Genomic DNA, 52,747 nt, shown 5'->3' on the forward strand with positions numbered 1-52,747 from the left:
AAGCGGGACGACGTCGAGCGTGGTCAGGTGCTGGCGAAGCCGGGCTCCATCACGCCGCACACGCGTTTCGAGTGCGAGGTGTACGTGCTTTCTAAGGAAGAGGGGGGGCGTCATACGCCCTTCTTCAACGGCTACCGGCCGCAGTTCTATTTCCGTACCACGGACGTGACCGGTTCGGTGGAACTGCCGGAGGGCACGGAGATGGTGATGCCGGGTGACAACGTCCAGATGACGGTATCGCTGATTGCGCCCATCGCCATGGAGGACGGTCTGCGCTTCGCGATTCGCGAGGGCGGCCGCACCGTGGGTGCCGGCGTCGTCTCGAAGATCATCGAGTAATCGACATGGCCGCACTGAGTCAGCGCATCCGTATCCGCCTCAAGGGCTTCGACCACCGTCTCATCGACCAGTCGGCGAGTGAGATCGTGGACACGGCCAAGCGCACAGGCGCCCAGGTCCGTGGCCCGATTCCCCTGCCGACGAAGCAGGAACGGTTCACCGTCCTCAAGTCGCCGCACGTGAACAAGGACGCTCGTGACCAGTACGAGCTCCGGACCCACAAGCGGCTCATGGACATCGTGGACCCGACCGACAAGACGGTCGACGCCCTCATGAAGCTGGATCTTGCCGCCGGTGTGGATGTCCAGATCAAGCTGAACTGACGTCCACACGACAGGTGGGAGTGCGGTGAGGCCCCCTCGAGGGGCCTTTGCCGTCGAATGAAACGCATCGGTCAACCGAAATCGATGCCAGCGAGGTAGAGAACAATGGCAATCGGCGTAGTAGGCCGTAAGGTGGGCATGTCGCGCGTGTTCACCGAAAACGGCGAGGCTGTCCCGGTCACCGTGATCGAGGTCGAGCCCAATCGCATCACCCAGATCAAGTCCGCGGCCACTGATGGTTACGAGGCGGTCCAGGTGACCGTTGGCGAGCGCCGGCCATCGCGGGTCACGAGCCCCATGGCAGGGCATTTCGCCAAGGCGGGTGTCGAAGCCGGGCGCAACGTGCAGGAGTTCCGTATCCAGGATCCTTCCGCAGAGGAAGGGCTGGAAGCCGGGAACGAGATCCGGGTCGACCGCTTCAGCGATGGTCAGAAGGTCGACGTCACCGGGGTCAGTATCGGTAAGGGGTTTGCCGGGACCATCAAACGGCACAACTTCTCTGCGCAGCGGACCACGCACGGCAACTCCAAGTCCCACCGGGTCCCCGGCTCCATTGGTCAGAACCAGAGTCCGGGCCGCGTCTTCAAGGGTAAGAAGATGTCCGGCCAGATGGGCAACAAACGTACCACGGTTCAGAATCTGGAGGTGGTGCGCGTGGATGCCGACCGTAACCTGCTTCTCGTCCGGGGGGCAGTCCCCGGCGCCAAGGGTGGCGATGTCATCGTCCGCCCGGCAGTCAAGGCGCAGGAGGGCTGAACCGATGGAACTCAAGAAGACGACGGCGGGCGGCAACGCCTCGACCAACAGCGTTGAGCTCAGTGACGGCATCTTTGCCAATGCGTTCAACGAAGATCTCGTCGCCCAGGTGGTGACCGCGTATATGAACCGCGCCCGTCAGGGCTCGAAGGCGCAGAAGAGCCGCTCCGACGTTCGCGGTGGCGGCGCCAAGCCCTGGCGGCAGAAGGGGACCGGGCGCGCCCGGTCCGGGACGATTCGAAGCCCGATCTGGACCGGCGGCGGCAAGACGTTCGCGGCTGAGCCCCGTGACTTCTCCCAGAAGGTCAATCGGAAGATGTACCGGGGTGCGATGCGCTCCATCCTCTCCGAGCTGGTGCGTCAGGAACGCCTGATGGTCATGGACAAGCTCGAGCTCGAGGCGCCCAAGACCCGCGAGCTTGCCGGCCAGCTGAAGAAACTCGGTGCCGAGGATGCCCTCATCGTGACGGCAGAGCTGGACGAAAAGCTCTACCTGGCCTCGCGCAATCTGCCCCACGTGGCGGCCATCGATGCCGAGGCCCTGGATCCGGTCAGCCTGGTGGGCTTCGGCAAGGTCATCATGACGGCCGCAGCGGTCAAGCGTGTCGAGGAGAAGCTGGCATGAATCAAGAGCGACTCATGAAGGTCCTGCTCGCGCCGCACGTCTCCGAGAAGACCACGCGTGCGGCCGAAGAAGACAACCAGGTGGCGTTCCGGGTGCTGCCCGACGCGAACAAGCTGGAGATCCGCAAGGCGGTAGAGACGCTTTTCAATGTCGACGTAGTCAACGTGCAAACGGTCTACGTGAAGGGCAAGAAGAAGCGTTTCGGCGTCCAGCAGGGGCGGCGCAAAGACTGGAAGAAGGCGTACGTCCGACTGGCCGAGGGCCAAGACATCGACTTCGTCGGCGCCGAGTAAGGAGGGTTTCGCATGGCACTGAAGAAGGCAAATCCGACCTCTCCGGGGCGTCGCTTCGTAGTCCAGGTCGTCAACGAGGAGCTGCACAAGGGGCGTCCATGGGCGCCGCTGACCGAGAAGCAGCACCGGCGTGGCGGTCGTAACAGCGACGGCCGGATCACGGCCCGGCACCGGGGTGGTGGCCACAAGCAGCTCTATCGCCACATCGATTTCCGGCGCGGCAAGGACGGGGTTCCGGCGCGGGTGGAGCGGCTCGAGCACGACCCGAACCGGAGCGCGCACATCGCGCTGCTCCTGTACGCCGACGGCGAGCGCCGGTACATCCTGGCGCCGCGGAACGTGAACGTCGGCACGGAGCTTCGGTCGGGCGTGGATGCCCCCATTCGCCCCGGCAATGCCCTGCCGCTTCGCAATATCCCGGTGGGTACGACCATCCACAATGTCGAGATGAAGCCGGGCAAGGGCGGTCAGCTCGCTCGCGCTGCCGGGACCGGTGTTCAGCTGGTCGCCCGCGAGGGGACCTACGCGACTCTGCGGCTGCGCTCCGGCGAGATGCGGAAGGTACACGTCGACTGCCGCGCTACGGTGGGCGAGGTCGGCAACTCGGAGCATACCCTGCGCAAGCTCGGTAAGGCCGGGGCCAAGCGGTGGGCCGGTGAACGGCCGACGGTTCGTGGCGTATCCATGAACCCCGTGGATCACCCCCACGGCGGTGGTGAGGGCCGCACGGCCGGCGGGCGTCATCCGGTGTCCCCCTGGGGGCAGCCCACCAAGGGCTACCGGACGCGCAAAAACAAGGCGACGGACAAGTTCATCGTCCGCCGTCGCAAGCGGAAATAAGGGTACGAATCGTCATGCCTCGTTCCATCAAGAAGGGTCCTTTCGTCGATCTCGACCTCGTCAAGAAGGTGGAGGCGGCTCACGCCTCGGGCAGCAAGAAGCCCATCAAGACCTGGTCCCGGCGTTCCATGGTGGTCCCCGACATGATCGGGTTGACCATTGCGGTCCATAACGGCCGTCAGCATGTTCCGGTGCTTATCTCCGAGAACATGGTCGGTCACAAGCTCGGCGAATTCGCGAGCACGCGGCACTTCCGCGGGCACGCCGCCGACAAGAAGTCGCGCTAGGGGGTAGAGAACATGGAAACCGCAGCTAAGCTCCGGTTCGCGCGCATCTCGCCGCAGAAGACCCGTCTGGTCGCCGACCAGGTTCGGGGCATGCCGGTGGAGGCCGCGCTACAGCAGCTCACCTTCAGCCCCAAGAAGGCCGCGGAAGTCGTCCGCAAGGTGATCGAGTCGGCGGTGGCCAATGCCGAACACAACGACGGCGCCGATATCGACGAGCTCCGCGTTCAGCGGATCACCGTCGACGAGGGCCCGGCACTCAAGCGCATCCAGGCGCGAGCCAAGGGGCGCGCGAATCGAATCCTCAAGCGGACCAGCCACATTACCGTGGTGGTCGCGGAACAGTAGGAGAGGCACGGAATGGGTCACAAGGTACATCCGACCGGCATTCGCCTCGGGATCGTCAAGGACTGGCGCTCCACCTGGTATGCCGACAGCAAGCAGTACCCGGAGCTGCTCCACAACGATCTGCAGGTCCGCGACTACCTGAACAAGAAGCTGGCGCACGCCTCCGTGAGCCGGATCCAGATCGAGCGGCCCGCCAAGAATGCGCGGATCACCATCCACACGGCGCGGCCGGGGATCGTGATCGGCAAGAAGGGCGCCGACATCGAACGGCTCCGCCAGGAGATCCGCGGGCTGGTGGGCGTCGACGAGGTCAAGATCGACATCGAGGAGATCCGTAAGCCGGAGATCGATGCCGAACTCGTCGCGCAGAACATCGCTCAGCAGCTCGAGAAGCGGATCATGTTCCGCCGGGCCATGAAGCGGGCCGTGGGTAATGCCATGCGGCTCGGTGCCCAGGGCGTCAAGGTCAACGTGGCGGGCCGCCTGAACGGCGCGGAGATCGCTCGTTCGGAGTGGTATCGAGAGGGCCGCGTGCCTCTGCACACCCTCCGGGCCGACGTTGACTACGCCCTGGCAGAGGCCAAGACCACGTACGGCGTCATCGGCGTGAAAGTCTGGATCTTCAAGGGCGAGATCATGGACACCCACGAGCACAACAAGGCGCAGGGCGGCGACGCCGAGAAGCCGGCTGCCAACCAGGGGTAACCGACATGCTCCAGCCGAAGCGAACAAAATTCCGCAAGCGCCAGAAGGGCCGTAATACCGGTCTCGCTACCTCCGGCACCGACGTCAGCTTTGGCGAGTTCGGGCTGAAGGCGGTGGAGCGGGGTCGGATCACCTCGCGCCAGATCGAGGCGGCCCGTCGGGCGATGAATCGCTACATTAAGCGTGGCGGGAAGATCTGGATCCGGATCTTCCCCGACAAGCCCATCTCCGAAAAGCCCCTGGAGGTCCGCATGGGCAAGGGCAAGGGCAACGTCGAGTACTGGGTCTCCGAGATCCAGCCCGGCAAGATGCTCTACGAGATGGAAGGGGTCTCGGAAGAGGTCGCGCGGGAGGCGTTCCGTCTCGCGGCGCAGAAGCTTCCGGTCAAGACGGTATTCGTAACCCGGACGGTGTTGTGATGAAGGCGAGTGATCTGCGCAACAAGAACGAGGCCGAGCTGCGCGAAGAGCTCACGGGCCTGCTGCGCGAGCAGTTCAACCTGCGCATGCAGCACGCCACCGGCCAACTGGACAAGAATCACCGTTTGAAGGCGGTCCGCCGCGATATCGCGCGCGTCAAGACGGTGCTCAACGAAAGGGTCGAGCAGGCATGAGCGAGGAAAAGCAGGCGCGGAGCGTTGTCGGGCGAGTAGTCTCCGACAAGGCCGACAAGACCGTCACGGTGCTCATCGAGCGCCGGGTCGCGCACCCCCTCTACAAGAAGTTCATGAAGCGCTCTACCAAGGTGCGCGCGCATGACGAGAACAACGAGGGCCGTGAAGGCGACCTCGTCCGCATCCAGGAGGGGCGGCCGCGGTCCAAGACCAAGAGCTGGGAGCTCACCGGCGTGGTTGAACGCCCGGATTAACTCTTGGGAATAGCGCAAACCGGTGGTACAATTGCCGGCTTTGCTGCGGGTCGCCGGATCGGCATCGACAAGCTTCGGAGACAGTCATGATACAGATGCAGACGACGCTGAATGTGGCGGATAACAGTGGCGCCCGCCGCGTGCAGTGCATCAAGGTGCTCGGCGGCTCCAAGCGTCGCTACGCCAATATCGGAGACATCATCAAGGTGAGCGTTAAGGAGGCGATCCCGCGGGGTCGCGTCAAGAAGGGTGATGTCTACAACGCCGTGGTCGTGCGCTCGTGCAAGGGCGTTCGGCGGCCGGACGGGTCCGTGATCCGTTTCGATGCCAATGCCGCGGTGCTGCTGAACGCTCAGCTGCAGCCGGTGGGGACCCGTATCTTCGGGCCGGTGACCCGCGAGCTGCGCACCGAGAACTTCATGAAGATCATCTCGCTGGCACCTGAAGTGCTGTAAGAGGGGCGGAGCAATGCGAAAAATCAAGCAGGGCGACCAGGTGGTCGTCGTTGCCGGTAAGGACAAGGGCGAGCGCGGCACCGTTCTTCGGGTCGTTCAGCGCCGCCGCGGGCTCGGGGTTGTCGTCGAAGGCGTCAACCAGGTCCGCAAGCACCAGAAGCCCAATCCGCAGCTCGGCCAGCCCGGCGGGATCATCGAGCAGGAGAAACCGCTGGATATCTCCAACGTGATGCTCCTGAATCCGGCTACCGGTGGCGGTGACCGAGTCGGCTTCAAGGTCCTCGAGGACGGGCGGAAGGTGCGCTACTTCAAGTCCAACGGCGAAACCGTGGACGCCTGACATTGGGGGCCGAAGGCATGGCACGACTCAAAGACTACTATCGCGAACAGGTGATCCCCCAGATGCGGGATCAGTTCGGTTACGGCAACATCATGGAGGTGCCCCAGATCAGCAAAGTCACGCTGAACATGGGCATCGGCGAGGCGGTTTCCGACAAGAAGGTGCTGGAGAATGCCATGGAGGACATGGCGGCGATCAGTGGCCAGCGCCCCATTGTGACCAAGGCGCGGAAGTCGGTCGCGGGATTCAAGATCCGCGAAGGCTGGCCCATTGGCTGCAAGGTGACTCTCCGTCGGGAACGGATGTACGAGTTCCTGGATCGCCTGGTCTCGGTGGCCATTCCGCGGATCCGGGACTTCCGGGGGCTTAACGGCAACAGCTTCGACGGCCGTGGGAACTACACCATGGGGGTTCGCGAGCAGATCATGTTCCCGGAGATCGATTACGACCGTATCGATACCATCCGTGGCATGGATATCACCGTCGCGACCACGGCGAATACCGACCAGGAGGCACGGGCGCTGCTCGGGGCCTTCAACTTCCCGTTCAAGGGGTAGGACAATGGCGAAACGCAGCATGATCGAGCGCGAAAAGAAGCGCGCCCGCCTGGCCAAGAAGTACGCGGCCAAGCGCGAAGAACTCAAGGGTCGGGTGAAGGACACCACGCTTCCCCCGGAGGAGCGGCTGGCAGCTCAGCGTGAGCTTCAGAAGATCCCGCGCAACGCGAGTCCGGTGCGGCGCGAGAATCGCTGTTCAGTGACTGGCCGTCCGCACGGGTATTACCGGAAGTTCGGCCTCGGGCGAAACAAGCTGCGGGAGGCCGTTATGCGCGGCGATGTCCCGGGCGTTCGCAAGAGCAGCTGGTAGGGACGGAGGAAGCACGCATGAGCATGAGCGATCCCGTCAGCGATATGCTGACCCGCATCCGCAACGGCCTTTCCGCCGAGAAGACCCGGGTCAGTATGCCGGCCTCTGGGTTGAAGTCGAATATTGCCCGCGTCCTCAAGGAAGAGGGTTTCATCAAGGATTGGTCGACCCGGGACAACGCCGGAAAACCGCTGCTGGATATTGATCTCAAGTACTTCGAGGGACGGCCCGTTATCGAGCGAATCGACCGCGTTTCGCGCCCCGGGCTCCGTACCTACCGTGGCCGCGACGACCTGCCAAAGGTGGCCAACGGGCTCGGGGTGGCCGTCGTCTCGACGCCCAAGGGCGTCATGACCGACCGCGCCGCCCGGGCCTCCGGCCACGGCGGCGAGGTCATCTGCTACGTCTTCTAGGGGGGGTTCGGCCATGGCGAGAACAACACAGAATCCGTTGAGCATCCCGTCCGGGGTCGAGCTTCAGGTCGACGGTCGCCGGATCCAGGTGAAGGGCAGCAAGGGCGAGCTCGAGCACGACGTCCATCAGGATGTCGACATCGAGGAGGGGAGCGGCGAAGTCCGCTTCCGCCCTCGTGATGACAACTTCAAGACGAATGCCCTGACCGGTACCACTCGGGCCGTGGTGCGGAACATGATCCAGGGCGTCAGCGAAGGGTTCGAGCGTCGGCTGCAGATGGTAGGCGTCGGATACCGCGCTCAGGCGCAGGGGCAGACGCTGAACCTCAACGTCGGCTTTTCACACCCGGTGAACTACGAGGTGCCGGAAGGCATCACCATCGAGACCCCGAGCCAGACCGAGATTTTGGTCAAGGGAATCGACAAGCAGCAGGTGGGTCAGGTGGCCGCCGAGCTTCGTGCCTACCGTCCGCCGGAGCCCTATAAGGGCAAGGGTGTACGGTATGCCGATGAGCGGGTCATCATGAAAGAGGCCAAGAAGAAGTAGGGGCGAACATGGACAAGAAAACGGTACGTCTGCGTCGCGCCCGTCGGGGCCGCGCCAAGATTCGCGAGCTGGGGATGCACCGCCTGTGCGTCCATCGTACGCCCCGGCATATTTATGCCCAGGTGATTGCACCCGATGGCGGCACCACCGTCGCCGCCTCCTCCACCGTGGAGACGGAGATGCAGGAGACGGTCGGTACCACTGGCAACAGCAATGCCGCCGCCGCGGTGGGCCGGGCCATCGCCGAGAAGGCCAAGGGGGCCGGAGTCACCAAGGTGGCGTTCGACCGGTCCGGGTTCCAGTATCACGGTCGTATTCGCGCGCTGGCTGATGCCGCGCGGGAAAACGGGCTCGAATTCTGAGGTAACGAAATGGCGTCCTTTAATCAGAGCCAAGCCACCGATGGCCTCCAGGAACGGCTGGTCACCATTAACCGCGTCGCCAAGGTGGTCAAGGGCGGTCGGCTGTTCTCCTTCACCGCGTTGACGGTCGTCGGCGACGGTGAGGGCCGTGTCGGTTACGGCTACGGCAAGGCGCGCGAGGTGCCGTCCGCGATTTCCAAGGCGATGGAAGACGCGCGGAAGAACATGGTTCGGGTTCCCATGAATGGAGGCACGCTTCAGTACCCGGTTACGGCCACCCACGGGGCTGCGAAGGTCTTTATGCAACCCGCGTCGGCCGGTACGGGCATTATCGCGGGCGGTGCGATGCGAGCGGTCTTTGATGTCGCCGGCGTCCATGATGTGCTCGCCAAGTGCATCGGTTCCAACAATCCGATCAACGTGCTGCAGGCGACGCTCAACGGGCTTCGCGAGATGCGCGGTCCGGAAGAGGTCGCTGCCAAGCGTGGCATCGCGGTCGAAGACCTGGTGGGTTAGCCATGAGTGAGAACACGATCAAGGTTACGCTCGTTCGAAGTCCGGCGCATCGTCGTGAGAACCACAAGGCCTGCGTCCGGGGGCTCGGCCTCCGGCGCATGAATCATACTCGCGAGGTCCTCGATACCCCGGAGAATCGCGGCATGATCAACAAGGTCTCCTACATGCTCCGCGTCGAGGAGAACTGACTATGCGACTCAACGATCTGCGGCGCGCCAAGGGCGCACGGAAAGAGAGGAAGCGGGTCGCCCGCGGGACCGGAAGCGGGCTCGGCAAGACCGCCGGCCGTGGACATAACGGTCTCAAGTCGCGCTCCGGCGGCCGCGTCAGCCCCGGCTTCGAGGGTGGCCAGATGCCGCTGCAGCGCCGGCTGCCAAAGGTTGGCTTCCGCTCCCGGATGGCTCGGACGACCGCGGAGGTCCGTCTTGATCGCCTCGGCAAGGTCGAGGGCGATGCCGTGACACTGGAGGGCCTCAAGGCCGCGGGCGTCATCCCGCACAGCATGGAGCGTGCGAAGATCATCGGCAGTGGTGAAATCGCCGGTCCGGTGACCGTCCGGGGCCTGCGGGTGACCAAGGGCGCCCGGGCAGCGATCGAGGCGGCCGGCGGCCGCGTCGAAGACTAAGGGGGCAAGGTGTCGACATCGCGGAGCGCCATGGCGAGCGCCCTCGGCGGCGGGAAGCTGACGGAACTCAAGCAGCGGCTGCTGTTCGTTCTGGGAGCGATTATCGTCTTCCGGATCGGGGCGCACATCCCGGTCCCGGGAATCGACCCCGTTGCGCTTTCCGCGATGTTCGAGCAGCAGAAGGGCACCATCCTGGACATGTTCAACATGTTCTCGGGGGGCGCGCTCAAACGGCTCACCGTGTTCGCCCTCGGGATCATGCCGTACATATCGGCATCGATCATCATGCAGCTGCTCACCAAGGTATCGCCCAAGCTGGAGCAGATCAGCAAGGAAGGCGCGGCCGGGAAGCGCAAGATCACGCAGTATACGCGTTACGCCACGCTGGCTCTCGCGACCTTCCAGGCGATCGGTGTTGCCATTGCGCTGGAAGGGCAGCAAGCCGGCGGCGTTCCTGTGGTCATCGACCCGGGCTGGGCGTTCCGGTTCGTTGCGGTCATCACACTGGTTTCCGGCACCATGTTCCTGATGTGGCTCGGCGAGCAGATCACCGAGCGGGGGATCGGCAACGGTATTTCGCTGATCATCTTTGCCGGGATCGTGGCCGGGCTTCCGTCGGCCATCGGGGGTACGCTCGAGCTGGCCCGCACCGGCGAGCTGTCGGTCGCGTTGCTCATTCTGCTGTTCATCCTGGCCCTGGCCGTCACCGCGTTCGTGGTCTTCATGGAGCGCGGGCAGCGTCGGATCACAGTCAATTACGCCAAGCGGCAGCAAGGCCGGAAGGTCTATGCCGGGCAGTCGAGCCATCTCCCGCTGAAGGTGAACATGGCCGGGGTGATCCCGCCGATCTTCGCGTCGAGCATCATCCTGTTCCCGGCTACTCTCGGGGGCTGGTTCGGCTCGGCCGAGGGTATGGGGTGGCTGCAGGACCTATCCAACACCCTGTCCCCCGGCCAGCCGCTGTACGTGTTGTTCTACGCGCTGGCGATCATCTTCTTCACGTTCTTCTACACCGCGCTGATGTTCAATCCGCGGGAGACCGCCGACAACCTGAAGAAGTCCGGGGCGTTCGTCCCGGGGATTCGTCCCGGGGAGCAGACGGCGAAGTACGTGGACAAGGTGCTGTCCCGACTGACTGTAGTGGGCGCCCTGTATATCACCGCCGTGTGCCTGCTGCCCGAGTTCCTCATCGTGGCCTGGAACGTACCCTTCTATTTCGGCGGTACATCGCTGCTCATCATCGTCATTGTGATCATGGACTTCATGGCCCAGGTCCAGGCGCACTTGATGTCGCACCAGTACGACGGCCTTATGAAGAAAGCCAACCTTACCCAGCGCTGAAGCGCCGGGTCCATCGAATCGGGAGTCAAGCAGATGAAGGTTCGTGCATCGGTCAAGAAGATCTGCCGCAACTGCAAGATCATCAAGCGCAACGGGACTGTCCGGGTTATTTGCTCGGACGGTCGCCATAAGCAGCGCCAGGGTTGAGCGGCGCAGAAGGAAACGATAGACTAGTGGGTTCCCTGGTGGCCGCCCGGCCGCCTCGACGAGTATTGCAGGAGTCTGGGTAAATGGCCCGTATAGCTGGTGTCAACATCCCGGTGAACAAGCACGCCGAGATCGCGCTTACCACCATCTACGGCATTGGCCGCACCACCGCGCAGGCCGTGTGTGATGCCGCCAATGTCCCGCGGAACACGCCGGTCCGCGAGCTTAGCGAAGACCAGGTCGATCGCCTCCGGGACGAGGTCGGCAAGCTCTCCGTGGAGGGTGATCTCCGGCGTGAGATCTCCATGAACATCAAGCGGCTCATGGACCTCGGCTGCTACCGGGGGCTTCGGCACCGGCGGGGGCTTCCCGTCCACGGCCAGCGCACGCGTACCAATGCGCGTACCCGCAAGGGTCCGCCGCGCGCCATCCGCCGCTAAACGGAGTCCATCATGGCGAAGCAACAGCAGCAGAGCCGCGCCAAGAAGCGGGTCAAAAAGAATGTAGTGGACGGGGTGGCACATGTGCATGCCTCGTTCAACAACACGATCATCACCATCACCGACCGTCAGGGCAATGCTCTGAGCTGGGCGACTGCCGGCGGTTCGGGTTTCCGGGGGTCGCGCAAGAGCACGCCCTTCGCCGCGCAGGTCGCGGCGGAGCGGGCCGGCGCCACGGCCCAGGAGATGGGGCTGAAGAACGTCGAGGTCTGGGTCAAGGGGCCCGGTCCGGGGCGTGAGTCCGCGGTTCGCGCGCTCAACAATCTCGGCCTCAAGGTGACGAACATCGCGGACGTGACGCCCATCCCGCACAACGGGTGCCGTCCTCCCAAGAAACGCCGCGTCTGACACATCCGGAGGCTTGTCTTGGCAAGGTATATCGGTCCCAAATGCCGCCTTTGTCGCCGTGAGGGCGAGAAGCTCTACCTCAAGGGCGAAAAGTGCTACTCCAGCAAGTGCCCCATCGAGACGCGGGCGTTCCCGCCGGGGCAGCACGGACAGGCCCGCAAGGGCCGCATGTCCGACTACGCAACACAGCTTCGCGAGAAGCAGAAGCTGCGGCGGAGTTATGGTGTTCTCGAGCACCAGTTCCGCCTGTATTACAAGGAAGCCGACCGTCGGAAGGGTTCCACGGGTGAGAACCTGCTGCAGCTGCTCGAGTCGCGACTGGACAACGTGGTGTTTCGCATGGGCTTTGCAAGCTCCCGTGACGAGGCTCGCCAGCTGGTCCGGCATGACGGCATCCTCCTGAATGGCCGGAAGATGAATATCCCGTCCCATCAGGTGAAAGGGGGTGATCGGGTCGAGGTCGCGGAGGGTTCCCGTAATCAGCTGCGCATCGAGCGCGCGCTGGAGCTGGCCGCTGACCGGGGCTTCCCGGACTGGGTCGACGTGGATTCCAGCAAGCGGTCCGGAGTCTACAAGGCCGCGCCGGAACGCGCGGAGCTCCCGGCAGAGACCAACGAGCATCTGGTCGTCGAGCTTTACTCCAAGTAGGACGACGCTGGCGGCCAACGGCCGCCGGTGTTCTGAGGCGAAGACAAGAGGGCATTCATGCAGGCACCCGTTTCGGAATTCCTCAAGCCCCGCATGGTCGGGGTCGAGCGCTTGGAGGCCAACACCTCCCGGGTGACGCTCGAACCCCTGGAGCGTGGCTTCGGGCACACGCTGGGTAATGCGCTCCGTCGCATCCTGCTCTCCTCCCTTAGCGGCGCAGCGGTCGTTGAGGCGGAGATCGAGGGCGTGCTCCACGAGTACACCAGCATGGAAGGGGTTCAGGAAGATGTCATGGATATCCTCCTCAACCTCAAGGGGCTGGCCTTCCAGTTGCACGGCGCCAACAGCGTCGAGCTCCGGCTGAACGCGAAGGGCCCGGGCGCGGTTACCGGCGCAGATATCGAGCTCGGCCCCGACGTCGAACTCGCGAATCCCGAGCACGTCATCGCCCATCTAACGGATGCCGGCGAACTCAATATGACGCTGCGTGTCGCGGTGGGTCGTGGCTATCAACCGGCGACCATCGGTGAAGGGGAAGAGGACGAGGAGCGGCCCATCGGGCGCCTGTCGCTGGACGCGAGCTTTAGCCCTATCCGGCGGGTTACGTATGCGGTTGAGCGGGCGCGTGTGGAGCAGCGGACGGACCTTGACAAGCTCATCATCGATCTCGAGACGAACGGAACCGTCGATCCCGAGCAGGCCATTCGTACGGCGGCCACGATCCTTCAGGATCAGCTTGGTGCGTTCGTTGACCTGGAGGGCAGTGAAGGGGGGACTACCGCTGCGGAGCAGTCGGACGTCGACCCCATCCTTCTGCGGCCCATCGAGGACCTCGAGCTCACTGTGCGCTCGGCGAACTGTCTCAAGGCGGAACAGATCTATTACATCGGCGATCTCATCCAGCGCACCGAGGTCGAGCTGCTCAAGACGCCGAATCTCGGCAAGAAGTCGCTGACCGAGGTGAAGGATGTGCTCGCCAAGCACGGTCTGTCCCTCGGCATGAAGCTGGATAACTGGCCGCCGCCCAATCTCGGTAAGGGCGACGGCGACGAGCGCAGCTCGGCCTGAGCGAAGGAAAGGGGAATAGGTTATGCGTCATCGTAAGGACGGTCGGAATTTCCGGCGGGACGGATCTCACCGTCGCGCCATGTTCAGCAACATGGCTTCGTCGCTCTTCGAGCACGAGGTCATCAAGACCACCCTCCCCAAGGCGAAGGAGCTTCGTCGAGTGGCAGAGCCGCTGGTCACCATGGCCAAGGAGGATACGGTCGCCAATCGCCGTCGGGCCTTCGCCAAACTGCGGGACAAGCAGATGGTGTCCAAGCTGTTCGACGAGCTTGGTCCGCGGTATACCAGTCGGCCCGGGGGCTACCTTCGGATCCTGAAGTGCGGATATCGCAACGGCGATGGTGCGCCGATGGCGATCGTCGAGATGGTGGATCGTCCGGAGGTGGACGAGGACGACGTGGAATCGGAGTCCGCGGCCACCGCCTGACGACCGACAGGCAGGGTCCATGCTGGTACTGGTCACTGACTTCGGCCTGGCTGGACCCTACACCGGGCAGATGGAGGTCGTCCTCCATCAGGAGGCGCCGGGCATCCCGCAAGTGGATCTTCTCGCCGACGCTCCGGTCTTTGACCCCCGCTCGACCTCCTACCTACTGGCGGCCTACGCCGACTCTTTCCCGCTGGACAGCGTCTTTCTCGTGGTCGTGGACCCCGGTGTCGGTACTCACCGGCCGGCAGTCGTCCTGAGAGCGGACGGCCGCTGGTTTGTCGGACCCGACAACGGTGTGCTGGTCATGGTCGCGCGGCGAGCCCGAACCGTGCACTGGTGGCGGATCGATTGGCGACCGCCGGGCCTCTCGGCGAGTTTCCACGGTCGGGATCTCTTCGCGCCGGTTGCCGCGGCGCTCACCCGGGGTGATATGCGGGGTCTGGTGGATATCCCGAAACCCGCGATGGCGGGGGCGGATTGGGACGAGGAACTGAAGGCCGTCGTCTATATTGACCACTACGGCAACGCCATCACCGGTATGCGAGCCAGAGCGATCCCGGACGGGGTAGCGCTCCGGGCGGGGGGAACGCGGGTTGAGACGGCCAGGGTGTTCGCCGATGTCCCGGCCGGGCGACCCCTCTGGTACGAGAACAGTAATGGGCTGGCCGAGATCGCCGTCAACCAGGGCAGGGCCGATGAGGCCCTGGGGCTCGCGCCGGGGAGTGCCGTGACACCAATTGTAGGGGACAATACCCTGTCCTAGGATTTCAGTGGCCGGAGCGTGGCATCCGGCCTGGGTGTTCAAGGGGAGAGAAGGGGAGCAACATGCAAGGGAACACGCCCCACGGTCGCGCCAAGGGCGCAGACCTGGCCCTGGCTGAGCGGATCCTCGCCGGCATGGGGAATCCTGCGCTGGCCGTGATCCTCTGGGACGGTAGCCGTGTCGGGCCGTCGGATACGGTGGCCGATGTCGCGGTCGCCGATCGGCGGGCGTTGTGGGCCATTGCCCTGAATGCGGATCTTCACTTCGGCGACCTCTATGCGGCCGGTCGGGTGCGCATCGATGGTGACCTGCAGACCTTCCTGGAGACGGGGTATCGCGCCATGGACGGGCAGCCGACCCCCTGGCCGTTGCGCTTCCTCCACCGCTGGCAGAATCGGCCGCGACGGAACTCCCTGAACGGCTCCCGGGAGAACATCCACCATCACTATGACCTGGGCAATGACTTCTACCGGCTCTGGCTGGATCAGGAGGTCATGCAGTACACCTGCGCCTACTATCCCAGCGAATCGGCCAGCCTGGAGGAGGCACAGATAGCCAAGCTCCACCATGTCTGCCGCAAGCTGCGGCTCAAGCCGGGAGATACGGTAGTCGAGGCGGGTTGCGGCTGGGGTGGCCTGGCTCGCTTCATGGCCAAGCATTATGGCGTGAAGGTACGCGCCTTTAATGTCTCGCAGGAGCAGTTGCGCTTCGCCCGGGAGGAGGCCGAACGGCAGGGGCTCTCGGATCGGGTGGAGTACGTCGAGGACGACTACCGGAACATTGAGGGGACCTACGACGTCTTCGTCTCGGTGGGTATGCTCGAGCATGTCGGCACGGAGCAATATCCGGAACTGGGGGCAGTGATCGATCGGGTGCTTGCCCCCCACGGCCGGGGCCTCATCCACACCATCGGGCGGAATCGGCCCCAGCTCATGAATCCGTGGATCGAAAAGCGTATCTTTCCCGGGGCCTACCCCCCCACCCTGCGGGAGATGGCGGCCATCTTCGAGCCGTATGCCTTCTCGATCCAGGACGTGGAAAACATCCGGCTCCACTACGCGCGGACCCTCCAGCACTGGCTGGAGCGGTTCGAGGCCAACGTGGAGACGGTCCGGCAGATGTTCGACGAGCACTTCGTGCGGACCTGGCGGCTCTACCTCGCCGGCTCCATTGCCAGCTTCACCACGGGGGAGCTGCAGCTCTTCCAGACCGTCTTTACACGGCCGGACTACAATGAGCTCCCCTGGAGCCGCGCCTATCTCTACACCGCCGGGGAGGAAGGGGCATGAGCGAACGCAGCGACGTCCTCATCGTCGGCGGCGGTCCCGGCGGTTCCACCCTGGGTCGGGCGCTCGCTCGGCAGGGCCTGGATGTGACCATCGTCGACAAGCAGACCTTCCCCCGGGACAAGGTCTGCGCCGGCTGGGTGACCCCCGCGGTCATGGAGTCCCTGGACCTGGACCCGAACGAATACGCCCGGGATGCCGTCCTGCAGCCCATCCACGCCTTTCGCACCGGCATGCTCGGTCAGCGCACCGTGGTCTCTCGCTACCCGGAACCGGCGAGTTACGGGATCCGGCGCTACGAGTTCGATGCCTGGCTGCTGGAACGGGCCATCAACGACGGTGTCCGTACCGCGCAGGGCCAGCCTCTGAAAGAGCTGCGCCGGGAAGACGGTGAGTGGGTGCTCAATGACCATCTGCGCACACCGCTGCTCATCGGTGCCGGCGGCCACTTCTGTCCCGTGGCGCGCCACCTCGGGGCGGCGAAGCCCGGCTCCTCGGAGACCGCGGTCCACGCCCAGGAGATCGAGTTCGAGATGACGCCGGAGCAGGCGGCTGCCTGTCCGGTGGAGGCCGACGTGCCGGAGCTCTACTTCCTCCGCGACCTCTCCGGCTACGGCTGGATCGTGCGCAAGGGGGACTGGCTGAATATCGGCCTCGGTCGCGAGGGGGGCCAGAAGCTCGGTGAGCAGGTAAGCGCCTTCGCCGAGGAGCTCAAGGCCATGGGGCGGCTCCACATCGACCCACCGAGCAAGTTCAAGGGCCACGCCTACCTGCTCCACGGCCACAGCCCGCGGCCGCCGGTTCACGACGGGGCCCTGCTCATCGGTGACGCAGCCGGCCTGGCCTATCCGCAGAGCGGCGAGGGGATCCGGCCGGCAGTGGAGTCCGCGCTCATGGCGGCGGAGGTCATTGGTGCCGCGGGTGGCGATTACAGTGCCGACCGCCTGGCCGCCTTCGGCGACCGGCTACAGCGCCGCTTCGGCAAGGGGTCGGCGGCGGGTGAACCCGGGCCGGTGAAACAGGCCCTGGCGCGGCCGCTCATGGCCTCGAGCTGGTTCGCCCGCCACGTCATCCTCGACCGTTGGTTCCTCCACCGCCACCAGGCCCCCTTGGCCCCGGCGGCCTGAAGGGCCCGGTAGCCGAATAACCGGGACTACTTGTCGTCGCGCCAGCGGTCCAGCTGGCGCCGTTCCCGCTTGGTGGGCCGGCCGGCACCGGGCTCGCGCCGGGGTGGGCCTCCGGCAGCCGCGCGGAGGCGCTCCTCGCGGCCTGCCTCCCGCGCCTGCCGGCTCTCCTCGGTCTCGGTGTAGAGGTTCTCGGCCTGGCTGGCCGGCCCACGCTTCTCCGTCAGGCCATCCACGGTGACCGTCCAGGTCCCGCCCTCCTTGCGCACGGTGATGGAGTCGCCGATCTGGAGTCCGCGGGCCGGCTTGGTCCGTTCGCCATTGAGGTGGACCTTGCCGCCGCTGACCGCCTCCGTGGCCAGGCCCCGGGTCTTGTAGAACCGGGCGGCCCAGAGCCACTTGTCGATACGGACCCGGTCGCCGGCCACGGCGGTCACTCCCCGGGGCTCGCCCCGATGTCCCGCCGGCAGAACGCCCCCGCGAAGGAGATGGCGTCCACCGCCGCATAGGTGTGGGTACGTGCCGCCTCGAGGTCGTCTCCACGGGCGGTGACGCAGAGGACGCGACCGCCGGCCGTGACCACCTCGTCCCCCGGTCTGTTCGCCGTGCCGGCGTGGAAGACCTTCCGATCATCCCCGTCCAGGCCCGTGAGCCCGTGGATGGGATCCCCCTTGCGATAGCTGCCCGGATACCCCTCGGCGGCCAGGACCACGCCCAGGGCCGGTCGGGGGTCCCAGGCGAGCTTGGCGGCCGGCAGGCCGCCCTCGGTCCCTGCCCGGCAGAGGGCCACGAGGTCCGACTCCAGGCGCAGTAGCAGAGGCTCGGTCTCGGGGTCGCCCAGCCGGCAGTTGTACTCCAGGACCCGCGGGTTGCCGTCCCCGTCGAGCATGAGGCCGGCGTAGAGGAAGCCGCGGTAGTGGATCCCGTCGGCGGCCAGGCCCTCCACGGTGGGGGTGATCACCTCGTCCAGGATCCGCTGGAAGAGGGCGTTGTCCACCTCCGGGGCCGGCGAGTAGGCGCCCATGCCCCCGGTGTTGGGGCCCTGGTCACCGTCATCCCGCGCCTTGTGGTCCCGGGAGGTGGCCAGGGGGCGTACGTCGGAGCCGTCCACCAGCGCCATGAAGGAGAGCTCCCGGCCGGGCAGGAATTCCTCGACGACGACCCGGCGGCCGGCCTCGCCGAAGGCGTTGCCGGCGAGCATATCCCGGGCAGCGGCCTCGGCCTCGTCCACCGTGTGAGCGACCACGACGCCCTTGCCAGCGGCCAGGCCGTCGGCCTTCACCACCAGGGGCGCGCCCTGCTCCCGGATCCAGGCGATGGCGGCATCGGCGTCGGTGAAGGTGGCATGGGCCGCCGTGGGGATCCCGTGGCGCTCCATGAAGGCCTTGGCGAAGGCCTTGGAGCCCTCCAGCTGGGCCGCCTCCGCCCCCGGGCCGAAGCAGGGGATGCGCACCGCGGCCAGGGCGTCGGCCAGGCCGGCCACCAGCGGGGCCTCGGGGCCGGGGATGACCAGGCCGATGCCGAGGTCGCGAGCCCGTTCCACCAGGCCGGTGACGTCCTCGGCGGCCACGTCGAGGTTCTCGATGCGGGGTTCCGCGGCGGTGCCGGCATTGCCCGGGGCGACGTAGACGCGGCCCGCCTCGGCCGATTGCGCGGCCTTCCAGGCCAGGGCGTGTTCGCGGCCGCCGCCGCCGACGATGAGTACGTCCATGGGGCCTCCTCAGTGGCGGAAGTGGCGGATCCCGGTAAGGACCATGGCCAGGCCGTGCTCGTTGGCCGCGGCCAGGACCTCCTCGTCCCGCCGGGAGCCGCCGGGCTGGATGACGGCGGTGACGCCGACCTCCGCGGCCTGGTCGATGCCGTCCCGGAAGGGGAAGAAGGCGTCCGAGGCCATGACCGAGCCGGTGACGCTCAGGCCGGCATCGGCGGCCTTTTCCGCCGCGATCCGGGTGCTGTAGACCCGGCTCATCTGGCCGGCGCCCACGCCCACGGTCTGCCCCTCGCTGCCGAAGACGATGGCGTTGGACTTCACGAACTTGGCGACCCGCCAGGTAAAGAGGAGGTCGCGCATCTCCTGTTCCGAGGGTGCGCGCTCACTCACTACGCGCAGGCCGGCATCGTCGACCATGCGGGTGTCGCGGTCCTGGACCAGGAGGCCGCCGCCGACACGCTTGAGGTCCATGCCGCCGGCGAGCCCGGACCAGGGGCCAGTGGCCAGGACGCGGATGTTGGTCTTGGCGGCAAGCTCCTCCCGGGCCTCGGCACTGAAGCTCGGCGCCAGGATAACCTCCACGAACTGCCGGTTGACGATGGTGTGGGCGGTGTGGCTGTCCACCTCCCGGTTGAAGGCGATGATCCCGCCGAAGGCGGAGACCGGGTCGGTGGCGTAGGCGCGGTCGTAGGCGGTGAGCAGGTCCTCGCCCTCGGCGACGCCGCAGGGGTTGGCGTGCTTGACGATGACGCAGGCCGGCGCCTCGAACTGCTTCACGCACTCCAGGGCGGCATCGCTGTCGGCGATGTTGTTGAAGGAGAGCTCCTTGCCCTGGAGGACCTCCGCGGTGGTCACGGTGGCCGGCTCCGGCCGGCGGTCGGTATAGAAGGCGGCGGCCTGGTGGGGGTTCTCGCCGTAGCGCAGCGGCCGGCGGTCGACGAACTGCTGATTCCAGGTCCGCGGCAGGCCCGGCTCGCCCCCCTCGGCGCGCTGGCCCAGCCACCCGGCGATGGCGCCGTCGTAGGCAGCGGTATGCTCGAAGGCCTTCACCGCCAGGTCGAAGCGCAGGGCATCATCCACCGCCCCCCCGGAGGCCTCCATGGCGGCGAGGATCCGGGGGTAGTCGGCGGCGTCCACGGCCACGGTGACGGCGGCGTGGTTCTTGGCCGCCGCGCGCAACAGCGTGGGGCCGCCGATGTCGATGTTCTCCACCGCCGTGGCCAGGTCGCAGTCCGGGTCGGCCACGGTATCCTCGAAGGGATAGAGGTTGGCCACGACCAGGTCGATGGGGGGGATATCGTTCTCCGCCATCACGGCATCGTCCTCGCCCCGGCGGCCTAGCAGGCCGCCGTGGATGCGCGGATGCAGGGTCTTTACCCGGCCGTCCATCATCTCGGGGAAACCGGTGTGGTCGCTCACCTCCACCACCGGGACCCCCGCCTCGGCGATGAGCCGGGCGGTGCCGCCGGTGGAGAGGATCTCCACCCCGCGGTCGTGGAGCTCGCGGGCGAAGTCGGCCACGCCGCTCTTGTCGGAGACACTGATCAGGGCGCGTCGGATGGCGTTCATGGCGTCTGGTTCCCCCTGGATTGGCTGCCGGCGGCCGGGCCGCCGGAGGATGAACGACTGGATGAATTCTCGAGGAGCTCGTACTGCCGCACCTTCTTGCGCAGCGTGGCCCGGTTGATCCCCAGGATCTCCGCCGCCCGGCGCTGATTGCCGTCGGCGTGCTCCAGCACCCGGGCCAGCAGGGTGCGCTCCGTCTGCTCGATGAGCAGGCGATGGAGGTCACCGGGAGGGAAACCGTCCAGGGCCTGGAAGTACTGGTCCAGCGCCTGGCGGAGGCAGCGGCCCAGATCGCCCGGAGTCGGGTCGGTGGAGGGATCGGCACTCATGCGGCGAACTCCTGGAATTCGGCAGCGAAGGCATTGGCGAGCAGGCGGCGTTGCTCGCTGGCATCGGTGGCGGCCATGAGCCGCCGCGTATCGGTTTCGGCGGTGCCCCGGGCCTGCAGGTACCACTTGATGTGCTTGCGCGCGACCCGGACCCCCTGTTCGGCGCCGTAGAGCGTGTGCAGGCCGCGCAGGTGCTCGTCGGCGACCGCGGCCACCTCCGCCGCGTCGGGTTCGGGGGCGGACTCCCCGGCCAGGAAGGCGCGGATCCGCTGGAAGACCCACGGGTCACCCCGGGCCGCCCGGCCGACCATGACGGCATCGGCACCGGTCTGTTGCAGGGCGCGGAGTGCCGACGGGCCATCGACGATGTCGCCATTGGCCACCAGGGGGAGCGAGGTGGCCTCCCGCACCCGGGCCAGGGTCCCGAACTCCGCCTGGCCGCTGTAGCCGTCGGCGCGGGTGCGGCCGTGGACGGTGAGGGTGGCGATGCCGGTCTCCTCGGCGATGCGGGCGACGGTCGGGGCGTTGCGGTGCTCCGCATCCCAGCCGGTGCGGATCTTCAGGGACACCGGGACGGGCACGGCCGCGACCACGGCCTCCAGGATGCGGCCCACCAGCGCCTCGTCGCGCATCAGCGCGGAGCCGGCCGCCCGGCGGCAGACCTTCTTGGCCGGGCAGCCCATGTTGAGGTCGATGAGTTCGGCCCCGGCGGCGGCGACGTCGCGAGCGGCGGCGGCCAGTTCCGCCGGTTCGGTCCCGGCGAGCTGTACCGCGACGGGTCCGGGCTCCCCGGTCAGGGCCAGGCGCTGGCGGCTCTTGGGGGTTGCCCAGAGGTGGCGGTCGGAGGTGAGCATCTCCGAGAAGGCCAGCCCGGCCCCCATCCGCCGGCAGAGGGCGCGGAAGGGCGCATCGGTGATCCCCGCCATGGGCGCAAGCAGTACGGGCGGATCGATGGCGTGGGGGCCGATCTGCATGGGACACCGTCGGGTGAGTAGGGAAGCGGGCATGATACCGGCCGGCCGGGGTCGGGAAAAGGCGCCCGGGCGAGTGCCGCGAACCCCGAAACGGGGCTCAGCGCAGCTGGAACCGGAAGTTCACCGCCTCCGGGCCGGGGTCGGGGATGTCCAGCTCCACCGAGGCGGCCTCGCCGGGGGGCAGACGCTCCGGCGGCGCGGCGTGGTAGTCGGTGGGCTCGAAGCGGCCGGCCGCCAGGGGCTGATTGTTGCGGTCCGAGAGGAGCAGGTGGAGGAAGGGCAGGGGCTGGGCGTAGTCGGCGTTGTTCACCAGCTCCGCCGTGACCCGCAGCGCTCCCTCGCGTTCCGGATGGGCCCGGATCTCCCGGCCGGCGATATCGAAGGCCGCCGGATCACGCTGGGGCTCCACGCGGCAGTCGGCCACCGCGCAGAGCTGTTCCAGGGTCGGCCGCAGCTCGGGATAGCTGGCGGCCAGGGCGTTGCGCTCGAAGTAGAGGAACTGCACCGGGAAGAGCGCCAGCAGCAGGAGGCTGCCCACCAGCCAGCCGGTGGTGGCGGCCAGCCGACCCCCCCGGCCATGGGCGGCGAGGGGCTGCTTGCGTTGGTCCCGGGTGCCGGAGGGCTCTTGCGGCCGCCGGGGGACGGGCTCGCTATCGGGCGACGTCTCGGGCTCGGCTTCGGGCTCCGGCGGGGCGGCCGCGGCCTCCGGGTCGGGCTCCGTGCGCGGCAGCGCCTCCTCCAGGTGTTCCAGGGCGTCGAAGACGGTATCGCAGACGCCACAGCGCACCCGGCCCTCGGCGGCGCGCAGCTGCTCGGCGGTGACTCGGAAGTAGCTGTGGCAGTTGGGGCACTGGGTATACATGGGAGCCTCGAAACGGATGGACCTCGGATGGTCCCGGCCTCGGCAAGGACGTTAACCCATCCGGCGGCGGCCGTCCAAGCGGATCCAGCCGTCCTGCTCCACCGGCGGGTCCATCTCGAACCAGGGGGCGTAGCTGGCCGCTACCGCCTCGGCCTGTTCCTCCAGGATCCCGCTGAGGACCAGATCGCCGCCGGGAGCGGTGCGCGAGGCCAGATAGGGGGCCAGTTCCTGCAGGGTGCCGGCGAGGATGTTGGCGAGCACCAGATCGGCCGTCCCGCCGGGGTCATCCTCGATGCCGTGGCTTCGGATGCGGTCGGCCACGCCGTTGTTCCGGGCATTCTCCGGCGTTGCGGTGACTGCCTGCGGGTCGTTGTCTACCGCCAGGATGTCGGTGGCGCCCAGCAGAGCGGCCGCCACGGCGAGAACCCCGGAGCCGGCGCCATAATCGAGGACGGTACGGCCCTCGGGGGGATGGGCATCGAGCCACTCCAGGCACAGCGCCGTGGTGGCGTGAGTGCCGCTGCCGAAGGCGAGACCGGGGTCCAGGCGCAGGTTCACCGCCTCGGGATCCGGGGCGTCCGCCCAGCTCGGGCAGATCCAGAGCCGCCGGCCGAAGCGCATGGGCTGGAAGTCGTCCATCCAGGCCCGCGTCCACTCCTGATCCGCAACCTCGTTGGCCGCGGTCCCCTCGGGGATGCTGCCCAGGCTCAGGGTCAGGGCCGCCCGGATGCCGGCCGGATCTACCTCCCCCGGGAAGAGTCCCACCACCTGCGCCTCGGCCCACAGGGGGGTCTCCCCCGGCCCCGGCTCGTAGATGGGCTGATCGGCGGCGTCACGGACGGTGACCGCGCTGGCACCGGCCGCCTCCAGGGCATCACTGGTGCGTTCGACCTCGGCGGCAGGGGCGGGAATGGTGATCTCGATCCAGCTCAATTCAGGCTCCGGTTAGGATGCCGGTTCCCGGAGTCGGGGTGGCACGGAGAAATGATTTTACATTTTCGCTGTTGCAATGTGCGAATAACGTATCACAGTAGAAGGTGGGTCACCGGAAGTGGCGGCCCCTTGTGCATCAATCAACCGAGGCTCCCGATCCGATCATGCAGATGAATATCCACTCCCTGGGTTTCCGCGTTGTCGCCTTCGCCAGCGGCATCGCCGCCGTCCTGGTCGGCGTGCTCTTTTTGCTGTACGCCCAGCAGGCCCACCAGGCGGCCATCGACAAGGAGGTACAAGGGGCCCGCTCCATCGTCCTCATGGCCGAGTCGGTGCGCGAGCGCATGGCCCACAAATGGGAGATCGGAATCTTCTCGCCGGAGAAGTTGCGCAACTACGAGTGGGACTCGGAGGCGGAGAAGAAGGAGCTCATCATGGCCACCATCCCGGTGGTCACCGCCTGGGAGTCGGCCCAGCAGAAGGCGGAGCAGGGCGGCTACGAGTTCCTGACGCCGCGCGAAGGCGCCCGGAACCCGGAGAACGAGCCGCAGAACGACATCCAGCGCGAGGCGCTGCGCCACTTCAAGCAGAACCCGGACGCCGAGGAGTTCCACGTGGTGGACCAGGCGGACAATGCGGTTCACTACTTCCGCCCGGTGCGGCTGGGCGAGGTCTGCCTGAACTGCCACGGCGACCCGGCGACCTCCGAGGAGCGGTGGGGCCGGGAGGACGGCAAGGACATCACCGGCCACCGCATGGAGGACAAGGAGGTGGGCGACCTCCACGGCGCCTTCGAGGTCATCGGCTCCATGGACGATGCTGATGCTGCGGCGGCGGCCAACCTCTGGAAGGGCGGCGGCATCGCGCTGCTCATGCTCGGGCTGGCGATCATGGCCCTGGCCTGGTGGGTGCGCAAGCGGGTGACCCGGCCGCTGAATACCGCCGTGGAGGGCATGATGGCCGCCGAGCGCGACGGCGACCTCAACTACCGCATGGACATCAGCGGCCGGGACGAGCTGGCCTGCCTCGGCAACGGCTTCAACAGCTTCATGGACAAGGTCCAGGGGCTGGTGCGCCAGGTGGCCGAGTCGTCCCGCTCGGTGGGCGAGGCGGCCCAGGAGGTCTCCCGGATCGGCGAGGAGACCCGCCAGGGTCTCGGCCGGCAGGCCTCGGAGACCGAGCAGGTGGCCACGGCCATGAACGAGATGACCGCCACCGTGGACGAGGTGGCAAAGAACGCCTCCTCGGCCGCCGATGCTGCCCACTCCGCCGACGGCGAGGTCCGCTCCGGCGATCAGGTGGTGAGCCAGACCGTGGACTCCATCCAGCGGCTGGCGGCCGAGGTGGAGCGTGCCGGCGAGGTCATCGACCGGTTGAGCGGCGAGAGTGAGAGCATCGGCAAGGTGGTCGACGTCATCAACGAGATCGCCGAGCAGACCAACCTCCTGGCGCTCAACGCCGCCATCGAGGCGGCGCGGGCCGGGGAGTCCGGCCGGGGCTTCGCGGTGGTGGCCGACGAGGTGCGGACCCTGGCGCAGCGCACGCAGAAGTCCACCGACGAGATCCGGCAGATGGTGGAGAGCGTGCAGAAGGGGGCCAGCGAGGCGGTGCAGGTAATGGAGTCGGGGCGGTCCCAGGCCACCGAGAGCACCGAGCAGGCCGGTCACGCGCGGGAGTCGCTGACGGCCATTCAGGGGTCGGTCTCCACCATTACCGACATGAACCAGCAGATCGCCTCGGCGGCGGAAGAGCAGTCGGCGACGGCGGAGGAGATCAACCGCAACGTTACCAACATCACGCAGGTGGCGGAGGAGACCGCCAGCGGGGCGGACGAACTCAACCGCGCCAGCGAACAGCTCAAGCAGCTCTCCGAGCAGCTGGAGGCGCGGCTGGGGCAGTTCCGGATGTAGGGTCTCCCCCTCCCCGGGGCGCTGGGCGCCCCGGTAGAACGCCAACGAAAAGGCCCCGGGACCGTACTGGCTCCCGGGGCCTTTTCATGGTCGGTAGGGGATTCCCGCGCTATAGCCCCAGCTTGTGCTCCAGGTAGTGGATGTTGGTCCCGCCCTCGATGAAGGCGCGGTCCCGGGTCAGATCCTCGTGGAGGGCGATGTTGGTACGGATCCCCTCCACCACCATCTCGGAGAGGGCGGTGCGCATCCGCGCCAGCGCCGACTCCCGGGTGTCGCCGTGGGCGATGAGCTTCCCGATCATGGAGTCGTAGTGCGGGGGCACCGGGTAGCCGGTGTAGGCGTGGCTGTCCACCCGGATCCCGGGGCCGCCGGCGGCGTGCCAGGTCTTGATGGTGCCGGGGCACGGCATGAAGGTCTTGGGGTCCTCGGCGTTGATCCGGCACTCCACGGCGTGGCCGCGGACCGTGATGTCCTCCTGCCGGTAGGAAAGCGGCTGCCCCGCAGCGACCCGGATCTGCTCGCGGACCAGGTCGACGCCGGTGACCATCTCGGTGACCGGGTGCTCCACCTGAAGCCGGGTGTTCATCTCGATGAAGAAGAACTCGCCGTTCTCGTAGAGGAACTCGAAGGTCCCCGCCCCGCGATAGCCCAGCTCGATGCAGGCCCGGGCGCAGCGCTCGCCGATGGCCCGGCGCTGCTCCTCGGTGATCCCGGGGGCCGGCGCCTCCTCGATGACCTTCTGATGGCGCCGCTGCATGGAGCAGTCGCGCTCACCCAGGTGGATGGCATTGCCCTGGCCGTCGGCCAGGACCTGGACCTCCACGTGGCGCGGATTCTCCAGGAACTTCTCCATGTAGACGGTGGCGTTGCCGAAGGTCGAACCGGCCTCGCTGCGGGTGAGGCTGATGGCGTTGAGCAGGTGGCCCTCGGCGTGGACCACGCGCATGCCGCGCCCGCCGCCGCCGCCGGCGGCCTTGATGATTACCGGGTAGCCGATCTCCCGGGCCAGGCGCAGATTCTCGTCGGGGTCGTCACCCAGCGGGCCGTCGGAGCCGGGGACACAGGGGACGCCGGCGGACTTCATCGCCTCGATGGCGGAGACCTTGTCCCCCATGAGGCGGATGGTTTCCGCCTTCGGTCCGATGAAGGTGAAGCCGCTGCGCTCCACCTGCTCCGCGAATTCGGCATTCTCCGAGAGGAAGCCGTAGCCCGGGTGGATGGCCTCGGCATCGGTGACCTCGCAGGCGGCGATGACGGCCGGCACGTTGAGGTAGCTCTCGTTGGAGAGCGCCGGACCGATGCAGACCGACTCGTCGGCCAGCAGCACGTGCTTGAGGTTGCGGTCCACGTCGGAGTGGGCCGCCACGGTCTTGATGCCGAGCTCGCGACAGGCGCGGAGCACACGCAGGGCGATCTCGCCCCGGTTGGCAATGAGGATCTTGTCGAACATGGGGAACCTTCCGCGGCCGGGGGATCAGTCGATGACGAACAGGGGCTGATCGAATTCCACCGGCTGGCCGTTCTCCACGAGCACGGCCTTGATGGTGCCGGTCTTGTCGGCCTCGATCTGATTCATGAGCTTCATGGCCTCGATGATGCAGAGGGTCTCGCCCTCGCTCACCCGGTCGCCCACCTGGACGAAGGGGCTGGCCCCGGGCGAGGGTGCGGCGTAGAAGGTCCCCACCATGGGCGAGCAGACCTGATGGCCGCTGGGGGTGGTGTCGGCCTCCTCGCCGGCTGCGGGAGCCTCGGCCGCCGGGGCGGCCGCGGGGGCCGGAGCGGCCGCGGGGGCTACCGGGGCCGCCGCCGGAGCCGCACTGCTCTCGCGGCTGATGCGGATGGACTCTTCGCCCTCGGTGATCTCGATCTCGGCGACGCCGGACTGCTCCAGCAGCTCGATGAGTTTCTTGACCTTGCGGATATCCATGAGTGCGACCTTGGGGTTCCTTATATCTGGGCCAGACGCCGGCTGGCAGCCTCCAGTGCCAGTTCGTAACCGGTGGTCCCCAGGCCGGCGATGACGCCGACGGCAAGGTCCGAGAGGTACGAGTGGCGGCGGAAGGGCTCGCGGGCGTGCACGTTGGTGAGATGCACCTCGATGAAGGGCACCCGGACGGCGGCCAGGGCGTCGCGGATGGCGACGCTGGTGTGGGTAAAGGCCGCCGGGTTGATCAGGATGAAGTCGATGCCGTCGCCAGGGGCGCGCTGGATCGCGTCCACCAGTTCGTGCTCGGCATTGCTCTGGAGGTGCCGGAGCTCATGACCCGCCTCGCTGGCCCGCTGAGAGAGGGTCGCGATCACGGACTCGAGATCGGTGGCCCCGTAGAGATCCGGCTCGCGGGAGCCGAGCAGATTCAGGTTCGGGCCATTGAGGACCAGGATGCGGGCCATGGCTCCCTCGGAAATGCGGATGGTTGCGTATTTTACGGTAGTTTCAGCGCAGATCCTAGCAAGATTTTCCGAAGAGTGCCGTGAACCGGTGCACAATCCCCGCTCAGAGCAGGGGTTCGATGGCCTTCTCCACGTCCTCGTAGGAGAGCTCTTCGCGCCAGCGTTCGACGATTCGACCCTCGCGGTCGATGAGCACGGTATACGGGAGGACACCCATCCGGTTGCCGTAGGCTTCGGCGATCCCGATGCCCTCGTCGCCTCCCAGCAGGATGGGATAGTTGACGCCCATGGGATTGGTGAAGTCCACCACCGCCTGGCGGTCGTCGATGGCCACGCCGATGATGCGCAGCCCCTGGTCGCGATAATCCTCCTGGACATCGACGAAGGCCGGGATCTCCCGCCGGCAGGGCGGGCACCAGGAGGCCCAGAAGTTCAGGAGGACGACCTGGCCGTCCCACTCGCTGATGGAGCGCTCCTTGCCATCGAGGTCGGGGAGGGTAAAGGCGGGCCGCGGCTCGCCCTTTGCCGAGGCCTTCGAATCGTCTCCCCCGGGACCGGCGACGAGGTAGTAGCCGCCGCCGGCCAGGGCCAGCAGGGCTAGGAGGATCACGATAAGGGCAGGGCGGCGCGACATGGTCAGGCTCCGGTGTCGTTGGCGGTCTTGGTTCCCGGGTCCGGTCCGGGCCATTATGGCTGGACTCTATGGCAGGAGGAAGGGCATGGCCGGAGTACGACGAGGACAGCCGGGAAACGCCGGCGGCGGATGGCGCTTCCCGGCCGGGTTCGCGGTGCCGATCCCGGCGTTGATCCTGGCACTGGCGGCGCCGCTGGCCCAGGGAGCGGAGTGGACCTTCGACGAGGCCCGCAGCCTCCACGAGGTCGAGGCCGGGCAGCGGCTGGTGCTCGCCGGGCCGGGCGGTGCCCGGCTGGCGCTGCGGGGCGGTCATCTGATGGTCGCCTGGGCCGAGCACGAGGGGGAGCGCCCCACCGCTACCCGGTTCCTGCACGCCCGCCTGGCGGACGGGGCGCCGAGCTTCGGGGAGCCGGAGCGGGTGACGAGTGCCGGCGGGGCCGCGGAGCCAGTGGTCGCGCCGCTGGCCGGGCGGGGGAATTTCGTCCTCGCCTGGCGGGAGCGCAACCAGGTGCGTGCACGGCTCTGGCGCGAGGGGACGCTGGCGCCGCCCCTGCCGGTGGCCCGCGGCGAGGCGGCGGAGCTGACGCTGGCCCCGGTGGGTCGCGAGGCCCTGCTGGTCTGGGGGCGGCCGGGGACCGAGTGGCAGCGTCTCGCCGGCGCGCGCCTGGCGATGACCGACCGTCGCCAGCTGGAGCGCTCCTGGCTGGGGGAGCTCACGGATGAACGCCGCCCCGGCGGCCAGCGGACCCCGGCGCTGGCCGGTGCCGGCGCGGGGGCGGTTATGCTCTTCAACCAGGTCCGTGATCGCCACACCCGGCTCTACGTCACGCGCACTCCCGCGCTGGGCGAAGGCTTCGGCCCGGCGGCGCCCCTGAATCCGCTGCCGGCGAAGAGCAGCGGCGCCATCGGGCGGGGCCCCCGGATCGAGGCGCCCGCGGTGGCCAGCGACGGCGATCGCCGGGTAGCCGGGGCCTGGCTGGAGCGGCGCGGGGATGGCGTGGGCCCCCGCCTGCAGACGGTTCACAGCCGCGATGGCGGCCGAGGTTTCCCCCGTCTGGAACCGTTCCTTGGCGAGGAGCCCGAACGCGCCCTGCGCGCCGAACCCGATCTGGCCCTCTCCTCCCTGGGGCTTGTAGTCGCCGTCTGGCGGCATCAGGAGGTGGACGAGCAGGGGCGCACTGCCGGCAGCCCGACCCTGCGCGTGGCCGTGCGCGAGGGCGAGGATGGCTGGGGCGATCCGCGAGCCCTACCGGGCTGTCGCACCGAGCGCGGTTGTCGGGAGCCCCTGGTAGCGCTGGATGGCAACGGCGGCGCCCACTTCCTCTGGCTGGAGGGGAGGCCCGAAGCCGGCATGGCGCTGCGCTACCAGCGGGCGACCCTCGCCCCCGACGGGGAGTAGGGATTCCGGGCGGATCGCGGCCAGCAAGCCCGGTGCGCGGTTCTCCCGCCAGGATGAGTGGGCTATGATGCTGGCCATCCGAAACTTTTCGATCGCCAGCAGAGTACGGAGGGGAACTTGGCCGACGACGAGATACGGCTTTCCATCTCCGGGATGAGTTGTGCCGGCTGCGTGCGTTCCGTGGAAGAGGCGCTGGCAGCGGTTCCGGGTGTGGAAGAGGCCTCGGTGAACTTCGCCGAGCACACCGCCGATGTCCGCGGTGAGGTGGCCCCGGAGGAGCTGGTCCGGGCGGTCAAGGAGGCCGGCTATGACGCCGCCGAGCTGCGCGGTGCCGAGGACGAGAGCGCCAAGGAAGAGGCGGAGGCCGCGCACTACCGGGGGCTCCTCCAGCGGGCGGCGATGGCCGGGGCCGCCGGGGCGCTCCTCATGGTCGGGACCATGGGCGGCCTGCTGCCGGTGGTGGAGGTCACACCGTGGCTGTGGCTGGCCATCGGCGTCGGGGTGCTGGCCGTCATGGTCTACGCCGGTGGCCACTTCTACTCCGGGGCGTGGAAGGCCTTCCGCGTCCACAATGCCAATATGGACACCCTCATCGCCCTGGGGACCGGCGCCGCGTGGGTCTACTCCATGGCCGTGGCCGCCTTCCCCGAGGCGGTGCCATCGCTGGCCCGCCACGCCTACTTCGAGGCCTCGGTACTCATCCTCGCCTTCATCAACCTCGGCCAGGCGCTGGAGATGCGCGCCCGGGGCCGCACCTCCGCCGCCATTCGCCGCCTGCTGGGGATGCAGCCGCGCACCGCCCGGGTGGTGCGTGACGGCCAGGAGCAGGATGTCGCCATCGAGGAGGTGGGGCTGGAGGAGACCGTCCGCGTCCGGTCGGGGGAGCGGATCCCGGTGGACGGGACCCTCCTCGACGGCGAATCGGCCGTGGACGAATCCATGCTCACGGGCGAGCCCATGCCGGTCTCCAAGGGCCCCGGGGACTCCGTCGCCGGGGGGACCACCAACACCACCGGCAGCTTCCTCTTCCGCGCCGAGCGCATCGGCGAGGACACCGCCCTGGCGCGGATCATCAAGCTGGTCCGCCAGGCCCAGGCGAGCAAGCCGGCCATCGGGCGGCTGGCGGACCGGGTCGCGGCGGTCTTCGTCCCGGCGGTTCTGCTCATCGCCATCGCCACCTTCCTGGCCTGGTACAACGTCGGCCCCGACCCGGTGGTGAGCTACGCCCTGGTGGCCACCGTCACGGTCCTGGTCATCGCCTGCCCCTGCGCCCTGGGCCTGGCCACACCGCTGTCGCTCATGGTGGGCGTGGGCAAGGCGGCCGAGAGCGGGGTCCTCATCCGGCGGGGGGAGTCGCTGCAGCAGGCGGGCGCCATTACCACCGTGGTCCTGGACAAGACCGGGACCGTCACCGAGGGCGCCCCGGCAGTAACCGAGGTCATCGCGGCCGGGGACGAGGGCGAACTGCTGCGCCTGGCCGCCGCGGCCGAGGCCGGCTCCGAGCACCCCCTGGCGTCGGCGGTGCTGGCCGCGGCCCGGGCCCGGGGCATCACGCCGCCGAAGGCGGAGGGCTTCGAGGCCGAGAGCGGCCGCGGGGTCACGGCCCGGCTCGACGGGCAGGCCCTCTTCGTCGGTCGCCCGGACCAGGCATCGCTGACGGACGACTGGCAGCAACGGGTCGAGACCGCCCGCAGCCGGGGCGAGACACCCATTCTGGTGACCGCGGACGGAGTGCCGGCAGGCCTGCTCATCATCGCCGACCCGGTGCGCGAGGACTCGGCGGCTGCCATCCGGCGGCTCCACGAGCGCGGGATCCGGGTGGCCCTGGTGACCGGCGACCACGAGACCACCGCCCGGGCCGTGGCGGGGCAGGGGGGGATCGACACCGTCTTCGCCGGCGTCCCCCCGGAGGCCAAGGCCGAGCGCGTGGCCGACCTCCAGGGCGGCGGCGAGGTGGTGGCCATGGTGGGCGACGGCATCAACGACGCCCCCGCCCTGGCACGGGCCGATGTCGGCTTCGCCATCGGCAGCGGGACCGATGTCGCCATCGAGAGCGCCGATATCACCCTCATGCGCGCCTCCCTCCACGGCGTGGCGGAGGCGGTGGCCATCAGCCGCGCCACGGTGCGCAACATCAAGCAGAACCTCTTCGGCGCCTTCATCTACAACAGTATCGGCATCCCGGTGGCGGCCGGCGTCCTCTATCCCGCCACCGGCCTCCTGCTGAGCCCCATCATCGCCGGGGCGGCCATGGCGGCCTCGTCGGTGACGGTGGTGACCAATGCCAATCGACTGCGGCTGTTCCGGCCGGGGGAGGCAGCGTGACGGATCTCCTGGTCAATCTTGCCGGTATCGCCCTGGCGGCCCTGGTGGTCTGGTGGTTCTGGCTGGCCAGGCCCAAGCCGCGGCGTGCCGAGTCCGGGCCGGTGGCCATCACCATGGCCGACGGCGCCTTCGACCCGGCCGTGGTGGAGGTGGCTGCCGGTCAGCCGGTGACCCTGCGCATCACCCGCCGGGACCCGGCCCCCCACGCCGCCCAGCTCCTCCTGCCCGATCTCGACCGGGCCGTGGACCTGCCCCTGGACGAGCCGCGCAGCATTGCCCTGCCGCCGCTGGAGCCCGGGGAGTACGAGTTCACCTGCCAGATGCGTCTCTACACCGGCCGGCTCGTGGCGGCCTGAAGCGGGGTGCGGTGATGTTCGGGTGGCGCCGGCTGGCACCGTCGGGAATCGGGGAGGCAGGGGAGGGCATCGACCCTGCGGGCCTCTTCCACCCCGACGAAGGGCCGCGGGTACGGCGGACCTTCTTTACCGCCCTGTTCGCCGTGGCCGGCCACCTGGCCAAGTCCGACGGCCCGGTACAGGAGGCCGAAATCGACGCCGCCCGGCGCATCATGCGGCGACTGGAACTGAATGACGCCGAGACGCAGGCGGCCAGGGCGCTGTTCCAGCACGGCAAGAGCGCCGAGTATCCGGTGGAGCGGGCGCTGCGCCGTCTCGGCCGGGACTGCGCCCGGCGCGCCCTGCTGGACCGCTTCCTGGACTGGCAGATGGAGGTGGCCCTGGCCGACAGCGGCATCGTCCACGCCGAGCGGGCCCTCTTCGACACCATGGCCGAGCTCCTGGGGTATTCCCGCTACGACATCCGGCGCGTGGAGGACAGCGTGGGCACCCGCCTCCGGCCGCTACCGGAGAACGGCGGCGAGCGCGCCCTGGCCGTGCTGGGTCTCGGCGCGGACGCGGATCTGGCCACCATCCGCCGCAGCTATCGCCAGCTCCTCAGTCGCCACCATCCCGATCGGGTCACCGCCCGGGGAGGGACCGACGAGGAGGTCCGCGCCGCTGCGGAGTACACCCGGGAGCTTCGGGCCGCCTACGAGGCCCTCGCCGAACAGCGAGAGGCCGGGGTGGTTGCAAGAGCCGGCGAGGGGCCTTAGAATTGCCGGTCTTTCGACAGGCCCCATAACGAATTCGGGACGGTCAGTAATGAAGACCTTCAGTGCAAAACCGGCCGAAGTCCAGCGCGACTGGTACGTGGTCGATGCCGACGGCAAGACGCTCGGGCGTCTTGCTACCGAGATCGCCCGCCGTCTGCGCGGCAAGCACAAGCCGGAGTACACCCCGCACGTAGACACCGGGGACTACATCGTCGTCATCAATGCGGACAAGGTTCGCGTGACCGGCAACAAGCGGGAAGACAAGGTCTACTACCGCCACACCGGTCACCCCGGCGGCATGAAGCAGATCAGCTTCGGCCAGCTCATGGAGCGGGCCCCCGAGCGTGCTATCCAGACCGCGGTGAAGGGCATGCTGCCCAAGAACCCGCTGGGGCGCGCGATGCTTGGCAAGCTCAAGGTCTACGCCGGTGGCGAGCACCGGCATCAGGCGCAGCAGCCGCAGCCGCTGGAGATCTAGGGGAACATCATGGCAGAGCAGCAGTACTACGGCACCGGCCGGCGCAAGACCTCTTCCGCGCGCGTCTTCCTGCGCAACGGTGCGGGCCGCATCACCATCAACAAGAAGCCGCTGGAAGAATACTTCGGCCGCGAGACCAGCCGCATGGTGGTGCGCCAGCCCCTGGAGCTCGTGGAGGCGGCGGACCGCTTCGACGTGGACATCACCGTCCACGGCGGCGGCAACAACGGCCAGGCCGGCGCCATCCGTCACGGGATCACCCGTGCCCTGATGGAGTACGACGAGGAACTGCGCAAGCCGCTGCGGGATGCCGGGTTCGTCACCCGCGACGCCCGTCGCGTGGAGCGGAAGAAGATCGGCCTCCACAAGGCGCGCAAGAGCCCGCAGTACTCCAAGCGCTAGCGAGTTTTCGGCCGCCACCGCAATGGCGGCGCGATTTCCACTGGGGGATCGTCTAAAGGCAGGACAGCGGATTCTGATTCCGTCAATCCAGGTTCGAATCCTGGTCCCCCAGCCAACATCGACCCGCCCGGCTTCCCGGGCGGGTTTTTCTTGGCGTTCAGAAAAAAATCAAAGACCTGACCCCAGATGGTTTGTCCCAATGCGGCCGTATTCGGTCGGGTCCGGTGGATCCCGACCGCGCGCACCTGGCTGGCACCCCTGGTCGGGGCACCTGGGGCCGGGGCATGAAAAAGGGGCCCACCACGGAAGGCGGGCCCCTGCGACGACGATGGCCCCCTCCTGCTGCAGAGGAGGGGAGGGGATCGTCAGCCCCAGACGTCGCTGGTGATGCTCTCGTACCAGCCCTTGGCGTAGTGCGCCTCCTGCTTGCGGAAGCCGCTGCTGGCATCCATGGGGCTGACGCCGCCGGCGCCCTCCACCCCGCTGATGCTGCCGTCGCTGTAGCGGTAGACCGCCGCCACGGTGATGCCGTACTCGGGGCCCACCAGGCTGTAGCAGGTGTTCACGTGGGAGGGCGAGACGACCTCGTCCCCGCGCAGCTGGGAGACAATGGCGGCGGCCGCCATCTTGCCCTGGCTGTTGGCGGAGTGGCCGGACTTGGGCATGGCCCCGGCGATGGAGGCGTCCCCGATGACGTGGATCCCGGGGTGGATCTCGGACTCGAAGCTCTGCTGATCCACCGGGCACCAGCCGGATTCATCGGTCAGCCCGGCCTGGAAGGCGAGCTTGCCCGCCTTCTGGGGCGGCACGAAGTTGAGGACGTCGGCCTTGTGCTCGGTGAAGCCCTGCTCGGTGAAGACGGTGCGGCTATCCGCATCCACCCGGTGGACGGTGCCACCGTCGGAGCCCGGGACCCACTCGATCATGTCGCCGTACTTCTCCGCCCAGCCCTGCTCAAAGAGTCCCTGCTTGGAGAAACCGTCCTTGGGATCGAGGATCAGGACCTTGGAGCGCGGCTTGTTCTGCTGGAGGTAGTGGGCCACCAGGCTGGCGCGCTCGTACGGCCCCGGCGGGCAGCGGAAGGGGTTCGGCGGCGGCACCAGTACGAAGGTCCCGCCGTTGGGCATGGCCTCCAGCTGCTGGCGGAGGATCCGGGTCTGATCGCCGGCCTTCCAGGCGTGGGGGATGCGCTCCTCGGTGGAGGCATCCAGGCCGTCGACCCGGTCCCAGCGGAAGTCGATGCCGGGGGAGACCACCAGGCGGTCGTAGCTCAGGCTCTCGCCGCCGGCGAGCCGCACGGTCCGGCCGTCCGGGTCGACGCCGGTGACCATGTCGTGGACGACGTTGACGTCGTAGTCGTCCTTCAGGGCGCCGTAGCCGTGGGTGATGTCCTGGAGGTCGCGGAAGCCGCCCAGGTACCAGTTGGAGGCGGGGCAGGTAGTATACTGCTTCTTGGGCTCTACCAGGGTCACGCGGACATCGGAGTCGTACCGGCGCAGGTACTTGGCGCAGGTGGCGCCGCCGAAACCGCCACCGACCACGACCACGTGGGCCCCGCGGGCGCTTCCGGAGCCACCGGTGGTGCCGCAGCCGGCGGCCGCGAGGCCCCCGGCCGCGCTGCCGGCGCCCATGAGCTTGAGCATCTCTCGGCGAGTCAGTCGATTCATTCTCTCATCCCCTCTTGTGGTTCTCGCATCGCTTCGCCGTGGTGGTCATTCGCCGGCGGCGCTGATGACCTCGGCCAGTTCCCGGATCTCGGCATCGCTGTAGCCGCGGGCGTGGCGCTCCATGACGGTGGACATGCGGTTGCCGTTCTTGAAGGCCATGAGATCGGAGACGATCTTCTCCTTGGGCAGGCCGTGGAGGCTGGGGATGGCGCCGGGGCTCTTGCCGTCGGTGCCGTGGCAGGCGTAGCAGGTGCTCGCCATGACATCGCCCCGGGTGATCTCCGGATTGGCGCCCGCGGTCCCGGCGGCGGCAAGCGCCACCAGCCCGCTGGCGAGGATGGTCTTACGGATGCGTACCATTCGCGGTCTCCTCCGTGGTGTTATTTCTTGTCGTGGCCCCGAGGGGCTCCCCGAATGGCTGCAGGATGCATGCCTTCCTGGAAAGCGCACCGAGACCCCCGCGTGGCGGGCCCTGGTGATCCAGGCACGGGTGACAGGTTCTGACAGGTCACGAAGGTAGTGGCCTGCCCTGTCAGGACATGTCATGACAGGGCGCCCGTGCAGCGACCTCCCGGGCGTGGTGCAATGGAGTCATGTCGCCATTGGATGAAGACGCGCGCCCCGTGCTGGTGGTGGGGCTCGGCCTGGCCGGGGCGCTCATGACCCTGGCCCTGCAGCGTCGGGGCCGGACGGTGGTGGTCGCCGATGACGGGGGCGCCGTGACCTCCCGCGCCGCCGCCGGCCTGGTGAGCCCCATCAACGGTCCGCGCCTCTCCCGGCCACCGCGCACCAGCGAGTGGCTGGCGGCGGCCACCGCGCTCTACACCGACGCCGAGGCCCGCCTGGGCGAGCGCCTGTGGTATCCCGGCCCCATCCGCCGTCTGTTCCGGGATGCGGACCAGGCCCGGCGCTGGGAGGAGCGGCGGGCCGAGCCGGCCCGCGCGGTGAACATGGGCCCCGCCGAGCCTCCGGGCCGCCATCCCCAGGGCCTGGATCCCCATGGCAGTGGCCCCATCCTGGGGGGCGGTCGGCTGGATGTGGCCGGCCTCCTGGCGGCCGTGGCCCGGGAGCGAGCCGCGGCGGGTCGACTCCGGGAGGCCGTCGATCCCGGGCAGCTGGAGCCGACGCCGGACGGGGTGCGCCTGGGCGGAGAGGATTATGCAGCGGCGATCCTCTGTCAGGGGTGGAGCGGAGCCGCTGGTCCCTGGCTGGCCGGGCTGCCGCTGGAACCCCTGGCCGGGGAGAGCCTGGGCCTGCGCCTGTCGGCGGGTGCCCCGGCGGAGCCGCTCCACGGCGCTGGCTGGCTGGTGGCTACCGGGCCCGATTCCGCCCGCCTGGGTGCGACCCATCACCGCGCAGTGGGCGGGGAGCCCACGGCCGCCGGTCGGGAGGAGCTGCTGGCGGCACTGCCCGGGCTCTGGTCCGGAAGCAGCGAGGTGGTCGCCCACTTCGCCGGTACGCGGGTGGCGGTTCGTGATCGGGCCCCGGTGGCCGGGCCCCATCCGCGGTGGCCCCGGCTGGCCATCCTCAACGGCCTGGGCGGCAAGGGGGCGCTCTGGGGACCCTGGTGCGCCGAGGCCGTGGCGGAGAATCTGCTGGACGGGGCCGCGGTCCCGGCGGAGATCGACCCGGGCCGATTCGGGACGGTGACATGCGCCTGACCGAGCGCGTCCACCAGCGCCTGGGGCAGCTCCTGACCCCCGGCAAACCGGCGCTGGATGCCACCGCGGGCGGCGGGCACGACACCCTCTTCCTGGCGCGGACACTCCACCCCGGCCCGGTGCATGCGCTGGATATCCAGTCGGCCGCCCTGGAGCGGACCCGGGCCCGGCTGGAGGCCTCCGGCGTCGGTGAGTATGTCACCCTCCACCAGGCCAGCCACGGGGAACTCGGCGAGGTCCTGCCGGCCGAGCTGCGCGGGCGGCTGGCGGCGGTGCTGTTCAATCTCGGCTATCTTCCCGGGTACACGGCCGGGCCGACCACCGAGCCGGTGACCACCCTGGCCGCCCTGGAGGGGGCGATGGCCTGGCTGGCCCCCGGCGGTGTCCTCTCGGTGGTGGCCTATCGCGGGCACCCCGGGGGGAGGGAGGAGGCGCTGGCGGTGGGCGACTGGTTCGCCCGGCGCCTGCCGGCCGCCGAGGAGCGGGATACCGGCGGTGAGGGCCCCATCGCGTGGCTGGGTCGCGCACCGGCCGTTGGCGAGGAGTCCATTAGTGGAACATAATATTGGGCTCTCTCATCCAGTGACCCGGAAGGAACCCATGACCGAGACTGCCGTCAGCCGTACCGATGAGGAACTGATCAGCGTCCATGAGCTGGACCGCGACGGTGTGCAGGCCCTCCAGCAGCGGGCGGCCGAGGCGGCCGACATGGGCTTCGGGTTCCGCGACCTCCTCGCCGATGGCGGTCCGGGGCCGGAGCTGGCGGTGGTCCCCGCCGGGCGCTTCCTCTTCGGCTCCTCCCCGGAGGAGTTCGGCCACAAGCCCGACGAGGGGCCCCGGCGCTGGGCCGCCATCCGCCGGCCCTTCGCCATGGGCCGGTTCACGGTCACCGCCGCCGAGTTCGAGCGCTATCAGCGGGCCACCGGCTTCACCTTCCGCCGCGACCTCATTCGCGCCGACGGCGACTTCCCGGTGATGAACCTGCGGGTCCAGGAGGTGCGCGACTACCTGGCCTGGCTCTCGGAGCAGACGGGTGCCACCTATCGGCTACCCACCGAGGTGGAGTGGGAGTACGCCTGTCGCGCCGGGACCCGGACGCCCTTCGCCTTCGGCGAGTCGGTGGACTGCCACCAGGTCCACTTCAATCCCGCCTTCCCCTACGAGGAGCAGAAGCAGAAGAAACGCTGGTTCCTGCCGCGCTGCCTGCCCATGCCCTCCGCCCTGGAGGTGGGGCGCTACCCCTGCAACGCCTGGGGCCTGCACGACATGCACGGCAATGTCTGGGAGTTCACCGCCAGCCGCTGGAGCGAGTCGCTGCCCGCGGCGGTGCCGGACGAGCAGCTCTCCACCCTGCGCGAGCGCAAGCCCATCGTCGTGCGCGGCGGCTCCTACTTCGACATGGCGGTGCGCGCCCGCAGTGCCGCGCGCCAGCGCCGGGTGTGGGACGAGCTGGACGTGAACATCGGCTTCCGCGTGGTCCGCGAGCTCTGAGGTCGTGGCCGCCGAGCCCCGCTGCCTGACCCCCATCGGGGTCGTCCATTCCCCCTTCCGGCAGAAGTTCGGGATCCCGCGCCAGCCCCGGCTGGCGCCGGTGGAGGCCGAGATCGAGCTCTTCCCGCCCCTGGACGGGCCCGAGGCGGTCCGTGGGCTGGAGGGCTTCTCCCACCTCTGGGTGGTCTTCGCCTTCCACGCCGCCGGCGAGGGCGGCCCCACGGTCCGCCCGCCCCGCCTGGGCGGGCGCGACCGCCTGGGGGTGCTGGCCACCCGCAGTACCCATCGCCCCAACGGCCTCGGCCTCTCCGCGGTCACCCTGAAGGCGGTGGCCCCCGGCCGGCTCATCCTGGGCGGGGTGGACCTGCTGGACGGGACCCCGGTGCTCGACGTGAAGCCCTATCTCCCCTGGAGCGATGCCATCCCCGACGCCGCGGCCGGCTTCGCCGAGGCGCCGCCGCCCGCCCGGCCGGTGCACTTCGCCCCGGCCGCGGAGGCGGCCCTGGCCGAGCGCACCGACGGCGAGGACCTGCGCCGGCGCCTGGCAGCGGTGGTGGCGCTGGATCCCCGCCCGGCCACCGGCCGGACCGAGGGGCGGGTCTACCGCATGGCCTTCGCCGACGTGGATGTCGCCTTCACCGAAGAGGAGGAGGGCTTCCGGGTCCTGAGCCTGGAGGCGAGCCTCCGCGACTGAATGGCTCGCCATGGCGATGGGCCGCACCGCGCTGGTAACCTGTCCCCTTGTCCGCACCGGAGACATGACCGCATGGAGTGGTACCTCGACGCCCGCCCCGCCGCGCCCGGCGCGGTGGAGATCGCCGAACGCAAGGGGACCGGGCACCCCGATACCATCTGCGACGCCCTCACCGAGCGGCTGAGCCTGGAACTCTCCCGCCTCTACGAGGAGCGCTTCGGCACCATCCTCCACCACAACGTGGACAAGGCGCTGCTCTGGGGCGGGGCGGCCGAGCCCGCCTTCGGCGGCGGCCGGGTGACCGCCCCCATGGAGATCTACCTGGCCGGGCGGGCCACCCGGGAGGTCCGCGGCGAGACCCTGCCGGTGGATGAGCTGGTCCAGCAGGTCACCCGCGACTGGCTGGGGGAGAACCTCCACGCCCTGGATCCCGAGCGCGATGTCCGCGTCCACTCCCTCATCCGCCCCGGCTCCGCCGATCTCACCGAGCTCTTCCTGCGTCGCGAGAGCGGCGGCGTCTGGTACGCCAATGACACCTCCGTGGGCGTCGGCTTCGCCCCCCTCTCCGCGGTGGAGCGCGCCGTGGATGCCGCCGAGCGCCGGGTGAACGCGCCCGACTTCAAGGCGGCCCACCCCGAGACCGGGGAGGACGTGAAGGTCATGGGCGTTCGCCGGGGGGATACCCTCCACCTCACCGTGGGCTGCGCCATGGTCGACCGCGATCTGGCCGATCTGGACGCCTACCTCGCCGCCCGGGAGGCGGTGGCCGAGGCGGTGCGCGAGGCGGCCGCCGCGGTCACCGACCTGGAGCTGGACGTCGCGGTGAACGCCGCCGACGTCCCCGAGCACGAGTCCATCTACCTCACCACCACCGGGACCTCCGCCGAGGCGGGCGATGACGGCGAGGCCGGGCGGGGCAACCGGGTCAACGGCCTCATCACTCCCTACCGGCCCATGACCATGGAGTCGGTGGCCGGCAAGAACCCGGTGACCCATGTGGGCAAGGTCTACAACCTCATCGCCAGCCGCGCCGCCGAGGCGATGGTCCGGGAGGTGGACGGTATCGAGGGGGCGGAGGTCTACCTGGTCAGCCAGATCGGGCGGCCGGTGCCGGACCCCCAGGCCGCCCACGTCCGCCTGAGCCTGGCCGACGGTACCGCCGCCGCCGGCCTGGAGGCGGAGGCGCGCCGGATCCTCAACGCCGAGCTGGAGGCCTCCCCGGACCTCTGGCGGTTGCTGCTGGACGGCACTGTGGCCTGCGATCGCTGGCCGCTGTAGGCAGAGGGAGAGTCAGCGGGCGAGCTGAACAAAATTCGCTCAATGATAGAATAAGCGGGTCTATGGCAACCCGCGAGGTCTCATGATTACCCGCAACCCGGAAGAGGGGGAGCCCGAGGTTCCCCTGCCCAGCCTCGCTATGGCGCTGTTCCCCATCCTGGTGACCATGGCTCTCATCCTCCTCCAGATCGTCGCCTTCGACGAGTTCATTCCCCACATCCCGCTGACCGTCGGTATCGCCATGACCGGCCTCATGGGCTGGTATAACGGGATCCGCTGGTGGCGGATGGAGAACGGCCTCTACCACGTCGTCCACATCGGCCTGCAGTCGGTGGCCATCCTCGTCGTGGTCGGCATGATCATCGGCAGCTGGATCCTCTCCGGCACGGTTCCGCTGCTCATCTACTACGGCCTGCAGCTCATCACGCCGGAGCTCTTCCTCCTGGCGGCCATGCTGCTGACCACCATCGTCTCCATCGCGGTGGGGACCTCCTGGGGGACCGTGGGGACGGTCGGCCTGGCGCTGGTGGGTATCGGCGAGGGGCTGGGGATACCCATGTACCTCACGGGTGGCGCCATCGTCTCCGGCGCCTTCTTCGGCGACAAGATGTCGCCGCTGTCGGACACGACCAACCTGGCGCCGGCGGTTACCTCCACCAACCTCTTCAGCCACATCCGCGGAATGATGGCCACCTCGGTCCCGGCGCTCATCATTGCCGGCGTGATCTACTGGCTCATCGGGCTGGGCTATGCGGAGGCCGGCATGGACGGCGAGCGCGTGGCGACCATCCTCGAGGGGCTGGAGGCACAATTCACCCTCCATCCGCTGTTGCTGCTCCCGGCGGTCCTGGTGCTCGTGCTCGCCCTGAGCCGGTATCCGGTGCTCCCCACGCTCTTCCTGGGGGCGGTTGCCGGGGCGGTGACGGCCGTGATCGGCCAGGGGGTCGGCCCGGAGGCGGTGGTGACCGCCATGCAGGGTGGTTTCACCAGCAATACCGGGGTGGATGCGGTGGACAGCCTCCTCTCCGCGGGCGGGATCCAGTCCATGATGTGGACCATATCCCTGGTCCTCATCGCGCTCGCCTTCGGCGGGATCGTGGAGGAGACCCGCTGCATCGAGGCCATCCTGAATGCCGTCATGGCCCGGGTGCGCGGCCGTTTCTCCCTCACCCTGGCGAGTACCGGCAGCGCGGCGGGGACCAACCTCGTCTCCGGTGATCCCTACCTCTCCATCGCCCTGCCCGGGCGCATGTTCGCCCCGGCGTTCCGCGGCCAGGGCCTGTCGACCCTGAACCTCTCGCGGTCGGTGGAAGAGGGGGGCACGTTGTTGAACCCCCTCATCCCCTGGGGAGCCGGCGCGGCCTTTACCGCCGGCGCCCTGGGGATCCCGACCCTGGAGTACGCCGCCTTCGCCTTCGTCTGCTGGCTCTCACCGCTCATCGGGCTGGCCTACGCCGCCCTGGGCTGGTTCGTGATCCCCGCCTCCGAGGCCGAGAAGGAGCGCTGGCAGAGTGACGAGGAGCTGGTCATGGTCTCCGGCGAGATGGTCAACTCCGCCGACCTCGAACCCGAGGAGCTGGAGCGCGCCTTCGACGCCTGGCGCAAACGCTAGCGCCAACCGGGGTATCGGCTCCTTGCCGGTGCCCCCGCTTCCCCGGGAACCCCTCCCGGGGATAGTGGAATTGCAATTTCCCTCCCCCGAACTCCCCTCTGCCCCGGATTGCAATCTGCAATTCGGGGCACTCTCTTTCTCTCCGAGAATGGTAGTGGCCATGAACTGTGCTGCCGTCCCGGAGAACATCATCGAGAGCGAACTCTTCGGTTATGTGTGCGGAGCCTCCATTGGTGCTGGCGGCGAGCCCCCAGCCGCTGGCCGATTTCGTCACTCCGCGCTGAATCGCCTCAGCGTAGGCGCCGCCAGGACTGGCGGCCCACGCTCCCCGGTGGCCGCTCTTCCTGGATGGTCTCCACCTCGCCGGCGGTGCCGGCGGTCACCTTCACCTCGCCGGGCTCGGTATCGCCGATGTCCAGCACCTTCGGGGCCGTGGGCATGCCCGATTCGCTCTTGCGGCCGCTGGCGGCTACCTGGTCATCACCGTCATCACCGCTTTCGGGGTTATCGACCATGTCCGCCTCGTCCACCGTCCCGTCGTCGCTGATGTCGAAGGGGGTCCGGCTCAGCCGCGCGCCACTAACGGCGTCCAGCTCCATGAGCCAGCCGGTGCCGCCGTAGCCGCAGGCATCGCCGCTGGGGATCCGGGTGGTGAAGATGATCCGGCCGCTTCGCAGTAGCGGGGGGTTCACCACGCGTTCGCCGGCGCTGGGCAGCTCCATGTACCAGCCGTCATGGTGGGCGCGCATTCGTTCGTCGCTGGTCACGCGGATGCCGGTGCCGTCCACCGTTCCCTCCCAGGTCACCTCCTGCTCCAGCAGGTTGTCGGCGGAGGCGGGGCTGCCCTCGTCCAGGATCCCGTAGAAGGCCTGTCGGCCCTGGCCGATGGCGTCGGCGTCGTCGGGTTCCAGGTACTGGCCGGTACCGAAGTAGACCATGACCCCGTGACCCCGCGGGTGGCGGCCCACCCGGGGGGCGCTGGTGATGGGCTGGCCCTCGCCATCGGGGCCCGTCGCCCGGAAGAGGGGGGTGCCGCCGTTGGCCACCGCCCAGCCGGAGGCGGAGGTGTTGTCGACGTCGAACTTCCAGAGGTTGCCGCGCAGGTCGCCGGCGTAGATGGTGTCCACGACGCCGTCGCCGTCGAGGTCCACGGGGGTGGCGGTGGCCAGGCCGTTGGGGTCGGCGGCGCTGCCGACGCCGGTATCCAGACGGGTGTAGTCGTCTGCGGTCCAGCCGTCGCGCCCGGCATCGATGGGGGCGATGAAGAGGCTGGCGGTCCCGCCGCCGGCGTGGCCGTCGGCCTCGCTGTTGTTGTAGCCGTTGCCGAAGATCACGGCCCACTCGCCGTTGGCCATGTGGGCGATGGCGGGGCGGGAGAAGGTATAGCCCAGTTCGGCGTCATCGGCGTCGGTGAACTCCCAGACCACCTGGTTGCCGGCGCCCGCCTCGTCGGTGAAGTCGTCGGGATCGGTGATGTCCAGCAGGTAGATCCCCTGCCCCCCGGCGCGCAGGCCGCCGGCGGCGAAGGTGCCCCAGCCATCCTGGCTCCAGGCGTCGGCCACCGTGGGGGTACCGTCGACGTAGTACTGGTGGTCGTAGACCGGGTCGGCGAGATCGCCCAGCCGGTCGACCACCGGCGAGGGGGCGTAAGCGAAGCGTTCCGTCCCGTCCTCGGCATCGAAGGCGTGGAGGAAGCCGTCGTTGGCGCCCGCCAGGATCAGCGGGGTGCGGTCCGCATGGTCCTCGCGGTAGGCGGCATAGTCGGATTCGTCGCCGCCGGACCAGTGGACCCGGTCGTAGCCCGAGGCCGGTGGCCCGGAGTAGGCCGGCCCGGAATGGACGATGTCTCCCAGACGGTGGGCGCGGTCCCGCCAGTCGCCGCCGTTCTGCTCCTCGGTGCCGCGATCGCCGCGCAGCCAGGCCACCACTTCCGGGTCGCCCAGCGCGTTCCGGGTCGCCGTGTCCAGCTGATCCCAGCGCAGGGGGGTGCCCTCCTCTCCGACGACGAGGGTGCGCTGGTCCGGTTCGGGGATCCGGTCGCTGGCGGTCCACTCCGGTGCCCCGGCGAGGGTCAGGGTCTGCGTATCCAGGGTGTAGGCGAGGAGATCGCCGCTCCAGTCGCCACCCTGGAAGCGGGCCTGGTAGATCCGGCTCTCGCCGGAGACCTGGCCGGTGTTGGCCGCCACGGGGGCGGCCGTCGCGGTGAGGTCGCGGATGGAGGCCATGGCTTCCTCCAGGGCGCGGGTGAGCTCCTCGGCGTTGTCGGCGGTGTAGTAGTCGCCGCCGCCGTAGTCGGCGGCCTCCTCCAGCAGGTCCAGGTCGGTGGTGAAGCCGATGGTGAAGGTCCGCAGCTCCTGATGGGAGAAGGGGGGCTCATCGAAGCCGGTGCCGGTGGCATCGGTGCCGCCGTGGCGCAGGTCGGTCTCCCGGGCGAAGAGGGCGAAGTCGTCCAGGTAGCCGTTGCGGTCGTTTTCGTCCTCGTCCCAGTCCGGGAGGCGGTGGTCGGGGTCGTCCGGGTCGTGGTGGGGCCAGGTATCGTCCTGAGTGGGTTCGCCGTCGCTCACGGTAATGACGAAGCTGTTCTGGCAGCGGTACTCCACGGGGGACTGGTAGTCGGCCTCCTGGAAGAAGCCGCCCAGGCCCCGGAAATAGCGTGTGACCTCGTAATAGGCCTCCGCCAGTGGTGTGCCGCCCACCGCGCGGGCGTTCTCGATGGCATCCCGGACCGTCTGCTGGTCGCTGCCGCAGCCGGCCACCACCCGGCCTCCCTCGTTGCCGTCGAAGAGGGTCAGGCCGAAACGGGTATCGGGATTGTCCGCTACCAGGTCGGTGGTGACCTCCCGGGCGATGTCCATGCGCGTGACCCTGCCCTCCACGCACTCCCGGCGTCCCCACCAGCTCTCTTCCCAGCGGTCGCACTCCTCTACGGTGTCCATGGAGCCGGAGTCGTCCAGCAGGATCATGACGTTGGGTTCGACGCCGGAGGCGAGGGTCAGTGGCTGCGAGGCCAGGTTGAGCGGGTCGGCGGTGGCCCCGCCGGCCGCGAGGGCGAGCAGGGCCGCGATGAACGGCGGGGAGTGGCGAGCATCCATGCGCGGTTCCCTCCTTGCTGGTCGGTAAAGGTCAGTCGGTGAAGCGGCGGGCGTAGATTACTTCGAGGACGACCCGGGTCCCCGGTTGGGAGCCGGTGGCGCGGGCGATGACGCGATAGAGGTCGCGCCCCTTACGGCCCGCCCGGCCCACCCCCAGGTCGTCGGGAATAAAGCCGAGGTACTCCACGACGTAGCGGCCGTCCTCGGTGAGTTCGCCGTTGTTCGTCCACCAGGTGTCGTCGGTGACCCGCCAGTTGTTGCCGGGCCCCAGGGGCAGTTCGCCCCGGGGATAGACATCGTCGCAGTCCGCCCCGGAGCAGGTGGTCGGGCGCGTCATGCGGCTCCGGCCCTCCTCCCAGGCGGCCTCCAGGGTCGCCTCCGCCGCCGCCAGGGTCGCCTCCCGATCCCGCTGGCCGGTGGCCAGAAGCTGCTGGATATCGGCCCCGCGGAAACTGGCCAGGGTCAGGGCGGCCAGGGCGACCAGCAGGGTCAGGGCGAGGATGAGCACGGCGCCGCGCTGATGCCTCATGGGCCGTCTCCCCGGTTGCGCAGGTGGAAGGTCAGGCCCACGGGTTCGCGCAGGAGGCGATCGGGGTTCCCGGTCACGCGGACCCGGCTGCCGGGCCCGGCATTCCCGCCGGGGCCGGGTCCGAGGTCATCCACGGGGTTGCTCGCCGGTTGGCGCAGGGGTCGATCGCCTGCCAGTAGCAGGTCGACCCGGACGGTTATCACCTCGGCGAAATCGCCCACCTGGTCGGCGGGCCGATAGCGGTTGGGGGTGCCGTCGCCATCGGTGTCCTCGCCGTAGAACAGCTGCAGGGTCTCCACCCCGCGGGCGATCCGGGTGAGATCGCCGTCGGCCCAGCGCAGGAGGGTCGGGATGCCGTTGGAGCGGCCCACGAACCAGGCGATGGTGGAGACCCGCTGTACCAGGCCATTCTGCGCGGTGAAGTGGTAGCGCTGGTCGCCGGCGGCCGGCCCGCCCCAGAGGGCGGTGTCGTTGCCACCATCATCATCGCCATCGCCGTGCACCAGGGCGTGTTCGGCACCGCTGTTCACCGACTGGATGGCGGTGACGGTGAAGACCCGGGCCCGGGCGCAGTCGGTGACCACGGCCTGGTCACCAGGGCAGAGGTCGCCGCTACACCCCTCATCCAGGCCACTGGCCGGGTCCACGAAGATCCGGTCGTTTCCCTTCTCCCGGCTCAGGGGGAGGACCGGACCGCGTCCGCGCCGCAGGATCAGGACGTCGGAGCCGGCGAGGACCCTCCCCTGCAACGCGGTGGGCAGGGCCGGGGTCCAGTTGGCGGCCGTATTGTCCCGGTTCAGGGTATCGCCGGGGCCGCTGCCGGCGGCCTCGTGGCCGGTAATGGCGGTCGTGAAATCGGTCCGGAAGGCGCTGCCGCTGCTGACCACGTCCAGCTGCTCGAGCCGGCCCGTGCTGGTGCAGCCGAGGTGACCGGCGGCCAGCAGGTCCCGCCCCAGCTGGTTCAGGGCGAAGCGGGCGTTGCCCTGGACCTGGGCCTGGTTCTGCTGCAGGCGATTGCTGTCGTGGGTGCCCTGGACGAGGCTCCCGATGCCGGCCAGCAGGATGGCACCCACGGCGAGCGCGATCATGAGCTCCACGAGCGTGAAGCCCCGGTTCACGGCGTCACCTCCAGGGAGACACACGTAGTCGGGCTGCAGTCGTCCGCGTTGCTGGTACTCCCCCAGCCGATCCGCACGGTATAGGTATCGCCGTTCCGGCTGCTGTCGACCCAGGCGGAGGGGAGCCGGTCCAGGGCGCGCTGGCGCCAGGCAGCCAGGTCGAAGGCGGCGAGCTGGCCCGGGGTGCAGGCAGCGCTCACGCAGTCGGGGCTGCTACCCGTGCCGGTGCCGACGTAGGCGCCGCCGGCGGCGGCGTCCGCGTTGGCCCGGATGCGTTCGGCCAGGTCGCGGGCCAGCAGGGTGGCCAGGGTCTGGTGGTAGGTGGCGTTCTGGTAGCGGGCGGAATCGGCCTGGAGGCCGACCAGGCCGACCACGCCGATGCCGAGGATGGCAACGGCGACCATCACCTCCACGAGGGTGTAGCCGGGCTGGTGCTTCGTGCTGGGCATGCGACGTCGTCCGTGACGTAGAGCGATCCTTGCCCAAGAAACTGACACACGGGCACCACTGGATCAATGCGTGGCCGAATCGGTGCCTGCCGATGGCGGACTCGGCCCGAACCCGCCTAGAATGGACTCCATGACGCGACTGGCCCCCTCATCCCCCGGCTCCGGTGACGACTGCCTGGTCGTCGGCGGCGGCCTTATCGGTATGCTCACGGCCCGCGAGCTGGCCCTGGAGGGGTGGCGCGTGCGCATCCTGGAGCGGGGCGAGGCGGGGGCGGAGTCCTCCTGGGCCGGGGGCGGGATCCTCTCGCCACTCTATCCCTGGCGGTCGCCGGAGCCCATTACCCGGCTGGCGATCTGGAGCCAGCGCCGCTACCAGGCCCTGGCGGAGCAGCTCCGTGCCGAGTCCGGGATCGATCCGGAGTGGTACCACACCGGCATGCTGGTGCTGGACAGCGGCGAGGGGAGCAAGGCCCGCTACTGGGCCCGGGACCACGGCCTGCGCCTGGAGCTGCCCGATAACGAGCGGGTAGCGAAGCTCGAGCCCGCCCTGGGGACCGCGCCCGGCGACGCCGTCTGGATGCCGGAGGTGGCCAATATCCGCAATCCCCGCCTGGTCCGCGCCCTGCGAGGCAGCCTCGACCACCTGGGCGTGCCTCTCCACGAGCAGACCCCGGTCACCGGCTGGCTGAAGAGCGAAGGGCGTATCGAGGGCGTGGAGACCGAGTCGGGCCGCTTCGAGGCCGGCTGCGTGATCCTGGCCGGCGGGGCCTGGAGCGGCAATCTGCTGGCTGGAACGAGGGTGAGCGCTGACATACGGCCCGTGCGCGGCCAGATGGTGGTCTTCCGCACGACGCCGGACCGGATCCGGCGCGTGCTGTTGCGCCATGACCATTACATCATCCCGCGCCGGGACGGCCACGTCCTGGCCGGCAGCACCCTGGAAGAGGCCGGCTTCGACAAGACCACCACCGAAGAGGCCAGGCGCCAGCTGGTACGCCTGGCTGTCAGCATGGTTCCCGCCCTGGGGAATGCCCCGGTGGAGCGCCACTGGGCCGGCCTGCGGCCGGGCTCCCCGGAGGGCGTGCCACTCATCGGGCCCCACCCGGAGCTGGAGGGGCTCTGGCTCAATACCGGCCACTATCGTAACGGCGTCGTCATGGGGCCCGCCTCGGCGCGCCTGCTCACCGATCTCCTCATGGGATGGCCCACGCGCCTGGACCCATCCGTCTACGCGCCCGCCCCGGCCGAGGTGTGAGTGGCTGCGAATTGGACTTAGTCCACTCAGCCCCCTATAATCCCCAGTGACGTATTGCGAGCATCGGTACTGAGACTATGCTGAACCGGGCTGAAATCAATCATCGCCTCCAGGGGCTTGGCATCAATCCCACGCAGCAGCGGGTGAGTATCGCCTCCTGCATGCTGGCCCAGCCGCAGCACCTGGCCGCCGACCAGGTGCTGGCCATGGTCCGGGCCGAGGGGGCGAACGTCTCCAAGGCCACGGTCTACAACACGCTCGCCCTGTTCGCGCGCAAGGGTCTCATCCGCGAGGTCATCGTGGATCCCTCCCGGGTCTTCTACGACTCCAACACCGACCCGCACCACCACATCTACAACGTGGATACGGGGGCCCTGGAGGACGTGGACGCCAGTGAATTTCCGGTCCCGGAGATGCCTCACCTCCCCGAGGGGACGGTGGCCGAGGGCGTGGACGTGGTCATCCGGGTGCGCAACAACGCCTGAGGGCGCTTGGACGGCGCGCTGCCCTTCGCTATACTCCCCCGCTTCGCCGGAGTAGCTCAGCTGGTAGAGCAACCGATTCGTAATCGGTAGGTCGGAAGTTCAAGTCTTCTCTCCGGCACCATACAAATCAGGGGCTTACGGTATTCTCCGAAAGGCCCCGATCCCTCCGAGTCACAAGATAGTCACAACCCGGGAGGAACCGATTTCGCCGCCTCGCCATCACGCGAGACGGCCGTCGGGCCTCCGTGCGACTCCATCCCCCTTTCCTTGGCCGCCTTCGCTCGCTCTGTCGGCTTACGTCCCATACCGCCTTGTGGCGAGGGGCGCAACCCAAGGTGCGAGAACCACCGTGACGTCACACCACTGGTGTGAAATGCTTGTTGTCCCCTTGATCACCTTGAGGTACTTGATTTCGACATATCGGTAGCCGGTATGGAGCGCACGAAGGGGAGACCATCAATGGATCGCTACTCGGTGGTGGGAGTCGAGGGGAAGTACGAGCCTGGGTCTGATGAGGCCGTGCTGGCCAATAAGCTATCCATCACAGACCCCGCGGAGATGGTGGAGGTCGAGACCGACCTGCTCCTCCAATTGTATGAGGCCGTTCTCGAGAGCTTCCCCAGGGATGAGCCCATCACCGTGGCGGTCATCAAGGAGTGGCATCGCCGGTGGCTGGGGAAGGTCTATGAGTGGGCTGGTCAGGAGCGGGGGGTCAACCTGGGTAAGGACGGTTTTCAGTTCGCTAACGCCGCCCTTGTCCCCAGGCTGCTTGCCGAGTTCGAGCAGGAATACCTACTCGTTAGCATACCCTGTGCCGGGATGACCCTGGAGCAGTTGGTCCCGGCGATCGCCCGGGTGCATGTAGAGTTGGTCCTGATCCATCCCTTCCGGGAAGGGAATGGCCGTATTGCACGCCTGCTGGCGGATGTAATGGCGGCCCAGGCAGGTTTCGGGCCGCTACAGTACGACGCTTGGGGAAGCGGGAAGCCCGACTACATCGGCGCCATTCATGCGGGGCTGGATGGCGACTACGAGCCCATGGAGGAACTGGTCAGGCGAGCGTTAGATCCTTGAAGCGACCCTTGCGGGAGCGCAGGCGCTCCTCGATCTTCCGGGTCGACTCGCCCGTCTCGATCGCGGTCGAGGTGGCCACCGTCCGGATGATCCGGTCGCGCTTGGTGGGCGCGCTGGACTTGGTGTCGTCTTTACGGTCGGCCATGGGGACCCCCATCCGTTACGGCGCATGTTAAGGGTGATTATACACCCTCAAAGGGACGGCTTCAGTCCCGAGAATGCCTTCCAGACTCGGCGACGGGCTCGACCCGGTTCCGGGCCAGCCGGTCGTCCAGGTCCTTGCGCCGGTCCACGCCGTCAGGGGGACGGTCTGGCTCGTTCCCGTCTTCTCGCGTTGCTCCGCCGGGATGACCAAGGCAAGGCCCCCTAAAGTACCAGGGCCGTCGCCAGGAACAGCATCAGTCCCATGCCGAGGATGTCGGTGAAGGTGGTCAGGAAGATGCTGCTAGCGGTGGCCGGGTCGGCCCCGAACCGCTTCAACGTCAGCGGGACCATCACGCCGAAGATGCCGCTGCCGATACAGGCGCCGGTCATGGCGATGACGATCACCAGGCCCAGCAAGAGCGGCTCGATGGAATTCGTCATCACGGCATAGATGAACATGACCACGCCGGCGATGAGCCCCACGATGACGCCGTTGAGCGCGCCCAGCAGGATCTCCTTGCGTAACAGCTTGCCGACCGGGTAGTCCCGGAGCTGGCCGAGGGTCATGCCCCGGAGGGTGATGGCCAGGGCCTGGGCGCCGGTATTGCCGCTCTGGCCGGCCAGTACGGGCAGGAAGACCGCCAGGGCGACGATCCGGGTGATGGTGTCCTCGAAGGCCCCCACCACCACGGCGGCCGCAAAGGCCGTTGCCAGATTGACCAGCAACCAGGGATGGCGCATGCGGAACGACGAGAGGACCGAGGTGCTGACCTGCTCCTCCTTGTCCACGCCGTACTGGGCGCCGGCCTGGCCGCTGAGCTCCGAGGCAATGCGCTCGTACAGCTTCCAGCCGTGCACCACCCCCAGTATGCGCTGCGCATCGTCGACCACCGGGTATAACGGATAATGGCGATAGAGCACTTCGCCGATGGCCTCGTGGATCGGGGTGTCCGCCTGGAAGGCGAACGGATTGGCGATCATGATATCCGCCAGGGTTTCGGACGGCTTGGCCAGTAGCAGCTCCCGCATCCCCACGACACCGACCAGGCGTTCGGCTTCGGTGACGAAGATGTAGCTGATCTCCTGCAGGTCCGAGCTCTTCACCAGGAAGGCGAGGGATTCGGCCACGGTGTGGCTGGCCGGCAGGACCGCCGGCACGGGCGTCATCAGCTCGCCGATGGTCTCTTCGACGCCGGAAAGCACGGCCCTGGTGGCAAGGTCCTCCGGGCCCACCGACTCCGCCATGTGGGACGCCACCTCCATTGCCTGGTCATGGGGCAGGCGCGTCAGGACGAACTGGATCTCGTCCGGCTCCAGCTTCGCCAGTGCGTCCGCCGCCTCGGTGGGCGACTGCTCCCGAATCGCCTCGACTCGTTCGGTGAATCCGGGGTTGTTCGACATGGTGTGAGCCTGCTGGTAGTAGGGTTCTTTCATGACAGTCTATACGCCTGGTTCTCACTGAACGAAACCGCGCGTTCCGGCGGATGAAGCCGACCCTTTCGATTCCATTGAAAGGGTGTCGGGGCTGGTGGAGGGGCGGGTCCTGGAATCCCGGGTCGGTACGGGAACGCGCCCTGGTAACGGGAGTCGAACCTGCCGGATCCGGCGACGGAAGATATACTGGCGGACGGTCAGGGGCTGAGCGGCCGCGTACGAATGATAGAGGAGGAAGATGATGCTGATGCTTGAGGTCAGGGACCTGGGTTGGTGGTACTGGCTGGTGACCGCGGCGCTGTTGAGCTGGGGGGTGCTGGTGGATCCGCTGGGGCTCTACCTGGCCATCGGCCTGACCGTGGTCAACCTGGCGCATTTCACCCTGCGGGCATCGGGAGTGACCGACTTCCCGGTCCAGGTGCGGTTCTTCTATCTCCTGCTGTTGCTGATCGCGCTGCCCGAGCCCATGCGCTGGCTCTTCTGGGTCCCCATGATCGGGACCTGGGCCCAGGTGCTGGTGGGCTATTGCGCCATGGCGCGCCTGGTCTCGCTGTTCCCGTGGAATCGGGAGGCGGGGCT

General features: G+C 68.4%; 68 protein-coding genes, 2 tRNA genes and 1 pseudogene (1 of these 71 cut by a window edge). 52 read left to right on the top strand and 19 right to left on the bottom strand.

What is annotated here, in order from left to right; all coding sequences use genetic code 11:
- The 32 genes from BM272_RS03920 to BM272_RS04075 all read left to right on the top strand — a co-directional run.
- Positions 1-339 (top strand): EF-Tu C-terminal domain-related protein (locus BM272_RS03920; protein ID WP_449649472.1); only part of this gene is annotated, 339 nt, incomplete at its 5' end.
- A gap of 5 nt (positions 340-344) precedes the next feature.
- Complete coding sequence (rpsJ, locus tag BM272_RS03925) at positions 345-662, top strand: 30S ribosomal protein S10 (RefSeq protein WP_093427466.1); 318 nt, start codon at positions 345-347, stop codon at positions 660-662.
- A gap of 105 nt (positions 663-767) precedes the next feature.
- Positions 768-1,418 carry a 50S ribosomal protein L3 gene (rplC, locus tag BM272_RS03930; protein ID WP_093427467.1) on the top strand — a complete coding sequence of 217 codons (651 nt, stop codon included), beginning with the start codon at positions 768-770 and terminating at the stop codon, positions 1,416-1,418.
- 4 nt (positions 1,419-1,422) lie between these two features.
- Positions 1,423-2,043, top strand: a complete 621-nt coding sequence (gene rplD, locus BM272_RS03935) for a 50S ribosomal protein L4 (protein ID WP_093427468.1) — start codon at positions 1,423-1,425, stop codon at positions 2,041-2,043.
- Positions 2,040-2,336 (top strand): 50S ribosomal protein L23, encoded by a 297-nt coding sequence (rplW, locus tag BM272_RS03940; RefSeq protein WP_093427469.1) that lies wholly within the window; start codon positions 2,040-2,042, stop codon positions 2,334-2,336. Before rplD ends, rplW begins: the two co-directional genes overlap by 4 nt.
- Positions 2,337-2,348: 12 nt before the next feature.
- Positions 2,349-3,176, top strand: coding sequence for a 50S ribosomal protein L2 (gene rplB / locus BM272_RS03945; RefSeq protein ID WP_093427470.1), 828 nt, complete (start codon positions 2,349-2,351; stop codon positions 3,174-3,176).
- A gap of 14 nt (positions 3,177-3,190) precedes the next feature.
- Positions 3,191-3,463 (top strand): 30S ribosomal protein S19, encoded by a 273-nt coding sequence (rpsS, locus tag BM272_RS03950; RefSeq protein WP_093427471.1) that lies wholly within the window; start codon positions 3,191-3,193, stop codon positions 3,461-3,463.
- Between the two features lie 12 nt (positions 3,464-3,475).
- A complete protein-coding gene (gene rplV / locus BM272_RS03955; RefSeq protein ID WP_093427472.1) occupies positions 3,476-3,808 on the top strand; it encodes a 50S ribosomal protein L22 in 333 nt (110 codons plus the stop codon).
- A 12-nt stretch (positions 3,809-3,820) separates the two neighbouring features.
- Positions 3,821-4,513: a 30S ribosomal protein S3 gene (gene rpsC / locus BM272_RS03960; RefSeq protein WP_093427473.1), complete on the top strand. Its 693-nt coding sequence runs from the start codon at positions 3,821-3,823 to the stop codon at positions 4,511-4,513.
- Positions 4,514-4,518: 5 nt separating this feature from the next.
- Entirely contained in the window at positions 4,519-4,932 is a 414-nt protein-coding gene (rplP, locus tag BM272_RS03965) for a 50S ribosomal protein L16 (protein ID WP_093427474.1), read from the top strand.
- Complete coding sequence (rpmC, locus tag BM272_RS03970) at positions 4,932-5,126, top strand: 50S ribosomal protein L29 (protein WP_093427475.1); 195 nt, start codon at positions 4,932-4,934, stop codon at positions 5,124-5,126. The genes rplP and rpmC overlap by 1 nt, the downstream gene beginning before the upstream one ends.
- Entirely contained in the window at positions 5,123-5,380 is a 258-nt protein-coding gene (gene rpsQ, locus BM272_RS03975) for a 30S ribosomal protein S17 (protein ID WP_093427476.1), read from the top strand. Before rpmC ends, rpsQ begins: the two co-directional genes overlap by 4 nt.
- A gap of 86 nt (positions 5,381-5,466) precedes the next feature.
- Positions 5,467-5,835, top strand: coding sequence for a 50S ribosomal protein L14 (gene rplN, locus BM272_RS03980; protein WP_093427477.1), 369 nt, complete (start codon positions 5,467-5,469; stop codon positions 5,833-5,835).
- Positions 5,836-5,848: 13 nt separating this feature from the next.
- Entirely contained in the window at positions 5,849-6,175 is a 327-nt protein-coding gene (gene rplX, locus BM272_RS03985) for a 50S ribosomal protein L24 (protein ID WP_093427478.1), read from the top strand.
- A gap of 17 nt (positions 6,176-6,192) precedes the next feature.
- On the top strand, positions 6,193-6,732 hold the full coding sequence (gene rplE / locus BM272_RS03990) for a 50S ribosomal protein L5 (RefSeq protein WP_093427479.1): 540 nt from the start codon (positions 6,193-6,195) through the stop codon (positions 6,730-6,732).
- 4 nt (positions 6,733-6,736) lie between these two features.
- On the top strand, positions 6,737-7,042 hold the full coding sequence (rpsN, locus tag BM272_RS03995; protein ID WP_093427480.1) for a 30S ribosomal protein S14: 306 nt from the start codon (positions 6,737-6,739) through the stop codon (positions 7,040-7,042).
- A gap of 17 nt (positions 7,043-7,059) precedes the next feature.
- Positions 7,060-7,455 carry a 30S ribosomal protein S8 gene (rpsH, locus tag BM272_RS04000; RefSeq protein ID WP_093427481.1) on the top strand — a complete coding sequence of 132 codons (396 nt, stop codon included), beginning with the start codon at positions 7,060-7,062 and terminating at the stop codon, positions 7,453-7,455.
- A gap of 13 nt (positions 7,456-7,468) precedes the next feature.
- Entirely contained in the window at positions 7,469-8,002 is a 534-nt protein-coding gene (rplF, locus tag BM272_RS04005) for a 50S ribosomal protein L6 (RefSeq protein ID WP_093427482.1), read from the top strand.
- 8 nt (positions 8,003-8,010) lie between these two features.
- Complete coding sequence (gene rplR / locus BM272_RS04010; protein WP_093427483.1) at positions 8,011-8,364, top strand: 50S ribosomal protein L18; 354 nt, start codon at positions 8,011-8,013, stop codon at positions 8,362-8,364.
- Positions 8,365-8,373: 9 nt separating this feature from the next.
- Positions 8,374-8,880: a 30S ribosomal protein S5 gene (rpsE, locus tag BM272_RS04015; protein ID WP_093427484.1), complete on the top strand. Its 507-nt coding sequence runs from the start codon at positions 8,374-8,376 to the stop codon at positions 8,878-8,880.
- A 2-nt stretch (positions 8,881-8,882) separates the two neighbouring features.
- On the top strand, positions 8,883-9,068 hold the full coding sequence (gene rpmD / locus BM272_RS04020) for a 50S ribosomal protein L30 (RefSeq protein ID WP_093427485.1): 186 nt from the start codon (positions 8,883-8,885) through the stop codon (positions 9,066-9,068).
- 2 nt (positions 9,069-9,070) lie between these two features.
- Positions 9,071-9,505 (top strand): 50S ribosomal protein L15, encoded by a 435-nt coding sequence (gene rplO / locus BM272_RS04025; protein ID WP_093427486.1) that lies wholly within the window; start codon positions 9,071-9,073, stop codon positions 9,503-9,505.
- A 30-nt stretch (positions 9,506-9,535) separates the two neighbouring features.
- Positions 9,536-10,846, top strand: coding sequence for a preprotein translocase subunit SecY (gene secY / locus BM272_RS04030; protein ID WP_205407743.1), 1,311 nt, complete (start codon positions 9,536-9,538; stop codon positions 10,844-10,846).
- 33 nt (positions 10,847-10,879) lie between these two features.
- Positions 10,880-10,993, top strand: coding sequence for a 50S ribosomal protein L36 (gene rpmJ, locus BM272_RS04035; protein WP_093427488.1), 114 nt, complete (start codon positions 10,880-10,882; stop codon positions 10,991-10,993).
- An 83-nt stretch (positions 10,994-11,076) separates the two neighbouring features.
- Entirely contained in the window at positions 11,077-11,433 is a 357-nt protein-coding gene (gene rpsM / locus BM272_RS04040) for a 30S ribosomal protein S13 (RefSeq protein WP_093427489.1), read from the top strand.
- Positions 11,434-11,445: 12 nt separating this feature from the next.
- A complete protein-coding gene (rpsK, locus tag BM272_RS04045) occupies positions 11,446-11,841 on the top strand; it encodes a 30S ribosomal protein S11 (protein ID WP_093427490.1) in 396 nt (131 codons plus the stop codon).
- An 18-nt stretch (positions 11,842-11,859) separates the two neighbouring features.
- Entirely contained in the window at positions 11,860-12,489 is a 630-nt protein-coding gene (rpsD, locus tag BM272_RS04050; RefSeq protein WP_093427491.1) for a 30S ribosomal protein S4, read from the top strand.
- Positions 12,490-12,546: 57 nt separating this feature from the next.
- A complete protein-coding gene (locus BM272_RS04055) occupies positions 12,547-13,557 on the top strand; it encodes a DNA-directed RNA polymerase subunit alpha (RefSeq protein ID WP_093427492.1) in 1,011 nt (336 codons plus the stop codon).
- A 22-nt stretch (positions 13,558-13,579) separates the two neighbouring features.
- Positions 13,580-13,984: a 50S ribosomal protein L17 gene (gene rplQ, locus BM272_RS04060; protein WP_093427493.1), complete on the top strand. Its 405-nt coding sequence runs from the start codon at positions 13,580-13,582 to the stop codon at positions 13,982-13,984.
- Positions 13,985-14,003: 19 nt separating this feature from the next.
- Positions 14,004-14,750: an SAM hydrolase/SAM-dependent halogenase family protein gene (locus BM272_RS04065; RefSeq protein ID WP_093427494.1), complete on the top strand. Its 747-nt coding sequence runs from the start codon at positions 14,004-14,006 to the stop codon at positions 14,748-14,750.
- A gap of 62 nt (positions 14,751-14,812) precedes the next feature.
- On the top strand, positions 14,813-16,039 hold the full coding sequence (locus tag BM272_RS04070; protein WP_093427495.1) for an SAM-dependent methyltransferase: 1,227 nt from the start codon (positions 14,813-14,815) through the stop codon (positions 16,037-16,039).
- Positions 16,036-17,163: an NAD(P)/FAD-dependent oxidoreductase gene (locus BM272_RS04075; RefSeq protein ID WP_093427496.1), complete on the top strand. Its 1,128-nt coding sequence runs from the start codon at positions 16,036-16,038 to the stop codon at positions 17,161-17,163. Before BM272_RS04070 ends, BM272_RS04075 begins: the two co-directional genes overlap by 4 nt.
- Positions 17,164-17,189: 26 nt before the next feature.
- Here the strand turns inward: BM272_RS04075 and BM272_RS04080 are convergent, their stop codons facing one another.
- The 7 genes from BM272_RS04080 to prmA form a co-directional block, all read right to left on the bottom strand.
- The gene (locus BM272_RS04080; RefSeq protein WP_093427497.1) at positions 17,190-17,597 is read right to left on the bottom strand and encodes an RNA-binding S4 domain-containing protein; all 408 of its coding nucleotides are present in this window, start codon (positions 17,595-17,597) and stop codon (positions 17,190-17,192) included.
- A complete protein-coding gene (gene purD, locus BM272_RS04085) occupies positions 17,594-18,871 on the bottom strand; it encodes a phosphoribosylamine--glycine ligase (protein ID WP_093427498.1) in 1,278 nt (425 codons plus the stop codon). Before purD ends, BM272_RS04080 begins: the two co-directional genes overlap by 4 nt.
- Before the next feature lie 9 nt (positions 18,872-18,880).
- Positions 18,881-20,440: a bifunctional phosphoribosylaminoimidazolecarboxamide formyltransferase/IMP cyclohydrolase gene (purH, locus tag BM272_RS04090; RefSeq protein WP_093427499.1), complete on the bottom strand. Its 1,560-nt coding sequence runs from the start codon at positions 20,438-20,440 to the stop codon at positions 18,881-18,883.
- A complete protein-coding gene (locus tag BM272_RS04095; protein WP_093427500.1) occupies positions 20,437-20,766 on the bottom strand; it encodes a helix-turn-helix domain-containing protein in 330 nt (109 codons plus the stop codon). The genes purH and BM272_RS04095 overlap by 4 nt, the downstream gene beginning before the upstream one ends.
- The gene (gene dusB, locus BM272_RS04100; RefSeq protein ID WP_093427501.1) at positions 20,763-21,740 is read right to left on the bottom strand and encodes a tRNA dihydrouridine synthase DusB; all 978 of its coding nucleotides are present in this window, start codon (positions 21,738-21,740) and stop codon (positions 20,763-20,765) included. Before dusB ends, BM272_RS04095 begins: the two co-directional genes overlap by 4 nt.
- 97 nt (positions 21,741-21,837) lie before the next feature.
- Positions 21,838-22,602: a DUF3426 domain-containing protein gene (locus BM272_RS04105; protein WP_093427502.1), complete on the bottom strand. Its 765-nt coding sequence runs from the start codon at positions 22,600-22,602 to the stop codon at positions 21,838-21,840.
- A gap of 51 nt (positions 22,603-22,653) precedes the next feature.
- Positions 22,654-23,535 (bottom strand): 50S ribosomal protein L11 methyltransferase, encoded by an 882-nt coding sequence (gene prmA, locus BM272_RS04110; protein WP_093427503.1) that lies wholly within the window; start codon positions 23,533-23,535, stop codon positions 22,654-22,656.
- A gap of 164 nt (positions 23,536-23,699) precedes the next feature.
- Between prmA and BM272_RS04115 the strand changes: the two genes are divergently transcribed.
- Positions 23,700-25,445, top strand: a complete 1,746-nt coding sequence (locus BM272_RS04115) for a methyl-accepting chemotaxis protein (protein WP_093427504.1) — start codon at positions 23,700-23,702, stop codon at positions 25,443-25,445.
- Between the two features lie 109 nt (positions 25,446-25,554).
- Here BM272_RS04115 and accC read toward each other — a convergent pair whose 3' ends face one another.
- The 4 genes from accC to BM272_RS04135 all read right to left on the bottom strand — a co-directional run bounded on the left by accC (position 25,555) and on the right by BM272_RS04135 (position 28,470).
- On the bottom strand, positions 25,555-26,895 hold the full coding sequence (gene accC / locus BM272_RS04120; RefSeq protein WP_093427505.1) for an acetyl-CoA carboxylase biotin carboxylase subunit: 1,341 nt from the start codon (positions 26,893-26,895) through the stop codon (positions 25,555-25,557).
- Between the two features lie 24 nt (positions 26,896-26,919).
- On the bottom strand, positions 26,920-27,372 hold the full coding sequence (gene accB / locus BM272_RS04125; RefSeq protein ID WP_093427506.1) for an acetyl-CoA carboxylase biotin carboxyl carrier protein: 453 nt from the start codon (positions 27,370-27,372) through the stop codon (positions 26,920-26,922).
- 20 nt (positions 27,373-27,392) lie between these two features.
- Positions 27,393-27,836, bottom strand: a complete 444-nt coding sequence (aroQ, locus tag BM272_RS04130; RefSeq protein ID WP_093427507.1) for a type II 3-dehydroquinate dehydratase — start codon at positions 27,834-27,836, stop codon at positions 27,393-27,395.
- Positions 27,837-27,939: 103 nt separating this feature from the next.
- On the bottom strand, positions 27,940-28,470 hold the full coding sequence (locus BM272_RS04135; RefSeq protein ID WP_240308010.1) for a TlpA family protein disulfide reductase: 531 nt from the start codon (positions 28,468-28,470) through the stop codon (positions 27,940-27,942).
- 85 nt (positions 28,471-28,555) lie between these two features.
- Between BM272_RS04135 and BM272_RS04140 the strand changes: the two genes are divergently transcribed.
- The 7 genes from BM272_RS04140 to BM272_RS04170 all read left to right on the top strand — a co-directional run bounded on the left by BM272_RS04140 (position 28,556) and on the right by BM272_RS04170 (position 34,300).
- Positions 28,556-29,869: a hypothetical protein gene (locus BM272_RS04140; RefSeq protein WP_143613151.1), complete on the top strand. Its 1,314-nt coding sequence runs from the start codon at positions 28,556-28,558 to the stop codon at positions 29,867-29,869.
- 117 nt (positions 29,870-29,986) lie between these two features.
- Positions 29,987-32,194 (top strand): heavy metal translocating P-type ATPase, encoded by a 2,208-nt coding sequence (locus tag BM272_RS04145; RefSeq protein ID WP_240308011.1) that lies wholly within the window; start codon positions 29,987-29,989, stop codon positions 32,192-32,194.
- On the top strand, positions 32,191-32,550 hold the full coding sequence (locus tag BM272_RS04150) for a cupredoxin domain-containing protein (protein ID WP_093427510.1): 360 nt from the start codon (positions 32,191-32,193) through the stop codon (positions 32,548-32,550). Before BM272_RS04145 ends, BM272_RS04150 begins: the two co-directional genes overlap by 4 nt.
- A gap of 14 nt (positions 32,551-32,564) precedes the next feature.
- A complete protein-coding gene (locus BM272_RS04155; protein WP_093427511.1) occupies positions 32,565-33,305 on the top strand; it encodes a TerB family tellurite resistance protein in 741 nt (246 codons plus the stop codon).
- Between the two features lie 49 nt (positions 33,306-33,354).
- Positions 33,355-33,783, top strand: coding sequence for a 50S ribosomal protein L13 (gene rplM / locus BM272_RS04160; RefSeq protein ID WP_093427512.1), 429 nt, complete (start codon positions 33,355-33,357; stop codon positions 33,781-33,783).
- A gap of 9 nt (positions 33,784-33,792) precedes the next feature.
- Positions 33,793-34,185 (top strand): 30S ribosomal protein S9, encoded by a 393-nt coding sequence (rpsI, locus tag BM272_RS04165; RefSeq protein ID WP_093427513.1) that lies wholly within the window; start codon positions 33,793-33,795, stop codon positions 34,183-34,185.
- 41 nt (positions 34,186-34,226) lie between these two features.
- A tRNA-Gln gene (locus BM272_RS04170) sits at positions 34,227-34,300 on the top strand.
- Positions 34,301-34,550: 250 nt separating this feature from the next.
- Here the strand turns inward: BM272_RS04170 and BM272_RS04175 are convergent.
- Both BM272_RS04175 and BM272_RS04180 read right to left on the bottom strand, forming a co-directional pair.
- Positions 34,551-35,852 carry an NAD(P)/FAD-dependent oxidoreductase gene (locus tag BM272_RS04175; RefSeq protein WP_093427514.1) on the bottom strand — a complete coding sequence of 434 codons (1,302 nt, stop codon included), beginning with the start codon at positions 35,850-35,852 and terminating at the stop codon, positions 34,551-34,553.
- Positions 35,853-35,897: 45 nt separating this feature from the next.
- Positions 35,898-36,212: a c-type cytochrome gene (locus BM272_RS04180; protein WP_093427515.1), complete on the bottom strand. Its 315-nt coding sequence runs from the start codon at positions 36,210-36,212 to the stop codon at positions 35,898-35,900.
- Positions 36,213-36,454: 242 nt separating this feature from the next.
- On the opposite strand from BM272_RS04180, the gene BM272_RS04185 reads away from it, so the two are divergent.
- The 7 genes and pseudogenes from BM272_RS04185 to BM272_RS13960 form a co-directional block, all read left to right on the top strand.
- On the top strand, positions 36,455-37,513 hold the full coding sequence (locus tag BM272_RS04185; protein WP_159433016.1) for an NAD(P)/FAD-dependent oxidoreductase: 1,059 nt from the start codon (positions 36,455-36,457) through the stop codon (positions 37,511-37,513).
- Positions 37,504-38,076 carry a tRNA 5-(aminomethyl)-2-thiouridylate-methyltransferase MnmM gene (locus BM272_RS04190; RefSeq protein ID WP_093427517.1) on the top strand — a complete coding sequence of 191 codons (573 nt, stop codon included), beginning with the start codon at positions 37,504-37,506 and terminating at the stop codon, positions 38,074-38,076. The genes BM272_RS04185 and BM272_RS04190 overlap by 10 nt, the downstream gene beginning before the upstream one ends.
- Positions 38,077-38,113: 37 nt before the next feature.
- On the top strand, positions 38,114-39,004 hold the full coding sequence (locus BM272_RS04195) for a formylglycine-generating enzyme family protein (protein ID WP_093427518.1): 891 nt from the start codon (positions 38,114-38,116) through the stop codon (positions 39,002-39,004).
- 4 nt (positions 39,005-39,008) lie between these two features.
- On the top strand, positions 39,009-39,698 hold the full coding sequence (tsaA, locus tag BM272_RS04200) for a tRNA (N6-threonylcarbamoyladenosine(37)-N6)-methyltransferase TrmO (RefSeq protein ID WP_093427519.1): 690 nt from the start codon (positions 39,009-39,011) through the stop codon (positions 39,696-39,698).
- 72 nt (positions 39,699-39,770) lie between these two features.
- Positions 39,771-40,976 carry a methionine adenosyltransferase gene (locus BM272_RS04205; protein ID WP_093427520.1) on the top strand — a complete coding sequence of 402 codons (1,206 nt, stop codon included), beginning with the start codon at positions 39,771-39,773 and terminating at the stop codon, positions 40,974-40,976.
- Between the two features lie 82 nt (positions 40,977-41,058).
- A complete protein-coding gene (gene nhaC, locus BM272_RS04210) occupies positions 41,059-42,588 on the top strand; it encodes a Na+/H+ antiporter NhaC (protein WP_093427521.1) in 1,530 nt (509 codons plus the stop codon).
- A 154-nt stretch (positions 42,589-42,742) separates the two neighbouring features.
- Positions 42,743-42,856, top strand: a pseudogene (locus BM272_RS13960) (sigma 54-interacting transcriptional regulator); the annotation flags it as partial.
- 22 nt (positions 42,857-42,878) lie between these two features.
- On the opposite strand, the gene BM272_RS04220 reads toward BM272_RS13960, so the two are convergent.
- From BM272_RS04220 to pilV, 4 genes are read right to left on the bottom strand one after another with little or no spacing between them, the layout of a single operon-like run.
- Positions 42,879-45,680 (bottom strand): PilC/PilY family type IV pilus protein, encoded by a 2,802-nt coding sequence (locus BM272_RS04220; protein WP_093427522.1) that lies wholly within the window; start codon positions 45,678-45,680, stop codon positions 42,879-42,881.
- 31 nt (positions 45,681-45,711) lie between these two features.
- Positions 45,712-46,209: a pilus assembly protein gene (locus BM272_RS04225; RefSeq protein ID WP_093427523.1), complete on the bottom strand. Its 498-nt coding sequence runs from the start codon at positions 46,207-46,209 to the stop codon at positions 45,712-45,714.
- Entirely contained in the window at positions 46,206-47,327 is a 1,122-nt protein-coding gene (locus BM272_RS04230; protein ID WP_093427524.1) for a PilW family protein, read from the bottom strand. The genes BM272_RS04225 and BM272_RS04230 overlap by 4 nt, the downstream gene beginning before the upstream one ends.
- Positions 47,324-47,776, bottom strand: a complete 453-nt coding sequence (gene pilV / locus BM272_RS04235) for a type IV pilus modification protein PilV (RefSeq protein WP_093427525.1) — start codon at positions 47,774-47,776, stop codon at positions 47,324-47,326. The genes BM272_RS04230 and pilV overlap by 4 nt, the downstream gene beginning before the upstream one ends.
- Before the next feature lie 130 nt (positions 47,777-47,906).
- Here pilV and thiO point away from each other — a divergent pair, with 130 nt between their 5' ends.
- From thiO to BM272_RS04255, 4 genes are all read left to right on the top strand, one after another.
- Positions 47,907-49,031: a glycine oxidase ThiO gene (gene thiO, locus BM272_RS04240; protein ID WP_093427754.1), complete on the top strand. Its 1,125-nt coding sequence runs from the start codon at positions 47,907-47,909 to the stop codon at positions 49,029-49,031.
- A 77-nt stretch (positions 49,032-49,108) separates the two neighbouring features.
- Positions 49,109-49,516 carry a Fur family transcriptional regulator gene (locus BM272_RS04245; RefSeq protein WP_093427526.1) on the top strand — a complete coding sequence of 136 codons (408 nt, stop codon included), beginning with the start codon at positions 49,109-49,111 and terminating at the stop codon, positions 49,514-49,516.
- A gap of 45 nt (positions 49,517-49,561) precedes the next feature.
- Positions 49,562-49,637 (top strand) — tRNA-Thr (locus BM272_RS04250).
- Positions 49,638-49,975: 338 nt separating this feature from the next.
- Positions 49,976-50,590 (top strand): Fic/DOC family protein, encoded by a 615-nt coding sequence (locus tag BM272_RS04255; RefSeq protein ID WP_093427527.1) that lies wholly within the window; start codon positions 49,976-49,978, stop codon positions 50,588-50,590.
- Here the strand turns inward: BM272_RS04255 and BM272_RS13830 are convergent.
- On the bottom strand, positions 50,568-50,735 hold the full coding sequence (locus BM272_RS13830; RefSeq protein WP_162841047.1) for a hypothetical protein: 168 nt from the start codon (positions 50,733-50,735) through the stop codon (positions 50,568-50,570). The two genes, BM272_RS04255 and BM272_RS13830, sit on opposite strands and share 23 nt — an antisense overlap.
- Positions 50,736-50,956: 221 nt before the next feature.
- Positions 50,957-52,168 (bottom strand): magnesium transporter, encoded by a 1,212-nt coding sequence (locus BM272_RS04260; protein ID WP_205407744.1) that lies wholly within the window; start codon positions 52,166-52,168, stop codon positions 50,957-50,959.
- Between the two features lie 238 nt (positions 52,169-52,406).
- Between BM272_RS04260 and BM272_RS04265 the strand changes: the two genes are divergently transcribed.
- On the top strand, positions 52,407-52,747 hold the 5' portion of the coding sequence (locus tag BM272_RS04265) for a hypothetical protein (protein ID WP_240308012.1). The gene runs 79 nt beyond the window's last position; only the first 341 of its 420 coding nucleotides appear in the window; its start codon is at positions 52,407-52,409; the stop codon falls past the right edge of the window.

It is taken from the genome of Thiohalospira halophila DSM 15071 (assembly GCF_900112605.1).
GTDB lineage: Bacteria > Pseudomonadota > Gammaproteobacteria > Thiohalospirales > Thiohalospiraceae > Thiohalospira > Thiohalospira halophila.

Coding starts and splice junctions, on each gene's coding strand:
- rpsJ (WP_093427466.1), top strand. CDS start 345: ATGGCCGCACTGAGTCAGCGCATCCGTATCCGCCTCAAGGGCTTCGAC.
- rplC (WP_093427467.1), top strand. CDS start 768: ATGGCAATCGGCGTAGTAGGCCGTAAGGTGGGCATGTCGCGCGTGTTC.
- rplD (WP_093427468.1), top strand. CDS start 1,423: ATGGAACTCAAGAAGACGACGGCGGGCGGCAACGCCTCGACCAACAGC.
- rplW (WP_093427469.1), top strand. CDS start 2,040: ATGAATCAAGAGCGACTCATGAAGGTCCTGCTCGCGCCGCACGTCTCC.
- rplB (WP_093427470.1), top strand. CDS start 2,349: ATGGCACTGAAGAAGGCAAATCCGACCTCTCCGGGGCGTCGCTTCGTA.
- rpsS (WP_093427471.1), top strand. CDS start 3,191: ATGCCTCGTTCCATCAAGAAGGGTCCTTTCGTCGATCTCGACCTCGTC.
- rplV (WP_093427472.1), top strand. CDS start 3,476: ATGGAAACCGCAGCTAAGCTCCGGTTCGCGCGCATCTCGCCGCAGAAG.
- rpsC (WP_093427473.1), top strand. CDS start 3,821: ATGGGTCACAAGGTACATCCGACCGGCATTCGCCTCGGGATCGTCAAG.
- rplP (WP_093427474.1), top strand. CDS start 4,519: ATGCTCCAGCCGAAGCGAACAAAATTCCGCAAGCGCCAGAAGGGCCGT.
- rpmC (WP_093427475.1), top strand. CDS start 4,932: ATGAAGGCGAGTGATCTGCGCAACAAGAACGAGGCCGAGCTGCGCGAA.
- rpsQ (WP_093427476.1), top strand. CDS start 5,123: ATGAGCGAGGAAAAGCAGGCGCGGAGCGTTGTCGGGCGAGTAGTCTCC.
- rplN (WP_093427477.1), top strand. CDS start 5,467: ATGATACAGATGCAGACGACGCTGAATGTGGCGGATAACAGTGGCGCC.
- rplX (WP_093427478.1), top strand. CDS start 5,849: ATGCGAAAAATCAAGCAGGGCGACCAGGTGGTCGTCGTTGCCGGTAAG.
- rplE (WP_093427479.1), top strand. CDS start 6,193: ATGGCACGACTCAAAGACTACTATCGCGAACAGGTGATCCCCCAGATG.
- rpsN (WP_093427480.1), top strand. CDS start 6,737: ATGGCGAAACGCAGCATGATCGAGCGCGAAAAGAAGCGCGCCCGCCTG.
- rpsH (WP_093427481.1), top strand. CDS start 7,060: ATGAGCATGAGCGATCCCGTCAGCGATATGCTGACCCGCATCCGCAAC.
- rplF (WP_093427482.1), top strand. CDS start 7,469: ATGGCGAGAACAACACAGAATCCGTTGAGCATCCCGTCCGGGGTCGAG.
- rplR (WP_093427483.1), top strand. CDS start 8,011: ATGGACAAGAAAACGGTACGTCTGCGTCGCGCCCGTCGGGGCCGCGCC.
- rpsE (WP_093427484.1), top strand. CDS start 8,374: ATGGCGTCCTTTAATCAGAGCCAAGCCACCGATGGCCTCCAGGAACGG.
- rpmD (WP_093427485.1), top strand. CDS start 8,883: ATGAGTGAGAACACGATCAAGGTTACGCTCGTTCGAAGTCCGGCGCAT.
- rplO (WP_093427486.1), top strand. CDS start 9,071: ATGCGACTCAACGATCTGCGGCGCGCCAAGGGCGCACGGAAAGAGAGG.
- secY (WP_205407743.1), top strand. CDS start 9,536: ATGGCGAGCGCCCTCGGCGGCGGGAAGCTGACGGAACTCAAGCAGCGG.
- rpmJ (WP_093427488.1), top strand. CDS start 10,880: ATGAAGGTTCGTGCATCGGTCAAGAAGATCTGCCGCAACTGCAAGATC.
- rpsM (WP_093427489.1), top strand. CDS start 11,077: ATGGCCCGTATAGCTGGTGTCAACATCCCGGTGAACAAGCACGCCGAG.
- rpsK (WP_093427490.1), top strand. CDS start 11,446: ATGGCGAAGCAACAGCAGCAGAGCCGCGCCAAGAAGCGGGTCAAAAAG.
- BM272_RS04055 (WP_093427492.1), top strand. CDS start 12,547: ATGCAGGCACCCGTTTCGGAATTCCTCAAGCCCCGCATGGTCGGGGTC.
- rplQ (WP_093427493.1), top strand. CDS start 13,580: ATGCGTCATCGTAAGGACGGTCGGAATTTCCGGCGGGACGGATCTCAC.
- BM272_RS04065 (WP_093427494.1), top strand. CDS start 14,004: ATGCTGGTACTGGTCACTGACTTCGGCCTGGCTGGACCCTACACCGGG.
- BM272_RS04070 (WP_093427495.1), top strand. CDS start 14,813: ATGCAAGGGAACACGCCCCACGGTCGCGCCAAGGGCGCAGACCTGGCC.
- BM272_RS04075 (WP_093427496.1), top strand. CDS start 16,036: ATGAGCGAACGCAGCGACGTCCTCATCGTCGGCGGCGGTCCCGGCGGT.
- purD (WP_093427498.1), bottom strand. CDS start 18,871: ATGGACGTACTCATCGTCGGCGGCGGCGGCCGCGAACACGCCCTGGCC.
- purH (WP_093427499.1), bottom strand. CDS start 20,440: ATGAACGCCATCCGACGCGCCCTGATCAGTGTCTCCGACAAGAGCGGC.
- BM272_RS04095 (WP_093427500.1), bottom strand. CDS start 20,766: ATGAGTGCCGATCCCTCCACCGACCCGACTCCGGGCGATCTGGGCCGC.
- dusB (WP_093427501.1), bottom strand. CDS start 21,740: ATGCAGATCGGCCCCCACGCCATCGATCCGCCCGTACTGCTTGCGCCC.
- BM272_RS04105 (WP_093427502.1), bottom strand. CDS start 22,602: ATGTATACCCAGTGCCCCAACTGCCACAGCTACTTCCGAGTCACCGCC.
- BM272_RS04115 (WP_093427504.1), top strand. CDS start 23,700: ATGCAGATGAATATCCACTCCCTGGGTTTCCGCGTTGTCGCCTTCGCC.
- accC (WP_093427505.1), bottom strand. CDS start 26,895: ATGTTCGACAAGATCCTCATTGCCAACCGGGGCGAGATCGCCCTGCGT.
- accB (WP_093427506.1), bottom strand. CDS start 27,372: ATGGATATCCGCAAGGTCAAGAAACTCATCGAGCTGCTGGAGCAGTCC.
- aroQ (WP_093427507.1), bottom strand. CDS start 27,836: ATGGCCCGCATCCTGGTCCTCAATGGCCCGAACCTGAATCTGCTCGGC.
- BM272_RS04135 (WP_240308010.1), bottom strand. CDS start 28,470: ATGTCGCGCCGCCCTGCCCTTATCGTGATCCTCCTAGCCCTGCTGGCC.
- BM272_RS04140 (WP_143613151.1), top strand. CDS start 28,556: ATGGCCGGAGTACGACGAGGACAGCCGGGAAACGCCGGCGGCGGATGG.
- BM272_RS04155 (WP_093427511.1), top strand. CDS start 32,565: ATGTTCGGGTGGCGCCGGCTGGCACCGTCGGGAATCGGGGAGGCAGGG.
- rplM (WP_093427512.1), top strand. CDS start 33,355: ATGAAGACCTTCAGTGCAAAACCGGCCGAAGTCCAGCGCGACTGGTAC.
- rpsI (WP_093427513.1), top strand. CDS start 33,793: ATGGCAGAGCAGCAGTACTACGGCACCGGCCGGCGCAAGACCTCTTCC.
- BM272_RS04175 (WP_093427514.1), bottom strand. CDS start 35,852: ATGAATCGACTGACTCGCCGAGAGATGCTCAAGCTCATGGGCGCCGGC.
- BM272_RS04180 (WP_093427515.1), bottom strand. CDS start 36,212: ATGGTACGCATCCGTAAGACCATCCTCGCCAGCGGGCTGGTGGCGCTT.
- BM272_RS04190 (WP_093427517.1), top strand. CDS start 37,504: ATGCGCCTGACCGAGCGCGTCCACCAGCGCCTGGGGCAGCTCCTGACC.
- BM272_RS04195 (WP_093427518.1), top strand. CDS start 38,114: ATGACCGAGACTGCCGTCAGCCGTACCGATGAGGAACTGATCAGCGTC.
- BM272_RS04205 (WP_093427520.1), top strand. CDS start 39,771: ATGGAGTGGTACCTCGACGCCCGCCCCGCCGCGCCCGGCGCGGTGGAG.
- nhaC (WP_093427521.1), top strand. CDS start 41,059: ATGATTACCCGCAACCCGGAAGAGGGGGAGCCCGAGGTTCCCCTGCCC.
- BM272_RS04220 (WP_093427522.1), bottom strand. CDS start 45,680: ATGGATGCTCGCCACTCCCCGCCGTTCATCGCGGCCCTGCTCGCCCTC.
- BM272_RS04225 (WP_093427523.1), bottom strand. CDS start 46,209: ATGAGGCATCAGCGCGGCGCCGTGCTCATCCTCGCCCTGACCCTGCTG.
- pilV (WP_093427525.1), bottom strand. CDS start 47,776: ATGCCCAGCACGAAGCACCAGCCCGGCTACACCCTCGTGGAGGTGATG.
- thiO (WP_093427754.1), top strand. CDS start 47,907: ATGACGCGACTGGCCCCCTCATCCCCCGGCTCCGGTGACGACTGCCTG.
- BM272_RS04245 (WP_093427526.1), top strand. CDS start 49,109: ATGCTGAACCGGGCTGAAATCAATCATCGCCTCCAGGGGCTTGGCATC.
- BM272_RS04255 (WP_093427527.1), top strand. CDS start 49,976: ATGGATCGCTACTCGGTGGTGGGAGTCGAGGGGAAGTACGAGCCTGGG.
- BM272_RS13830 (WP_162841047.1), bottom strand. CDS start 50,735: ATGGCCGACCGTAAAGACGACACCAAGTCCAGCGCGCCCACCAAGCGC.
- BM272_RS04260 (WP_205407744.1), bottom strand. CDS start 52,168: ATGAAAGAACCCTACTACCAGCAGGCTCACACCATGTCGAACAACCCC.